This window comes from Streptomyces sp. NPDC025618, from assembly GCF_055558795.1.
On record NZ_JBVHLW010000005.1, the window covers coordinates 172,684 to 227,756 of the forward strand.

Sequence of the window (55,073 nt, forward strand, 5' to 3'; positions counted from 1 at the left end):
CCCGGCCGCCCCGGCGAGCCGCGCCTCGGCCTTCTCCAGGTCCTCCGCCGCGCTCCGCGCGGCGCGTGCTGCCTCGGCCGCGTCGGCGAGGAGGGCCAGGCGGCGCTCCAGCAGCGCGGCGTGCGCGGCGACGGACGCCGCTCCCCCGCGCACCTGCGCCAACTCCTTCTCCAGCGTGCTCAGTTCGCCGTCGAGGTGCTCCCTGCGGGCCGTGCGGGCGGTGGCGCGCAGCTGGGCCGCCTGCCGCCCGGCGCGCCGCCGCTCGTACTCCCGCTCCGCGCCCTCCAGCGCCTCGCGGGCCCGGTGCGCGTCGGCCCCCGCCGCGCGGGCCTGGGCGTAGGAGCGGCCGATGTCCTCGGCGGCCGCCGCGAGTTCGGCGACGGGCGCCGTTCCGGCGTCGGCCTCGGCGTGGGCGAGGGCGTCGCGCAGCGTCTGGAGGTCGCGCTCGGACCGTTCGCGGACGGACTCGGCGTCCTGGAAGAGGCCGAGGGCGCGGGCCTCGTCGGCGCGGTCGACGTGGTCGGAGGTGGTACGGGCGGGGTCGGGGTGCTCGGTGGACCCGCACACCTTGCAGGCGGTGCCGGGCGTCAGTTCGGCCGCGAGTTCGGCGGCGATGCCGAGCAGGCGGCGCTCCTTGAGGTCGAGCCAGTGCTCCCGGGCCTCGCCGGCCCGCTCCCGGGCCTCGAGCAGCCGGGCCCGGGCGGCGGTGACCTGCCCGGCGAGCCGGTCGCGTTCCCGGGCGGCGTCGAGCCTGCGCCGGGCGGGGGCCACCTCGCCCTCCAGGCGGGCGGCCAGGGTGGCCGCCTCCTGGGCGTCCTCGACGCGCCGCTGGTGGGCGGCGTGCCTCGCCTCCCAGTCGGCGAGCCAGTCGTCGGCCTCGGTGAGGGCCTCCTCGTCGAAGCGGGCCTCGCGGTCCAGTTCGGCCAGCTCGGCGGCGATGTCGGCGGCGCGCTGTTCGGCGCGGCGGGCGGCCGAGAGCGAGCCGAGCTCCTCGCGGTGGGCCCGCTCCAGTGCGGCGAGTTCCGCCGCGGGGGCGTCCCGGTGGGCGGCGGAGAGCCGGTCGCGGGCGGCCCGTTCGGCGCGGGCGGCGGCGTGGTGCGCGCGCCCGGCCTCTTCGCGCAGCTCCAGGGCGGGCACCACGGACCCGGCGGCGTGCGCCCGCTCCAGGCGCTCGCGCAGCCGCTCGGCCTCGGCGTCGCGCTCCTCGAAGGCGGCGGCGCGCTGCCGGGCCGCCGCGTACCGCGCCTGGAGACCGGCCAGTTCGCGGGTGGCGTCGGCGTGCCGCTGGGCGGCGCGGTGGGCCTCCTCCGCGGTGCGTGCGGCGACGGCCGCGATGTCCCGCCGCTCCCGCGCCCCGGAGCGGGCCAGTGCCGCCCAGGTCAGCACGGCCTCGGCCAGCCCGGCGTCACCGGGGGCCAGGGGCGCCCGGCCCGCGGCTGCCGTACGGGCCGGGCGGGCCGTACGGGAGGAGTCGCGCTGGCCGGGGACGGCGGGGGTGGCGCCGGGTTCGGGCAGCGAGGGGTCCGCGACGGCCTGCTGCATCCGGTGGACGAGGGCCAGCAGCTGCTCGTCGCCGGTGGTGACCTGCTTCTCGGCGGCCCGGCGCAGCTCGGCGAGGCGGTCCTCGACGGCGGCGAAGCGGCCGGTGTCGAAGAGCTTGCCGAGCAGCTTGCCGCGGGCGGTGTCCTCGGCGCGCAGGAAGCGCGCGAAGTCGCCCTGCGGCAACAGCACGACCTGGCAGAACTGCTCGCGGCTCATGCCGAGCAGCTGGGTGATCTCCTCGCCGATCTCCTGGTGGGAGCGGCTGAGGCCCTGCCACTGCCCCTCGTCGTCGCGCTCGCGCAGCGCGCTGTGGGCCTTCTCGCGGGTGAAGCCGTCGCCCCGCTTCTTGGGGCGCAGTTGCTCGGGCCGCCGGGTGATCTCCAGCCGCCGGCCGCCGACGGTGAGGTCGAGCGTCACCTCGGTGAGGGTGGCCGGGTCGGCGTGGTCGCTGCGCAGGGTCAGGCCGCTGCCCTGGCGGGCGCCGGGGACCCCGCCGTAGAGGGCATAGCAGACCGCGTCGAGCACGGAGGTCTTCCCGGCGCCGGTGGGGCCGTGCAGCAGGAAGAGCCCGGCGGAGGAGAGGGCGTCGAAGTCGACCTCCTGGGAGCCGCCGAAGGGCCCGAAGGCGTGCAGGGAGAGCCGGTGCAGCCTCATCGGGCCTCCTCGCCGAGGGCCTCGGCCAGCCGTACGGCATCGATGGCGCCGGTCAGCACGGTGCTCTCGGCGGCGTCGGGGCCGAGGCCGCCGCGCACGTGGGCGACGAAGTCCGCGGCGATCTGGTGGTCGCTGCGGCCGCGGAGCCGCTGGGCGTAGGAGGCGAGGGGGTCCTCGGGTGCCCGGTCGGGTTCGAGGACGAGGCTCACCACGTGCGGGAAGCGCCCGGCGAGGCGGGCCATGGGCTCCTCGGGGCGGTGCGGGTCGGTGAGGGTGGCCTCGACCCACGCCTCCTCGTGCTTCTCCAGGCTCGGGTCGCTCAGCAGGTCGTCGAGGCGGCCGCGGATCCGGGCGAGCGGGCGCGGGACGGGGCAGTCGAGCCGCTCCGCGGTCAGGGCGCCGCCGGCGCCGAGGTCGATGAGCCACATGGTCTTGCGGTGGTCGGCCTCGGAGAAGGAGTACGCCAGCGGGGAGCCGGAGTAGCGGACGCGCTCGGTGATCGTCTGGCAGCCGTGGAGGTGGCCGAGCGCGGCGTAGTCGACGCCGTCGAAGGTCTCCGGGGGGACGGAGGCGACGCCGCCCACGGTGATGTCGCGCTCGCTGTCGCTGGCCGCGCCGCCCGCGACGAAGGCGTGCGCGAGGACGACCGACCGGGTCCCGGCGGGCCGCGCGGCGAGGTCGGCGCGCACCCGGTCCATGGCGGTCCGCAGCACGGCCTGATGACCGCCGCGCGGCGCGCCGAGCTCCTCGCGCACGAGGGCGGGCTCCAGATAGGGCAGGCCGTAGAAGGCGACGTCGCCGTGCGCGTCGGCGAGCACGACGGGGGTGCCGCAGCCTGCCGGGTCGGTGCGCAGGTGTATGCCGGCCCGCCCGATGAGCCCGGCGCCGACGCCGAGGCGGCGGGCCGAGTCGTGGTTGCCGGAGATCATCACGGTGGGCACCCCGGCGTCGGCGAGCTTGTGCAGCGCCTCGTCGAACAGCTCGACGGCGGCGAGCGGCGGCACGGCCCGGTCGTAGACGTCACCGGAGACGAGCACCACGTCCACCTCGTGCTCGCGCGCCGCCTCCACGAGGTGATCGATGAACGCCCGCTGGGCCTGGAGCAGGCCGATGCGGTGGAAGGACCGTCCGAGATGCCAGTCGGAGGTGTGCAGCATTCTCACAGGAGGGCTCCGACCTGCATGTTCCTGTCCCTCCACGCTCCGCCTCGGCCCGGCGGGTGCGACCGCCGGCCATGTCTCGCCCGGACAGCATCCTGCCTGCCCGCCCCTCAGTCTCCCATCCGGGTGGGGGGCCGGGGGGCCATGGGGCGAATGTGCTCCGCGGGGCCCGGCCGCGGGTCCGCGCCTGGAGCCGGGAGAGCGGCGAGGAGCGTGGCCGTACGGAGCCCGTGGCGGAACTCCGGCCGCGGTTCCGGCCGTCGTTTTCGGTCACCTTGGCGCACACCGGCCGCTTCACATTCCCGCCGCACCCGTGCCCGCACGTCGGGGAATGCCTCCGCCGGGCCCCGGTCGGCCCGAGGCCGGATTTTCCGGTGACAAATGCCAAAACCGTGAGCCACACCCGCACGATCGGTTACCTTCCGTCGCAACGGACACGCCACTGGTAATCGCCCACGGGCTGGAGAGGAATGTGACCGTGCCGTGCAGCCGCCAGTTTCGACCGATCCCATGATGAGGCGCGCTTTGAGACAGTTCGCCGGAAGGAGGCAGTCGATGACCGCAGCACCACCCGAAGTGCTCGCCGAGCTCCAGGAGTTACGGGTCCGGGTACCCCATCTGACCGGTTCGATGGTGGCGAGCACGGACGGGCTGGTGATCGCGCATCTCCTCGCCGGCGCCGAGCCCGACGGCATGGCCGCGCTGACCGCCGCGGCCCTGGGCGTGGGCGCCCGGCTCACGGACGCCGTGGGCCACGGAGGCTTCCGCGAGCTGCTGGTCAGCGGCGAATTCGGCTATGTGGCCACCTACGCCGCCGGGGCGTCGAGCGTGCTGACGCTGCTGGCCGCCGCCGACGCCAATGTGGGCCGGCTGAATCTGGAGGCCCGCCGGGCCTGCCCCCGGATAGCCGCTCTGGTGGACGCCTCGCACCGGCGGCAGGTCTGAGCGAGCGAGCCCCGCACCGAAACCCATCACCGACACCGAAAGCGAAAACCGTCATGGCGAACACCGAAATGGCACTGAAGGACGCGATGAGCTCGATCGAGGGGGCCCTCGGCGTGGCCCTCGTCGATTACGGCAGCGGCATGGCGCTCGGCACCCTGGGCGGGTCCCAGTCGCTCGACCTCAATGTCGCCGCGGCGGCGAACACCGATGTCGTACGGGCCAAGCTGCGCGCCATGGAAATGCTCAGCCTCCAGGACCGGATCGAGGACATCCTCATCACGCTCGGCACGCAGTACCACCTGATCAGACTGCTCACCGGGCGCGGCGGCAACGGCCTCTTCCTCTACCTCGTCCTCGATGCGCAGCGGGCGAATCTCGCCATGGCCCGGCACCAGCTCAGGCGCATAGAAGCGGAACTGGAGGTCTGAGCCCGGGGGTTCAGGGAGCGTCGACCGGCTCCCGGTCCGCCGTGAGCCGCTCGTCCAGATAGGCGGCCAGCTTCGCCGCGAACCCGGCCGGGTCCTCGCCGGGCGCGCCGTGCCCGGCGTCGATCTCGGCGTAGCGGGCCCGCGCGATGCCCGCCAGCAGCGCCTGCTGCTGCTCGGCGCCGATCAGCCGGTCGTGCGCGCTGGCCAGCACGAGCGTCGGGGCGGTGATCCGGCCGAGCAGGGGGCGCAGGTCGACGGTGAGGTCGGTCTCGGTCTGCCGGGCCGCGCCCGCGCCGTCGATCATCCCGTCGAGCGCGCGGACCAGCTCCTCGTGGGCCGGGGCGTCGACGCCCTCCCAGTAGCGCGGGCCGAAGGCCATCAGCGGCACCGCCCGCGCGAACAGGGCCGTCCCGTGTTCCGCGTCCACGCGCAGCAGCTCCAGCCAGGCGCGGAACTCGGCCGCCATCCGGGTGTCCGTGCGCACCCAGCCCGCGTGCAGCGCGAGGGAGCGGACGCGCTCGGGCCGGGTGCCCGCGATGTGGGTCGCGACGGCCGCGCCGAGCGAGTGACCGGCCAGGTGGAAGGAGTCCAGCCCGGCGTGGCCGGCCGCCGCGAGCACCTCCTCGGCGAGATCGGCGAGGGTGACCGGCCCACCGTGGTCGGTGGTGCCGCCCGATCCCGAGAGGTCGGGGGCCACCACCGTGAACCGGTCGGCGACGGCCTCGGTCAGTGGCCCCCACTGCTCGCGGGTCGCCGCGGTGCCGTGCACGAGCACGAGCCCCGGGCCGCTCCCGGTGATGTCGTACGCGACGGTGGCCGTGCCGCCGCTGATCGGCAGGGTGGTGCTGGGCATCGGTGTTCCTCGAATCCTCGGTGTACGGCTGGGTGCCGTCGGCACGCTGCGGCCGGCGGCTCGCGGGCCGGCCGCCGTGTACGGCTCGGTGCGCACCACTCTCATCGCGGGCACCGCCGTCGGCCAAGATCCGAAGCGCGCCTACACTCATCGCGGATTCAGATCAATGGGGTGGGCATGGAGATCCGGCAGTTGCGGTACTTCCTGACCGTGGCGGAGGAGTTGCACTTCGGGCGGGCGGCGGAGCGGCTGCACATCGTGCAGTCGGCGGTCAGCCAGCAGGTGCGCAGGCTGGAGCGGGAGCTCGGGGTGGAGCTGTTCGACCGCACCACCCGCGCCGTCGGGCTGACCGAGGCGGGCCGGCGGCTGCTGCCGCACGCCCGGGAGGTGCTGGCCGCGCGGGACCGGGCGCGGGAGGCGATCGACGAGCTGCGGTCCGAGCGGAACACCACGCTCCGGCTGGGCACCAGCGCCGGGCTCGGCACGCGGCTGGAGGGGATACTCGCCGAGTTCGCCCGGCTCGCCCCGCACGCCCAGCTCGAACTGGTCACGGCCGCCACCGACGACCGGCTCAAGCGGGTGCGTTCCGGCGAGCTGGACGCGACGCTGCTGCGGGGCGAACGGGCCGTACCGGAGCTGGAGTTGCTCTCCCTGTGGGAGGACGACCTCATGGTCGCGCTGCCCGCCCGCCACGACCTCGCCGTGCGCGGCACGATCGACATGGCGCTCCTGGCCGGGCTGCCGCTGCGGCTGGCCGCCGAGGCCAGGAACCCCACGCTGTACGCGCTGGTCATGAGCTCGTGCCGGGAGGCCGGGTTCGAACCGGTCCTCGGCCCGGAGTACACCACCGACCAGGACACGCTGGCCACGATCGGCTACGGCAAGCCGTCGTGGACGGTCCTCTACGCGCCCTACGCGCGCCAACTGGCCGTGCCGGGCGTGGTCTTCCGCCCGCTGCGCGGCCCCGCCCCCTCGATGCCGGCCTTCCTCGCGGTGCGCCCCGACCCGCCCCGCGCCGAGCTGCGGGCCCTGATCGAGGCGTGCCACACGCAGCCGCCCGTCCCGTCCTGAGAGCCGTACGCGCGCTGCCGTCCCCCGTACGGCAGCGCGCGTATCCGGACCGGCCGGCGCGGCCCGGCCGCTCAGCCGACGAGGTCCGCCACGGCCCGCGGCGGCCAGGTGCCCGCCTCGAGGACCCCGAGGGAGTAGGCGCGCGAGACGAGCGCGGCCCGGCTGCGGACGTCCAGCTTCCGGAGCAGGCGCGTCACGTGGTGCTCGACGTCCTGTCTGCTCAGGTGGAGGCGGGAGGCGAGGGGGACGGTCGCCTCCCCCGCGGCGATGCCCTCGATGACGCGCGCCTCCACCTCGCTGAAGCGGACGAAGGGGTGCGCCGCGCCCGGGTGGCCGGACGGCGGCCGGAGGTCCGCGGCCCCCGCCGACGAGGCGTTCGGTGGGGGGTCCACGAGCACAGGAGTGGAAATCATCAAGAGACTGAGATCCCTTCACGCCATGCGAGGCGCGCCGAATCGCCGATGAGACCCGGCGTGCACGCGAGATCAGGCCCCCTTGGCTCGCCCGGAAGGGCGGCTCCCCCGAAAGGACCTGGCAACTTGTCCTGAGTGAAGATTAGATAAGCGCCGGAGCGCCGGTCAACGCGGAGCGGCTCCGTCCCACTAACCCTGTGGTCGGCCCGCCCGATGGTTCGGTCCGCGCCCACGGGACCTTCGGTGGCACGGCCCGGGCGACGGACCGTCACTCCCGCGCGCCGCGCGCGGACCCGATGGGCGTAACCGGGCGCGCGCCCGCCGGACCCCGCTGCCAGGATCCGGACTATGCGACTCATACGCTCCGTACGCACTCCCCCCGGGGCGGCCCGCCGCCCCGTCACCCATCTGCTGACCGCCTTTCTGCTCCTCGCCGGCGGCAGCGCCTGCGCCACCTGGGGGACCGCGCCCCTGGAGACCCACCAGGACGACGGACACGCGCAGGCCGGCGTGGCCCAGGTGCAGCAGACGCGCGAAGAGCGGATGTCGGCCGCCAGGAAGTGGGGGCTGGACCGGCCGCCGCTCGTGGCGCCGCCCCCGCCCAAGGTCAAACCCCAGCTGACCACGCCCGACTGGGCGGACCAGGGCCCCGGTCTGATCCCCGTCTTCGCGAGCGTGCCGACCGAGGAGAAGGTCGTCTTCCTGACGATCGACGACGGCGCGGCGAAGGACCACGCGTTCCTGCAGATGCTGCGGGACCTGGACATCCCGGTCACCGCGTTCCTCACCGACGAGTCGGCCGCCGACGACTACGGCTACTTCCGCGACCTGCACGCGCAGGGCGCGTCGATCCAGAACCACACCCTGCACCACCCGCAGATGATCACGATCTCCGAGGACGAGCAGCGCGCGGAGGTCTGCGGCCAGCAGGACATCCTGCAGAACGAGATCGGTGTCCGCCCGTGGCTGTTCCGGCCGCCCTTCGGCGACTTCGACGCGGGCACCCTCGCCGTCGCCGAGGAGTGCGGGGCGCGTGCCGCGCCGCTGTGGAACGAGGAGGCGTTCCCGGACCGGATCGACTACCGCGAGGACGACCCGCGCTTCCACCCCGGCGACATCATCCTCACGCACTTCAACGGCCCGCAGGCGTGGAACGCCACCATGCCGGACATGCTGCGCACGGTGCTGCGCGAGGCGACCGAGCAGGGCTACGCGCTGGCCCGGCTGGAGGACTACATCTGACCCGGCGGGCCGGGCGGGCCCGGCGGTTCAGGCGTCCCCGTACGCCTCGCCGCCGAGCTCCAGGCCCGCCGTGCCCGCGGTGGTGTCGGCCAGCCAGGCGCGGAACCCCTCGATCTCGGCCTCGGGCAGGCCGACCTCGATGCGGACGTCCGCGCCGTAGTCCACCTCGCGCACGGCCCGTCCGGTGGCCCGCAGGTCGTTCTCCAGCTTCCCGGCCCGCTGGTGGTCGACGGTGACGGTGGCCAGCCGGAACCGCCGGCGGGTCACCGTGCCGAGGACGTCGAGCGCCTCGCCGACGGCACCGCCGTAGGCCCGGATGAGCCCGCCCGCGCCGAGCTTCACACCGCCGAAGTAACGGGTGACGACGGCGACCACGTACCGCACCTCGCGGCGCACCAGCATCTGGAGCATGGGGACGCCCGCGGTGCCGCCCGGCTCCCCGTCGTCGCTGGCCTTCTGGACGGAGCCGTCGGCGCCGAGGACGTACGCGAAACAGTGGTGGCGGGCGGTGGGGTGCTCCTTGCGGACGCGCGCGATGAAAGCCTGGGCCTCCTCCTCGGTCGCGGCGGGCGCGAGCGCGCAGAGGAAGCGCGACTTGTTGATCTCGATCTCGTGGACGCCTGCGCGCGCCACTGTCCGGTACTGGTCCTGCATCCCGCCACCCTATGCGCACTCCGGGAATGGTCCGGCGGGCAGGCTCGTTGAGCGGGCATGTACGCAGAGGCGGGGAGCATCCGCAGGATCATCGAGGAGACCGGCGACACGTGGGCGGTCGTCGGTCTGTCGTCCAACGAGAGCCGGGCGGCCTACGGCGTCGCCCAGGTGTTGCAGCGGTACGGCAAGCGCGTCGTGCCCGTCCACCCCAGAGCGGAGACGGTGCACGGGGAGAAGGGGTACGCGACGCTCGCGGAGATCCCCTTCCCCGTCGACGTGGTGGACGTCTTCGTCAACAGCGACCTCGCGGGCGCGGTCGCCGACGAGGCGGTCGCGATCGGCGCGAAGGCGGTGTGGTTCCAGCTGGGCGTCGTGGACGAGGAGGCGTACGAACGGACGCGCGCGGCCGGGCTTTCGATGGTGATGGACCGCTGCCCGGCGATCGAGATCCCCCGCCTGGGCTGACCGCGGGCGGGGCCCTCAGTCGGTGGCTTCCGCGAGCCGCCGCAGCAGGGGCCCCACGTCGACGAGTTGCCGGATCTCGTCGGGGCGCAGCGAGGCGAGGCGCCTGGAGAGCACCTCGGCCTCGCCGCGCGCGAGGCCGGCCAGGGCGGCGGCGCCGCGTTCGGTGAGCGTGACCCGGCAGGCGCGGCCGTCGGTCGGGTCGGGCGCGCGGCGGATCAGGCCCGACGCCTCCATGGCCAGGACGGCGGAGGTGGCGGTGGGCTGGGAGCAGGGCACCCAGGCGGCGATCTCGCCGATGCGGGCCGGGCCCTTGGCCAGCAGCACCAGGATGGCGATGTGGGTGGGCTGGACGCTGCCCGCGGCGGAGGCCCTGCGCAGGCTCCGGGTGAGCCGGTGCAGGGAGATCACCAGGTGCAGTGCGTCGTCGTCGCCGATCGTCATCGCTTTGCCCACCGCCCCGTACGGTTCTGATCAGGGGAGCATGATAGAGGGCGAGTACATGTCCAACCACAGAGCCAGGTCCAGTGTGCGCTCCAGGCCGTGCCGGGACGCCTGGGTGATCTGGGGCGCGTCGTCGTGCGCCGCCCGGCGCAGCCAGTCGCGGTCGATGATGCCGAAGACGGCGTGCGAGGGCCGGGAGAGCAGGTCCTTGGCCTGGCCCTGGAGGGCGACGGCGTACTGGGGGTCCTGGGTGGAGGGGTACGGGCTCTTGACGCGGTCGTAGACCGACCGCGGCAGGACGTCGGCGGTGGCCTCCCGCAGCAGGCTCTTCTCGCGTCCGTCGAAGGACTTCAGGGACCACGGCGTGTTGTAGACGTACTCCACGAGCCGGTGGTCGCAGAAGGGCACGCGCACCTCCAGCCCGACGGCCATGCTCGCGCGGTCCTTGCGGTCGAGGAGGATCCGCACGAAGCGCGTGAGGTGCAGGTAGCAGATCTTGCGCATGCGGAACTCGAAGTCGCTCTCGCCGTCGAGGCGTTCGATGTCCTTGACCGCGGCGTTGTAGCCGTCCTGGACGTAGGAGTCCAGGTCGAGGGCCTCGGTCAGCCCCGGGGTCAGGATGCCGTCGTCGTCACCGAAGTCCCGCGCGTGGTGGACGAGCCAGGGGAAGGTGTCGGCCCGGCGGGCCTCCTCGTCGAAGAACTGCCGATAGCCGCCGAAGACCTCGTCGGCCGACTCACCGGACAGGGCGACGGTCGAGTGCTCGCGGATCTCCTTGAAGAGGAGATAGAGGGAGGAGTCCATGTCCCCGAAGCCCACGGGGATGTCCCGCGCCCGGATCACCTTGGAGCGCACCTCGGGATCGGCGAGCGCGGTCGAGTCCAGGACGATGTCCTGGTGCTCGGTGCCGGCGAGACGGGCCACGTCGTGCACGAAGGGCGTGTCGGGGGTGGCGCGCAGCTCGTCGGCCACGAAGTTCTCGGTCCGGCCGACGAAGTCGACGGCGAAGCTGCGCACCGTCTCGCCCGCCTCGCCGAGCCGGCGGGCCGCCAGCGCGGTCATGGCCGAGGAGTCGAGGCCGCCGGAGAGCAGGGTGCAGCGCGGGACGTCGGCGACGAGCTGACGGCGGACGATGTCGTCGAGCAGCGCGCGGACGTGCGCGATGGAGGCGTCCTTGTCGTCCGTGTGCGGGCGGGTGCGCAGCGCCCAGTAGACGTGGCTGCGCAGGCCGTTGCGGTCGACGGTGACGACGGTGCCGGGCTCGACCTCGTGCATGCCCTCCCAGACGGCGTGGCCGGGGGTCTTGATGAACGAGAAGAGCTCGCGGAGCCCTTCGAGGCCGACGTTCCGCTCGGCGGCGGGGTTGGCGAGGATCGCCTTGGGCTCGGAGCCGAACAGCACGCCGTCGGCGGTGGGGTAGTAGTAGAACGGCTTGATGCCCATGCGGTCGCGGACCATGACGAGCCGCTCGCGCTGCTCGTCCCAGATCGCGAACGCGACCATTCCATTGAGGTGTCCGGCGACGGCCTCGCCCCATTCGAGGTAGCCGCGCAGGACGACCTCGGTGTCCGAGCCGGTGCGGAAGCGGTGGCCGCGGGACATCAACTCCGCGCGCAGTTCGGTGTAGTTGTACGCCTCGCCGGAGTAGACGAGGACGACCTCGCTGCCGTCGGCGCGCCGCGCGGTCATCGGCTGCCGGCCGCCGGCCAGGTCGATGATCGCGAGACGGCGGTGGCCGAGTGCCGCGGGCCCCTTGACCCAGGTGCCGCTGTCGTCGGGGCCGCGGCAGGACATCGTCTCCGTCATCGCGTCCACGGTCTGCTGCGCGGAGCGCAGATCACGGTCGAAGGAAATCCAGCCGGTGATGCCACACATGCCATGCCCTCCTGATCCGGGCCGGGGCCGCCGGGAAGCGTGAGCGGGCGCGACGGATGCGCGGCACCGGCTCGGCGACCCCCGCACGTCTGTTGTATCGAGCACCTATATAAATCGTCCGCCCATGGCGCGTCCCCGTCAACCTCCCCCGCGCGACTCCCCCCGGCGCGCGGCCGCCCGCACAGAGGGGCCCGGCACGGCGATGCCGAGTCTGAACTGCGGCTTCGCGGTACGACCGGGTCCGCTGCGCCGGATACGCGGGCGCGACGTCGTGGCAGAGGTTTTACCCAAGCCCCCGCGGGAGCGTCAGGGGGCGGGGGCGACGGCCACGGCCATCGTCATCGCGACGTCTTCCGGACCGTCGTTGCGGTAGATGTGCGGGGCGCCGCCGTCGAAGGTCGCGGACGTTCCGGCGGGCACGGCGTACTCCTCGCCGGCCACCACGAGCGTGAGGACGCCGGACGTCACCGTGAGCAGCTCGACCGTGCCGGGCGGGTGCGGGTCGGAGACATTGCTGTCACCGGGGGCGATGCGCCAGTCCCACAGCTCCAGCGGCCCCCGGCCCTGCGCGCCGACGAGCAGGGTGGTGTGGCTGCCAGCCTCCGTCGACCACATGCGCACCGCCTCCGCCCCGGGCACGAGCCGGACGGTCGCGCCCCGCTCCTGGTCCAGGAGAGTGGTGATGCTGACACCGAGCGCGTCGGCGAGCTTCACGGTCGTCCCGACACTGGGATTGGTGCGGGCCTGCTCGATCTGGATGATCATGCCGCGACTGACGCCGGAGCGGGCCGCCAGGGCGTCGAGGGTGAAGTTCCGCTCGCCGCGCCAGCGCTTGAGGTTGCGGGCGAGCGACTGCGTGAGCTGATCGAGGTCCGTCACGGTCTTCAGTCTTCCCTCAGGCTCTTCGGTACAAGATTTTGGGTGGCATGGTCGAACAAACTGAACTACGGTGCGCTGTACCGCACCGTTCAGCACACTGTACTGCGAGGTTTCTCCGATGACAGCGGTCTTCGCCCTGACCACCAGCCTCCTGTGGGGGCTGGCCGACTTCGGCGGCGGGCTGCTCACCCGCCGCATCCCCGCCCTCACCGTCGTGCTGATCTCCCAGCTGCTGGCCGTCGGCGTACTCGGCACGGTCGTCCTCACCACCGGCGCCTGGACCGAGGCCGGACCCCGGCTGTGGTTCGCGGCCGCCGCCGGCCTCATCGGCCCCGCCGCCATGCTCTCCTTCTACCGCGCCCTCGCCCTCGGCCCCATGGGCGTCGTCGCACCCCTCGGCGCACTCGGCGGAGTCGCCGTCCCCGTCGGCGTCGGCATCGCCGTCGGAGAACGCCCCGGCCTCCTCCAGTTCACCGGGATCCTGATCGCCGTCGCCGGAGTCGTCCTCGCCAGCGGACCCGCCCGCGGCGGCACGCCCGTCCAGCGCCAGACACTGATACACACCCTTTGCGCCGCCTTCGGCTTCGGCGCGGTCATGGCCCTGATCGCGGAGGCGTCGACCACCCTGACCGGGCTGTTCCTCGCCCTCTTCGTCCAGCGCGTATGCAACGTGCTGGTCGGCGGGACCGCGCTGTGGGTGTCCGTACGGCGCGGCGGCCGGGCCCTGCCCGAGGACGGCGGCCGGGCCGCCATCCGGGCCGCGCTGCCCGCACTCGCCTTCGTCGGCCTCGCCGACGTCGCGGCCAACGGCACCTACAACCTCGCCGCCAACAGCGGCCCCGTGACCGTCGCCGCCGTGCTCGCCTCGCTCTACCCCGTCGTCACCGCGCTCGCCGCACGCGGCGTCCTCAGCGAACGCCTCCGCTCCGTCCAGGCCACAGGCGCGGGCCTCGCCCTGGTCGGCACCGTCCTGCTGGCGGCGGGCTGACGTACGGTCCCTCGACAGCTCGGCAATGGCGAGCAGCACTTCCCACCGATCTCGGCCGGGGCGCCTACGGCAGCTCCAGCTAGGGCGGCCTCGATGCGCTTCTGGAAGTCCGGAAGCCGTTCCGTGACACATCGAGCGTCGGCGGGCGGTACCGGAAGAGGAGCCGAGGCCCCGGCGGCCCCGGCCGGCCGAGGTCCGCCGGCCGGGTCGGCCAGGCGGACCGTTCCCCCTGGGGCGGCTCAGGGCGCCGGACAGCCGACGCCCGGAACCTCGGTGGCAACCCCGGAGCCGGCCGGAAGCCGGCGCCACGCCCCCACCGACCACGAACCAGCGGGCAGGCGCTCCCACTTACACCATCGCTCCGCAGGAGGGCCCGCTCCACCATGGGTCATACCGGTAACGGTCAGGCGATGGGGACGTCGACCTGGCGGTTGCGCTGACTCGGAGCCAGATTGTCCTGGTCGGCGTGGCGCCGGGTGCCGTCGGAGAAGAACAGCGTCGACCGGACATTGAGTTTCCAGGTGTCATGGCCGTTGGGCTCGATCCTGATGCGCAGCCGTCCGTCGCGCATGGACGACCACGTGGCGGGCTCCGTCAGGCTCAAGGCGTACGGGCCGTCGACGTCCCCGTCCGAGAACTCGTCGTCTCCGAAGTGCTCTCCGAGGGTCCCTATGGTCTTGTTGGTGTTGTCCGTCACCGACGTGAAGACCTTCGTGTCATGGTCCTTGTTGTCATAGGTGGTGTAGAAGGTCACCTCGACCGACGTCAGTGTCGCCTCGGCTCTGGTCTGCTCCTGAACCGCCTTCACCCCGTGGGCCGTTCCGGCGGCCTGCGCCGCCCCCACTCCGATGCCGGACACCATCAGTCCCAATACCATCGCTGCGCCGACTGTCTTCTTGCGCATCGTGCGTGCCATGATCGGCCCTCTCCCGTTGACTGCTCGGTACTCGGTCACCACGACTATGTCCCCGGTCGATGACGCCCTGGTATCCCCAAACTTGGGGATACCAGAGGCACCGGCCCTGGCCCGAAGCCGCGCGTCGCCCCCCGGCGATCAGGAGTCGAGGGCGGCGAGCAACTCGTCGCGACCGCTGACACCGGCCTTCCGGAACACCGCTTTCACATGGGTGTTGACGGTGTGCAAGGAAACCTCGAGGCTGCGGGCGATCCGTTTGGGAGCCGCTCCGGAATACAGATGCTCGAGGACCAGCGTCTCGCGGGCCGTCAGGCCGTGCCAGGCCGCGAATGTGGACAGGAGCAGGGCTCCGGTGGCTTCCTGGAAGACCACGGCGACATCGCCCTTGCCATATGCGTCGAGGGGCTGGGCGTGAACGGCGACCCGCCGTCCGAGGAACGCCGTGGGACTGCACGCGACCGGACGTGGTGCGCCCGGGTCGATGAGGTGGCGCCGGGCGGCCAGGGAGATCTCCAGCATCGACACGTGAGGCATCCACTCCGGTGCCAGGCCGCGTGCCGGGCTGATCTCCCGCATCCACGCGCGCGCTTCGGGAGTGACGGAACGCACCTGGTGGTCGGAGCCGACGATGACGACCCCCGCCGGGAGATACGCGCCGCTCGGAGGCGGCCCCGCGGCGGCGTACCCGCGCAGGAGAGCGATCAGCTGCGGGGAGATCCGGGCCAGCCGATCGGCGTCATCCTGGTCGAAGGGTCTGCCGCCCGTCTCGCGAATCAAGGCCAGCACGCCCCACAGCCCCTGGCCGTTGCGCAGCAGCAACCGCGCCTCGCACCCGGCTCCGTACGCGGCTAGAGTGCTCAGCACACGACGGCGCCCCGGAGTGGAGACATCGCTTCCGTCGAACAGGCCCACCGATACGGGTTGCCGTGCGATCTCGGCGGGGCTGAACGGGTCCTCGCCCAGATAGGACTCCAACAACTGCGCCTGCATGAGGTCAGGGCTGAAATCGTGCAGGAAGCCGAACGAGACGGCGCCGGTGACCGGGTTCATCCCGAACAGGCGCAGCCCGTCGTGCGCGACCCAGGGGGCGATGGCCCGCGAGACCAGCGCGGCCAGTTCGTCCCGTACGAAACGTTCTCCCGCCGCCGCCTCCAGGCAACGGGCCACCCCGTCCACATCACCCACGCATCGACTATGCGGCCGACCCCCAGGGCCAGTCCAACCGGAAGAGTAGACCCCTGGCCGGTACACGGCCGAGGGCCTGTTCGATCTCCTTGATCCACAGCTCGGGGCCGGCCGCGGTGGCGGCTGACGCCGCCTCACACCACCCGGCCGTCGGGCGTCCTGGGGTCCGGCTCCGCGTCCTCCAGCGACAGCAGTTGCTCCGGGGTCACCCCGTCGGGGATCGGCACGGGCGCCGGCGTCCGCAGCGGCGGCACCCAGCCGGTCCCGGGGTCCCAGCGGCGTACGACCTTGGCCGGGGCGCCGGCCACCACGCAGTGGTCGGGGACCTCGCCACGGACCACGGCCCCGGCCGCGACGACGACGTTCCGCCCGAGCCGCGCGCCCGGCAGGATCACCGCCCCCGTCCCCAGCCAGCTGCCCGGCCCGATCGAGACGGGCGCGCTGCGCGGCCACTGCCTGCCTATGGGCTGAGCGGGGTCGTCGTAGGAGTGGTTGTCGCTGGTGACGTAGACGTACGGACCGCAGAACACGTCGTCGCCGAAGGTCACCCGCGCGGAGGCGACCACATGGCTGCCCCGGCCGAGGACCACGCCGTTGCCCAGGCTCAGCACGGGTTCGGGGCCGAGGTCGAGGCCGGGCATCATGCCCGCCGTCAGGGTGACCTGTTCGCCGATGATGCAGTGGTCCCCCAGCTCGATCCACTGCTCGCCGAACACCGTGCCCAGGGGGAACGCCAGCCGGGTGGCGGGCCCGATCCGGGCGAAGCGGTACGGGCCGGGGTGCTCGGCGGTCACCGCGCCGGCCCGCTGGACCCACCGCCAGCCGCGGTGGACCGCGCGGGACGCGGCACGACGCCCCCAGGCCCGGAGAGCCTCGGGGGCGTCGAATGAGAACGTGTTCCGGTTCTTCGGCACCCGCTCACCGTACTCAGCCGGATCCGTCCCGGCAGAGGTGGTGAGCTGTGATCTTCCCCCTACCCGTGAAAAGCCCCGGGCCCCCGCCTCGCCGTGGAGGAGGGGGCCCGGGGCGCGGACGGTCGCGGTCAGTCGACCGTGGCGACGGCCTCGGTCTCGGCGGCCGCCTCGGCGGCCTCGGCCTTCTCCGCCTTCTTGGCCTTGATCCGCATGACGACGAACGAGCCCAGGCCGAAGAGCACCGCGGCCACCAGGCCGAGGTAGGAGAACTGCTTGAGCCACTTCTCGGCGACCTTGCCGACGGTGTAGATCACCGCGACGGTGCCACCGGCCCAGGCGATGCCGCCGAGGACGTTGGCGATGAGGAACTTCCAGTACGGCATCTTCAGCACGCCCGCCAGCGGACCGGCGAAGATCCGCAGCAGGGCGATGAAGCGGCCGACGAAGACCGCCCACATGCCCCACTTCTTGAACGAGCGCTCGGCGGTGGCCACATGCTTCGGCCCGAAGTGCTTGGGGAACTTCCGGCCGAGCCAGTCCAGCAGCGGCTGGCCGCCCTTGCGGCCGATCAGATAGCCGATGGAGTCACCGACGATCGCGCCCGCGACGGCGCAGACACCCAGGACGTACGGATTGATGTGGTCCTGCGTGGCGGCCATCAGCGTGGCGCTGACGAGGACGATCTCACCGGGAAGCGGGATGCCCAGGCTCTCCAGCCCGATGACCCCGCCCACCATCAGATAGACGGCGACCGCCGGTACTGTCTCGAGCCACTCCTGGATGTGCAACGCCGGTTCCTCCCCGGTTGACGACCCTTACCCGGCGTACGCCGTACGGGCGCACGCCGCGAAGCCTACTGGAGGGAAGGACTCGCCCAGCGGCCCGCGGGTTGCCACCGATGGCCTATGTGTTCGACCACAGGCCCTGCCGACCTGGGAGGACGGGCGCGCGCGGCCGTCGCTACGCGTCGTGGGGACGCAGCGTCCACACCACGGTCATCTCGCCCGTCACCGCGCCGTCCTCGCGGGTGATGGCGATGTGGACGGGGAACTCCGGGCGCTCGCCCGCGTCCAGCTGCGCGACGACCTCGGCCGCCGGGCGGCCCAGCTCGGCGGTGGCGGTGACGGGGCCCTTGGCCAGCTTCTTGTAACCGATCTCGGCGCGCACGGCCAGCGGCACGGCGCGGGAGAGCTGGTCGCCGAAGGCGGCGATGACGATGGCGCCGCTCGCGGACTCGGCGAGGGTGAACATCGCGCCGGCGTGCGGGCCGCCTACGTGGTTGTGGTAGTCGGGCTGGTCGGGCAGGCGGACGACGGCGCGCTTCGGGGTGGTCTCCTCGAAGACGAGGTTGAGCGTACGGGCCATGGGCACCGTGGCCAGGAGCATGTCGCCGATCGAGGGCTGGGTCTCAGACATACCGCAGAAGTTACCAGTCAGTAGGAATGGCGGGAAGGGGCTCCCGTCAGCCGAGCCGCGGTATGCCTCTATGGTTATCGGCCATGTGGCCAGGACAGCAGCCGCCCGGGGGCGAGCAGAACCCGCAGGACCAGAATCCGTACCAGCAGCCGGGGTACCCGACGCAGCCCAACCCGTACCAGCAGCCGGGGTACGCGCAGCAGCCCGGCCCCGGGCAGCCGAATCCCTACCAGCAGCCCGGTCCGGCCGGGCCGCCCCCGCCGCCCGGCCCGCCCGGTCCGGCCATGGGGCAGCCCGCGCAGACCGTGCCGCAGTGGACCGGTCCGGCCGGCCCCGGCGGTCCGAAGCCGCCGCGGGACAAGAGCAAGCGCACCACGATCATCGCGATCACCGCGGCGGTGGCCGTGGTCGCCGCCGCCGTGATCACGGGCGTCGTCGTCATGAAGGGCGACGACAAGAAGACCGAGGCGAAGAACGACCCCTCGCCGGCGTCCTCCGCCGCCGCGCCCTCCTCGCCCGCGCCGTCCTCGGACGCGCCCCTGGACAATCCGCGCGGCGGTGGCACCGAGGTCAAGCCGGTGATCGACGGCTGGAAGGTGGTCTCCAGCAGCAAGCGGCACCTCGCCTTCGACGTCCCCGCCGAGTGGTCCGTCGACAGCCCCGGCATGTCCGTCGGCTTCGCGGACGACAAGGGCAAGCCCCTGATCACCATGAGCTCCCCCGCCTACTACAAGCAGGGGTCGTGCGGGAAGAGCTCGCAGAAGGCCGCCGCCGGCTCCAAGGGCGCGCAGGGCGCCAAGAGCGAGGAGAGCGCCGCCAAGATCGAGGCCGAGAACTGGCTGATCGCGGGCTACGACCAGAAGCAGACGGGCAAGCTCGACAGCACCGACGCCAAGCCCTTCAAGAGCGACCACGGCATCACCGGCTACGCGGCCTCCGCCACGGTGACCGGGGTGAAGAAGACCGACAAGTGCTCCTCCGACGGCAAGTCCTTCACGGTGACCTACAAGGACACCAACGGCGACCTGGCGACGTGGGTGCTCTACGCGGACAAGGGTGTCGACGACGAGCTGCCCGACGACACCATCAAGAAGATCATGACCTCGCTGCGCCCGCTCAAGAGCTCCTGAGCCACGCCCGAAAGCGGCGCGCTCAGCCCACGCTGAACGCGCCGCCCGGCGGCTCCGGCGACCGCACCGCGTCCGCGTCGGTCACGACGGCCGCCCCGGCCGCGAACCGCGCCAGCTCCTCCCCGTGCGCCACCCGCGCCGGGAAGGCGTCGGCGGCGGCCCGGCGCACGAGGGCCGCCACCGGGAGCTCGCCGTGCGAGGCCACGAGCACGGCGTTGCCGAAGCGCCTCCCCCGCAGCACCGAGGGCTCCACGATCAGGCACAGGTGCGCGAAGACCGCGCCGAAGGTCGCCACTTGGGAGCGGAGGAAGGCGAAGGGGGCACCGTCGGCGAGGTTGGCGGCGTAGCGGCCGTCGCGGCGCAGCACCCGGGCGGCCGAGCGCGCGAACTCCACCGAGGTGAGGTGGGCCGGCACCCGCGAGCCGCCGAAGACGTCGGCGACGATCACGTCGGCGGAGGCGTCGGCCGCCGCCTCCAGTTCCGTACGGGCGTCGCCGGCGCGTACGTCGATGCCGGAGTCCGCCCGCAGCGGGAGGTGTTCGGCGACCAGGGCGAGGAGGCCGCGGTCGGCCTCGACGACGCGCTGCCGGGAGCCGGGCCGGGTGGCCGCGACATAGCGGGGCAGGGTGAGCGCTCCGCCGCCGAGGTGCAGCACGTCCAGCGCGCGGCCGGGCTCCGCGGCGGAGTCCAGGACGTGGGCGACGCGCTGGGCGTACTCGAATTCGAGGTGCGTCGGGTCGTCCAGGTCCACGTACGACTGCGGGGCGCCGTCGACGGTGAGCAGCCAGGCTCTCGGGCTGTCGATGTCGGGCAGCAGCTTGGCGGTGCCGCAGTCGACGTCCTGGGTCACGGGTATGGGTTCGTCCACTCCCCCATTGTGCGGCGCCGGAGGGCCGGTTCCGGACCGAACGGCCCCGGTCACACCACCTCCCCCACGCCGATCGTGCGGCCGGCTTCGCGAAGGGTCAGCGGAACGCCCCGTTCGAGGGGTGCGGCGCGGTCCAGGGTGACCGTGAGGGTGAGCGGGCGGCCGGGGAGCGCGGGCCCGTGCGGCCCGAGGTCGACCGTGCAGGGTACGTCGGCCGTACGGAAGTGGAGTTGCGCCCGGCAGCCGGTGGCGAGCGGCCGGGAGCGGCCGCCCTCCGCCGCCGGCAGCAGGCGCACGCGGGCCCGGAAGCGGCGCCCGGTCAGGGCGCTTCCGGGCGCGGCGACGACATCGCCGCGGTGCACCTCATGGCGCTCCACCCCGCGCAGGAGCAGCGCGACGCTGTCCCCGGTCCGCGCGCCCGCCATGGGTTCGCCGAAGGTCTCCAGGCCGGTGACCTCGGTGCGGCGGGGTCCGCCGGGCCGCCCGACGACCTCGACGGCCGCTCCGGGGCGGACGGTGCCGCGCTCGATCGCCCCGGCGACGGCGGTGCCCCGCCCGGTGAGGGTGAACACCCGCTCCACGGGGAGCAGGAGGGGCCCGTCCGTGCGGCGCTCCGGTGTGGGCAGATAGGTGTCGACGGCGTCGAGCAGCGCCTCGATCGTGCCCGTCCAGCGGGGATCGCCGTCCAGGGCGCGCAGCGCGGAGACGCGGACGAGGGGGGTGCGGGCCCCGTCGTAGCCGTGCGCGGTGAGGAGCGCGCGGGTGTCCAGCTCGACGAGTTCGGTGAGCTCCGGCCCCCCGGCGTCCGCCTTGCTGAGGGCGACGACCAGGTGCCGTACGCCGGACTGGCGGGCGAGCAGGAGGTGCTCGGCGGTCCGCGCCCCGATGCCGTCGAGCGCGGAGACGACGAGGATCGCCCCGTCGAGCCCGGCCGTCGCGGCGATCAGGTGCTTGACGCGGTCGGCGCCGCCGGGCAGGTCGGCGTGGGCGTAGTGGCGGGTGCCGGTCTCGAAGGCGACGTGGGGGACGGGCGCGGCACCGGGGCGGCCGGGGGCCGGGCGGGTGCCGAGGAGCTGGGTGATGGCGGCGGTGAGCGTGGTCTTGCCATGGCCGGTGTGTCCCATGGTCGCGATGTTCAGGTGCGGCTTGGTGCGCACGTATGCCTGCTTGGGCATGGTTCCTTTCCCCGGGTGCTGTGGTGCGGTGCCTTCGCGCGGACCCCGGGGGCCGGGCCGACCCTTCCCTTCGGGGTCCGTGGAGCGATCCGGGAAGAGTCAGCGTCGCCTGTGGCCGTGGTGGTGCGGGCCCATGGCCCGGCGGGGGTCGGCGGCAGCCCCCGGCGCGCCCGCGGTGGCGGGCGTCGGCAGAGGGTGGGCAGGCCGGCACACGCTGTCGATGCTCGCGCACGGGGTGCGGGGCGTCGAATGGTTTTCCCTCGCAAGGGCGTTGGCGCTTCGCGCGGCCGCTCGGCGACACGCCCGGTACGCGGCGGGCGCGGTGTCCGGCGGGCGAACAGGGGACGACCGAATGTGCGCGTTCCGCACCGTCTCACCGGGATCACAGCGGCTTTACGGGCGCGTCGGTTAGGCTCCAGCGATGCTCGAATCCGCCGCGCCCGCCCCCGGTCCCGCAGGGCGCCGCGCCCGCGCGCCGCTGTCCCCTTGGTTCCGGCTGGGGCTGCTCGTCGCGCTGCTCGCCGGTGCCGCGGCGGCCGTGCTGGCGTTCCGGCCGGAGCGGCTGCTCGCCGACGGCTGGCCGCCGCACATGTCCGGCGGCGCGGCCGTGGCGCTGTTCGCCGGCGCGTACGGGCTGTGCACGGCGTCGTTCGTGCCGCGCCCGATCCTCAACCTCGCGGCGGGCGCGCTCTTCGGCGGTCCCCTCGGCACGGCGGCCGCCGTGGTGGGCACGGTGCTGGGGTCGGGGCTCTCCTTCGGGCTGGGGCGGCTGCTGGGGCAGGACGCGCTGCGGCCGCTGCTGCGCGGCCGCTGGCTGACGGCGGCGGACCGGCAGCTGAGCCGGCACGGCTTCCGGTCGATGATGGCGATCCGCCTGTTCCCCGGCGTCCCGTTCGCGGCCGCCAACTACTGCGCGTCGGTCTCCCGGATGGGCTGGGCGCCGTTCCTGCTGGCGACCGGGCTCGGCAGCCTGCCGAACACGGCCGCGTACGTGGTCGCGGGCAGCCACGCCTCCTCGCCGACGTCACCGGCGTTCCTCGCCGCCACGGCGTTCATCGCGATCACGGGGCTCGCGGCGGTGATCGTGGCGTGGCGCAGGAAGGGGCAGGCGCTGCGGGCGTCGCGTACGTAGGGCGTCCGCAGCACGCGGCGCCTGCCGGGCCGTCAGTTCTCGTCGATCTTCACGTTGCCCGAGCTGGTGCGGACGGAGAGCTTCGCGTCCGCGGACTCCTCCTTGCGCACCTCCACGTCGCTGCTGCCGGAGCTGGTGCCGGTCTCGACGTGGTACGTGCCGTGGGGCACGGTCAGTTCGACGTCCCCGGAGGTGGTGCGGGCGGCCACCGAGGCGGGGCGCCGGGCGAAGGACAGGTGCACCGGGCCCGAGGAGGCGGTCACGGTGGCCGTGGTGCCGGACAGTTCGCTCCCGGTGATCCGGCCGGAGTGGGTCCGCACGGCGAGCGGTCCGGTCAGGGCGGCGACGGTCACCTCGCCGGAGCTGGTGCCGATGTCCGCGCCGGCCAGGCCGTGCACCGTGACCGGGCCGCTGCTGGTGCCGAGTCTGGCGTGGGCGGCGGCGGGCACGGTCAGCTCGTAGTCGACGAAGCAGTTGTTGCCGCAGCCGCTGTGGAAGGTCAGCACGCCCGCCGAGAGCTCGTGGGTGGGCGTGGGTTTCGTGGGGCCTCCGTAGTGGAGGGTGCGGTGGACGGTGACGCCGGGGCCCGTGCCGGCCGTGATCTCGATGGCCCCTCCGCGGTTGCCGAGGATCTCGACGGCCGTCACGGGCCCCGTGACGGAGACGTCCTCGGTCGCCGTCTTCCTCGCGCTGTCCTCGAAGCCGCACCCGGCCAGCAGGAGAGCCGTGGCCGTGGCGAGGGCCGCGAGCCCCGGACCCCGCCGCCTTCCCCGTGCCCTGCGGTCCCCCGCCACCGGACGGGCTCGGTGCGGGAGGCGGTGGAACGTCTGAGGCATGGGGTGATTCCTTGGTGCGGAGGCGGCGGACAGGTACGCGGACGGGGGAACACAACGGGCGGTCGAGGCCCGGCGGTGCTGTCCTGGACACGCCCACACATCAGGTGTACACGCGAGGAGCAGACCCGTGATCCCCACCGACGACCTCTCCGATCCTGCCGTACGTGCCCTGGTGAACGCCATCAACGCCAACGACGCCGCCGCCTTCCGGGCCGCGCTGGCCCCCGGGGCGACGATGTCGGACGACGGCTCGGACCGGGATCTCACCCAGTGGGCGGACAAGGAGATCTTCTCCTCGCACGGGCACATGGACGTGGAGTCCGAGTCGGACGGCGGGCGCTCGCTCGTCGCGAACTACCGCAACGACACCTGGGGCGCGATGCGCACCCGGTGGCACTTCACCGTCGACGGCGGCGGCAAGGTCAGCCGCTTCGAGACCGGCCAGGCGTGACGCGCCGTCGGCCCTGGCCGGCGCGGCAGCGGGCCCTGGCCGCCGCGGCAGCGCTGGCCCTCCTGACCGCCTGCGGGGGCGGCGGGGGCAAGTCGGCCGGGCACACGGTGTCCCCGTCGGGAGCGGCCTCGTCGGTGGGCGGCACCCGTGTGGTGGCGTTCGAGGACACCTACGCGTACGACGACGGCCTGAAGGTCAAGGTGACCAGGCCGACGGCGTTCAAGCCGAGCGTCACCTCGCTCGGCCACCGGCCGGAGAACTCCCCCATCACCTTCATGGTGACGCTCACGAACGGCACCGAGCAGACGTTCCAGGTGACCGGACTGCTGGTCAATGTGACGGCCGGGGAGGGCGCCGACCGGGCCGAGCAGATCTTCGACACCGCGCGCGGCGTGGGCACCCCCTTGACCGGGCCTCTGGCTGCCGGGAAGTCCGCCACGGCCACCTTCGCCTTCGACGTGCCGCCCGCGAACACCGGCAGGGTCGACATCGAGGTCCGCCCGGACTTCGGCGAGAAGTACGACAGCGTCCACTGGGTCGGCCCGGTCCGCTGAGCGCGCGGAGGGTGACCGATCTCGCGTCCGCCGCCCGCCCCGCTCCTGCGAGAGTGGGACGATGACGAGCACTGACGACGACGCCGTACTCCTGCGCCGCGACGGCCGGGCGGGCCGCATCACCCTCAACCGCCCCCGCGCCATCAACGCCCTCACCCATGACATGGTGCGCCGCGTCGACGCGGCGCTCACCGCCTGGGAGCACGACGGCGCGGTGGCCACCGTCGTGATCGACGGCGCCGGTGAGCGGGGGCTGTGCGCGGGCGGGGACATCCGGCTCATCCACGACGACGCCCGCGCCGGCGGCGGCGCGGCCGCGACCCGGGCGTTCTGGCGGGACGAATACCGGCTCAACTCCCGTATCGCCGCCTACCCCAAGCCCTATGTCGCCCTCATGGACGGCCTGGTGATGGGCGGCGGCGTGGGCGTCTCGGCGCACGGCGGCGTACGGATCGTCACCGAGCGGTCGGCGATCGCCATGCCGGAGACGGGCATCGGCTTCGCCCCCGACATCGGCGGCACCTATCTCCTCTCCCGGGCGCCCGGCGAGCTGGGCACGCACCTGGCCCTGACCACGGCCCGGCTCGACGCGGGCGACGCCCTGCGCGCCGGCTTCGCCGACCACTTCGTCCCACGGGCCCGCCTGGCGGACCTCGCCGCGGCCCTGGCCGGCACGGACCCGGCCGCGGCCGTGCGCGCCCACGCCGTGCCCGCCCCGCCCGGCGCGCTCGCCCCGCATCAGCCGTGGATCGACCACTGCTACGCCGCCGACTCGGTCAAGGAGATCCTCGCCCGCCTGCGCGACTCCGGCGTCCCCGAGGCGAAGGAGGCCGCCGAGGCGATCGCCACGAAGTCACCCACGGCCCTGAAGGTCACCCTCGCCGCGCTGCGCCGGGCCCGGCGCCTGGCGACGCTCGACGAGGTGCTGGACCAGGAGTACCGGGTGTCGTGCGCGTCGCTCTCCGACCCGGACCTGGTGGAGGGCATCCGCGCCCAGGTGGTGGACAAGGACCGCCGCCCGCGGTGGGCACCGGCGTCGCTGGAGGACGTCTCCGCGGAGGCGGTGGCGCGGCACTTCGAGGGTTTGGGCGCGGACGAACTGGGCCTGGCCGCGCGGTAGATCACCCACCGGAGACGAAACCGGAGCCGCGCCCCGTCAGGGGCGCGGGGAACCGCGCGACAAGCCCCCACCGAACCCGCGGCCGCGCGCAGCGGCAAGAGGCACTCCGGTGGGCGAAACCGGACGTCCGGGGGCGAAGCCCCCGGACGTCACCCCGGCGGCACCCGGAACGCCGAAAGCAACCGCTCCGCCGCCGCGCTGGCGGGAAGCGTGCCGTCGCGGACCGCGGCCTCCAGGGAGGGAGCCAGCCGCCGCACGTCCGCGTGGGAGCGCAGCTCCGTCAGCAGCTGCTCGCGGACCATCGTCCAGACCCAGTCCACCTGTTGGTCACGGCGGCGCGCCGCCAGCTCGCCCGTCGCGTCGAGCACCTTCCGGTGCTGCTCCAGCCGCTCCCAGAGCGTGTCGAGGCCCGTGCCCTCGCGCGCGCTGCACGTGAGGACCGGGGGGGTCCAGGCCGCGTCGGGGGCCCGCAGCAGCCGTAGCGCACCGGCCAGTTCACGCGCGGCGGACTTCGCGTCGCGCTCGTGCGGGCCGTCCGCCTTGTTGACGGCGATGACGTCGGCGAGTTCGAGGACGCCCTTCTTGATGCCCTGGAGCTGGTCGCCGGTGCGGGCGAGGGTGAGCATGAGGAAGGTGTCGACCATGTCGGAGACGGCCGTCTCCGACTGGCCGACGCCGACGGTCTCGACGAGCACCACGTCGTACCCCGCGGCCTCCATCACCACGATGGTCTCGCGGGTGGCGCGGGCCACCCCGCCGAGGGTCCCGGCGGTGGGCGAGGGCCGGACGAAGGCGGCGGGGTCGACGGCGAGCCGCTCCATGCGGGTCTTGTCGCCGAGGATGCTGCCGCCGGTCCGGCTGGAGGAGGGGTCGACGGCGAGCACGGCGACCTTGTGGCCGAGCCCGGTCAGCATGGTGCCGAGGGCGTCGATGAAGGTCGACTTGCCGACTCCGGGCACGCCCGTGATGCCGATGCGCCGGGCCGCGCCCGCGCGCGGCAGCAGCTCGGTCAGCATCCGCTGGGCGGCCTCCCGGTGGTCGGCGCGGGTCGACTCCACGAGCGTGATGGCGCGGGCGACGGTCGCCCGCCTGCCGTCGAGCACACCCTTGACGTACGCGTCCACATCGATGCTGCGCGCCATGGGCTCACAGCTCGTGGCCGAGGACCCCGGCGAGGGTCTTCAGCAGGTCGTGGGCGGCGTCGGGGATGACGGTGCCGGGCGGGAAGACCGCGGCGGCGCCCATCTCCCGCAGTGGCTGGACGTCCTGCGGCGGGATGACGCCACCGACGACGATCATGATGTCCTCCCGGCCCTGCTCGGCCAGTTGCTCGCGGAGGGCGGGCACGAGCGTGAGGTGGCCCGCGGCGAGCGAGGAGACGCCGACGATGTGCACGTCGGCCTCCACCGCCTGCCGGGCGACCTCCTCGGGCGTCTGGAAGAGCGGGCCGACGTCGACGTCGAAGCCGAGGTCGGCGAAGGCGGTGGCGATGACCTTCTGGCCGCGGTCGTGGCCGTCCTGGCCCATCTTGGCCACCAGGATGCGCGGGCGCCGGCCGTCCTCCCGCTCGAACGCCTCGACCAGCGCGCGGGTGCGCTCGACCCCGGACGACTGCCCTGCCTCTTCGCGGTACACACCGGAGATCGTACGGATCTGCCCGGCGTGCCGTCCGTAGACCTTCTCCAGGGCGTCGGAGATCTCGCCGACGGTCGCCTTGGCGCGGGCGGCGTTCACGGCCAGGGCCAGCAGATTGCCCTCCAGGCCCGCGCCGGGGCCGGAGCCGGCCGCCGCGGTCAGGGCGCGCAGGGCGTCCTGGCAGGCGGCCTCGTCACGTTCGGCGCGCAGCCGCCGCAGCTTCTCGATCTGCTGGGCGCGCACGGAGGAGTTGTCGACCTTGAGGACGTCGATCTGCTCGTCGCTGTCGACGCGGTACTTGTTGACGCCGATCACCGGCTGCCGGCCGGAGTCGATGCGGGCCTGGGTGCGGGCGGCGGCCTCCTCGACGCGCAGCTTGGGGATGCCCGCGTCGATGGCCTGGGCCATGCCGCCCGCGGCCTCGACCTCCTCGATGTGCTGCCAGGCGCGGCGCGCGAGATCGTGGGTGAGCTTCTCGACGTACGCGCTGCCGCCCCAGGGGTCGATGACCCGGCAGGTGCCGGACTCCTGCTGGAGGAGGAGCTGGGTGTTGCGGGCGATGCGGGCGGAGAAGTCGGTGGGCAGGGCCAGGGCCTCGTCGAGGGCGTTGGTGTGCAGGGACTGGGTGTGCCCCTGGGTGGCCGCCATGGCCTCGACGCAGGTCCGCGCGACGTTGTTGAAGACGTCCTGCGCGGTCAGCGACCAGCCCGAGGTCTGCGAATGGGTGCGCAGCGAGAGCGACTTGGCGTTCTGCGGCTCGAAGCGCTTGACGAGCCTGGCCCACAGCAGCCGGGCCGCGCGGAGCTTGGCGATCTCCATGAAGAAGTTCATGCCGATCGCCCAGAAGAAGGACAGGCGCGGCGCGAAGGCGTCGACGTCGAGCCCGGCGTCGATGCCCGCCTTCAGATACTCCACGCCGTCGGCGAGGGTGTAGGCGAGTTCGAGGTCGGCCGTCGCCCCGGCTTCCTGGATGTGGTAGCCGGAGATGGAGATGGAGTTGTAGCGCGGCATCTTCCGCGAGGTGTACGAGAAGATGTCGGAGATGATCCGCATGGAGGGCCGGGGCGGATAGATGTAGGTGTTGCGGACCATGAACTCCTTGAGGATGTCGTTCTGGATGGTCCCGGCCAGCTTCTCGGGCGGAACGCCCTGTTCCTCGGCGGCGACGATGTAGAGGGCGAGGACGGGCAGCACCGCGCCGTTCATCGTCATCGACACGCTCATCCGGTCCAGCGGGATGCCGTCGAAGAGCTGCCGCATGTCGTAGATGGAGTCGATGGCGACGCCCGCCATGCCGACGTCGCCGGTCACGCGCGGGTGGTCGCTGTCGTAGCCGCGGTGGGTGGGCAGGTCGAAGGCGACGGAGAGGCCCTTCTGACCGGCCGCCAGGTTGCGGCGGTAGAAGGCGTTGGACTCCTCGGCCGTGGAGAAGCCCGCGTACTGCCGGATGGTCCACGGCTGGTTGACGTACATCGTGGGGTACGGCCCGCGGAGGTACGGCGCGATGCCGGGGTATGTGCCCAGGAAGTCCACTCCGCGCAGGTCGTCCGCGGTGTAGAGCGGTTTGACGCCGATGCCCTCGGGGGTCTCCCAGACGAGGTCCTCGGGGCTGTGGCCGGTGCTCTCCTTGAGGGCGGCCCGCCAGGGTCCGGGGTCGGCGGGGGCGCCGTCGGCGGGGCCGAGGTCGATGCCGGTGAAGTCGGGGATGGGCATCACGCCACTCCCATGCGGTCGAGGACGGAGGTGAGGACGGTGACGGCGTCGCCGCCCGCGAAGACGAACTCGTCGACTCCGGCCCGTCGGTAGGTTTCCTGCTGTGCGGCGTCGGGGCGGCCGGCGAGGAACACCCGGGCCGCGCCCGCCTCCTTGAGCGCGGTGGCGACGGCCTCGGCCTGGTCGGCGTAGAGCTTGTCGCTGGAGCAGAGGCAGGCCACGCGGGCGCCGCTGCGGGCGAAGGCCTCGGCGGCGGTGTCCGCGTCGACGGTCACCGGGTCGTGGACGGGCTCGATGCCGCCCGCCTGGAAGAGGTTGGCGGCGAAGGTGGCCCGGCCGGTGTGCGCGGCGGCGGGTCCGAGGGCTGCGAGGAAGACGCGGGGCCTGGTGCCGGTCACGGCCAGGTGGGCGTCGGAGCGGGCGCGCAGCGCTTCGTACGCCTCGTCGCGGCGGACCGTGGGCAGGCCGCCGCCGGGGGCGGCGGGCGCGGGTTCCCGGGGCACCGGCTGCTCGCCGAGGCTGGGGAACTCACTGACGCCGGTGATGGGTTCGCGGCGGGTGGCGAGGTCCTCGCTGCGCTGCCGCCAGGTGTCGGCGAGGCGTTCGGCGATCAGCCCGGAGCGCAGCGCGGCGGCCTGGCCGCCGGCCCGCTCGATCTCCTGGAACCAGGCCCAGGCGGCGTGGGCGAGTTCGTCGGTGAGCCGTTCCACGTACCAGGAGCCGCCGGCGGGGTCGATGACCCGGGCCAGGTGCGACTCCTCCAGGAGGATGGAGGAGGTGTTGCGGGCGATGCGGCGGGCGAAGGCGTCGGGCAGGCCGAGGGCGGCGTCGAAGGGCAGGACGGTGACGGCGTCCGCGCCGCCCACGCCGGCGCCGAGGCAGGCGATGGTGGTGCGCAGCATGTTCACCCACGGGTCGCGGCGGGTCATCATGACCGACGAGGTGACGGCGTGCTGGCGCTGCGCGGCGCCCGCGGTGGTGGCTCCGCTGACCTCCGCGACGCGGGCCCACAGGCGGCGGGCGGCGCGGAGCTTGGCGATGGTGAGGAACTGGTCGGCGGTGGCCGCGTAGCGGAACTCCAGCTGGGCGCACGCCTGGTCGACGCCGAGTCCGCGGTCGGTGAGGGCGCGGAGGTAGGCGACGCCGGTGGCGAGGGAGGCGCCCAGTTCCTGGGCGGCCGAGCCGCCGGCGTCGTGGTGGGGCAGGGCGTCGACGGTGAGGGCGCGCAGGCCGGGGCGGTCGCGCAGGCAGCGGGCCGCGAGGTCGGCGGCCACCGCGAGTCCCTCGGACGGGTCGGCGTCCGTGCCGGTGCGGGCGAGGGTGCCGAGCGGGTCGGCGCCGAGGTTGCCGGTGGCCGTGCGCTGGACGCCGTGCTCGTCGTGCAGGCGCAGCAGTTCGCGGGCGGCCGCCTCGGTGTCGGGCCCGGCGTCGAGGACGACGGGGGCGAGGTCGAGGTAGACGCCTTCGAGGGCGGTGGCGATGCCGCTGACGGGCAGGCCGTGGGCGCCGGCGGTCAGCCAGAGGGAGGTGACCCCGTTCTCCAGGTCGGCGAGCACGGCCTCGTTGGCGCGCCGGGGGTCGGGGTGGGCGTGGCGCTGGCGGACGTCCCAGCCGGAGACGGCCGTTCCCTCCGCGCGTCCGCCGCGGACGAACGGGTGGAATCCGGGGTAACCGGGTGCGCTGGGCGCGTCCTCCGCGGTGTAGAGGGGGCGGGTGGCGAGCCCGTCCTGGAGCGGGGTGGTCAGCGCGCCCTCGGCGGCCGAGCCGGATGCATCCGATGTGCCCGCTTTGCGCAGCACGCCCTCCACGAGGCGCTGCCATTGCTCGCGGGTGGAGTCCGGGAACTCGGCGGCCAGGGGGAAGCCTTCGTCTGGCAGGACCGTCATGGGGGAAGGCTAGGGGAGCACCCGCGTCCGGCAGCAGCCCATACGGCTGTGACCTTGACCTCTTCGCTTCCGCGGAACGTACGGCGGATTGACCGTCCCCTCGGCCGCCCCGTGCGCTCAGCCGTCTTCTCCCGCCCGCTCCTCCTTCCCTTCCGGCCCTTCCGGCAGGATGAATTCGCACCAGACCGACTTGCCGGTGCCGCGCGACTCCACGCCCCAGACGTCCGCGAGCCGGTCGACCAGCAGCAGGCCGCGCCCGGAGACGCCCGACTCCCCCGGCTCGCGCCGCCTCGGCAGGGCGCTGGACTTGTCCTCGACCTCGGCCCGTACCCGGCGTTCGGGTCCCGAGAGCATGCGGATGGTGACCACGGCGGGGCCGTCGGTGTGCAGCAGGGCGTTGGTGACCAGCTCGTCGGCGACCAGCTCGATCTCGTCGGAGCGCTCCCGGGCGCCCCAGGACCGCACGGCCGCGCGGATCATGTGCCGGGCGGCCTGGAGCGCTTCGGGGTCGGCGGGTGCGATGTGCTGCTGGAGGCGGCTGCCGCTGCGGGTGGTGGCGCCGTGGCGGCGCAGGAGAAGTACGGCCGTGTCGTCCTCGCCGACGCGTTCCTCGACGATGTCGCAGAGGCGGTCGGCGAGCTCGTGGAGGTCGTAGGGGCCCTCGCGGACGATGTCGGAGAGCAGCCGCATGCCTTCGTCGAGGTCGGAGCCGGGCTGTTCGACGAGGCCGTCGGTGAAGAGCAACAGGGTCTCGCCGGGCTCGAGTTCGACGGTGGTCACGGGGTAGTCGAGGCGGCCGAACTCGGCGGAGAGGCCGAGCGGCAGCCCGCCGGCGACGGGGAGTCTGCGGCAGGTGCCGTCGTTGTGCCGCAGCAGCGGGTCGATGTGCCCGGCGCGGACGAGCTGGACGAGGCCGGTGGAGAGGTCGGCCTCGGCGTAGGCGCAGGTGGCGAAGCGGTCGGTGTCGAGCTCGTGGAGGAAGGTGGAGGCGCGCGCCATGATCGTGGCGGGGGCGTGGCCCTCGGAGGCGTACGCGCGCAGGACGATGCGCAGCTGGCCCATGACGGCGGCGGCGTGGGTGTCGTGGCCCTGGACGTCGCCGATGACGGCGCCGACCCGGCCGCCGGGCAGCGGGACGGCGTCGTACCAGTCGCCGCCGATGTCCCGGCCCATGCGCGCGGAGCGGTAGCGCACGGCGATCTGCGCGCCGGGGATCTCGGGGATGCGCCGGGGCAGCATGGACTGCTGCAGTCCCTCGGCGAGGTCGTGCTCCTGGTCGAAGAGCATGGCGCGGGCCAGGCTCTGGGCGAGGCTGCTGCCGAGGGCGATGAAGAGGTTGCGTTCCTGGCGGGTGAAGCCGCGTCCCTCGCGGTAGAGGAGGCCGAGGGCGCCGATGGGGCGGGCCTGGGCGATCAGCGGGAGGTAGGCGGCGGAGCAGATGCCGATGTCCTCGATGTTCTCCCAGAGCCAGGGGTAGTGCTCGGCGAACTCCTCGGGGGATTCGATGAAGCGGGGCGAGAGGGTGCGGATGACCTCGCTCATGGGGAAGTTGTCGTCGATCCGGGTGTAGCGGGTGCCGGGGATGTAGTGCTCCTCCGGTCCCTCGGCGACCATGTGGATGCGCCCGGACTCCAGCAGGCCGAGGACGAGGAGGTCGGCGCCGAGGTGCCGCACGGCGCGGGAGTCCTTGAAGAAGTCGATGACGTCCTGGACGGTCCGCGCGTGCGCGAGGGCGGCGGTGGTGGTCTCGACGACGGTGGTCTGGTCGCGGTGCTCCTGCTGCGGCTCGTGCGGCTCGGCGGCGTGCCGGAGCTCCTCGGTGGCGTCGCGGACGATCCCGATGATGCGGCGGGGGCGGCCGGCGCCGTCGCGCAGGATCCGGCCCTGGGTGTAGGTCCAGCGCAGGCCGCCGTCGTCGTCGCGTACGCGGTAGTAGGTGCCGTACGTCTCGCTGCCGTCCTTCATGGCCCGGGCGACGAGGCTGTCGAGCCGGGCGGCGTCGGCCCGGGGCAGGTGGCCGGCGAGGCCGGAGATCCGGCCGTCGAATTCCTCCGGGGGGAGGTTGAGGAGGCCGAGCGCCACGGCGTCCAGGTGCAGCCGGCTGCTGTCGAGGTCCCAGTCGAAGCTGCCGACGCGGTGGAGGGCAAGGCCCACTTCCGGGCGAGCGGGCCATTCGTCCGGCAACGAAGCGCCCGGGACGGCGGCAGGCGTCGCTCCCCGATCAACCATAGAGCCACTCTGACACCTTTTGCCTGTTTCTTCGATGTGACTGTGTGCTTCGGTGGTACGGATACGCCATGGAGTGGTTCACGGCCTCGGGGTACTGGCTGAGCAGGCTGGTCCTCCAGCGGGCGCTCGCCGCGGTCTACCTGGTCGCCTTCCTGGCGGCCCTCCTCCAGTTCCGCGCGCTCATCGGCGAGCGGGGCATGCTGCCGGTGCCGCGCTTCACCCGGAGAGTGCCCTTCCGGCGCGCGCCCGGGGTCTTCCACCTCCACTACTCGGACCGTTTCTTCGCGGGGTGGACGGCCCTCGGTGCGCTGTTGTCGGCGGCGGTCGTGGCGGGCGGCGCGGAGGCGGTGCCGCTGTGGGCGGCGATGCTGATGTGGGCGGCGCTGTGGGCGATGTATCTGTCGGTCGTCAACGTGGGCCAGACCTGGTACGGCTTCGGGTGGGAGTCGCTGCTGCTGGAGGCGGGATTCCTCGCGGTCTTCCTCGGCAACGCGCGCACGGACCCGCCCGTGCTCGTGCTGTGGCTGATGCGCTGGCTGCTCTTCCGCGTCGAGTTCGGCGCGGGGCTGATCAAGATGCGCGGGGACAGCTGCTGGCGGGATCTGACGTGCCTCTACTACCACCACGAGACCCAGCCGATGCCCGGCCCGCTGAGTTGGTACTTCCACCGCCTGCCGCGGCCGCTGCACCGGGTCGAGACCGGCGCCAACCACGTGGCCCAGCTCGTCGTCCCGCTCGCCCTCTTCACCCCCCAGCCCGGCGCGAGCGTCGCGGCGGGCGTGATCATCTGCACCCAGCTCTGGCTGGTCGTCTCCGGCAACTTCGCCTGGCTCAACTGGCTGACCATCGTGCTGGCCTTCTCCGCGGTCGACGGCGCGGCCCTGGCGGACCTCCTCGCCCTTCCCCGGCACGCGCCCCTGGCCGGGCCGCCGCTGTGGTTCGAGGTCCTGGTCCTCGCCGCGACGGCCCTGGTGGCGGTGTTGAGCTGGTGGCCGGCCCGCAACATGCTCTCGCACCACCAGCGGATGAACATGTCCTTCAACGCCCTGCACCTGGTCAACACCTACGGCGCGTTCGGCAGCGTCAACCGCCGCCGCCACGAGGTCGTCGTCGAGGGCACCGACGAGGAGCGGATCACCCGGGACACCAAGTGGCGGGAGTACGGCTTCAAGGGCAAGCCCGGCGATCCCCGGCGGCTGCCGCGCCAGTTCGCGCCGTACCACCTGCGGCTCGACTGGATGATGTGGTTCGCCGGGATCTCCCCCGCGTACGCCGAGCCGTGGTTCGGCCCCTTCGTGGAACGCCTGCTGGTCAACGACCCGGACACGCTGCGCCTGTTGCGGCACAACCCCTTCCCCGGCACGCCGCCCACGCATGTGCGCGCCCGGGTCTACCTCTACCGCTTCACCACCCGGCGGGAGCGGCGGGAGACCGGCGCCTGGTGGCACCGGACGCTCGAACACGAATTCCTGCCGCCGGTGGCCCTGCGCCGCTGACGCCCCGCCCTGCCGCGCACCGCCCGCGCCTCAGCGCGGTGCCAGCCCGCACAGCTCCAGCTCCGCCGGGGTGATCGAGGGCCCGGTCTGCGCCCGGCCGCCGGGCCCGCGTGCCACCCCGAGCGCCACCGACGGCCTGACCAGGTGCGTCACGGGAGCGGAGAGCGTCATGACGTCCATCAGCGCGCGCAGCACCAGGGGGTCGCCGGTCGCCGCCCACATCATGCGCTGGGTGTAGCCGCGCAGCAGCCGGGCCGCCGCGGGCGGCCTCTTGCCGATCGCGCCGGGGTAGTTGATGTCCTCCCCGGTGGCCAGGTCCCAGGCGCCGCCCGTCACCCGGGCCACCGACCGCTGGATCCCCCGGGCCAGGCCCGGGGAGTCGAGGTCGGCCTCCCGCAGGGCGTCCCGCAGCACGGCGGCGCTCTGGGCGGCCACGGACATGCCGTGTCCGTAGACCGGGTTGTAGGTGGCGACCGCGTCGCCCAGCGCGACGAAGCCCTCGGGCCACGAGGGGAGGTTCTCGAAGAAGCGGCGCCGGTTGAGGGTGCTGCGGGTGACATGGACGTCCGTGAGGGGCTCGGCCCGGTCGATCAGATCGGCGATGAGCGGGTCGCGCAGGGCGCGGGTGAAGGGCTCGAAGTCCTCGGCGCTGCGCGAGGGTTCACCGCCACGCGTGCCGGAGACGGTGACCAGCCAGCGGCCGCCCTCGACGGGCAGCATCGTCGCGCCCTGGCCGGGCCGCCGCGCGCGGGGGTCGGGCTGGACACTCACCACGGGGAAGCCCTCGGTGCCCGGCGGCGCCCGGAAGATCCGGGTGGCGTAGACCAGGCCGGAGTCGACGGTCTCCTCATGGACGACCGGCAGCCCGAGGTCCGTCAGCCGCCGGGCGGCCTGGGAGCCGCGGCCCGAGGCGTCGACGACCAGGTCCGCGCCGAGCTCCCGCGCGGTGTGCTCCCCGGTGTCACGGACCCGCACGCCCGTGACCCGGCCGCTGTCGCCCAGCAGCGCCACCGCCTCCGTGCCGTCCCGCAGGACGACGCCGGGCTGGGCGAGCACCTGCTCGCGGACCACCAGGTCGAGCAGGTCGCGGGTGCAGGCCAGGAGGAACTGCGTGCCCGGCAGCCGCGGGAACCACCCCCACGGGCCCAGCACCACCAGACCCGCCGTCAGCGCCATCCGCCGGGCGCCTGCGGCGAGCCAGCGCTCCAGCGTCCCGGGCAGCAGCGCGTCGACGGCCCGGGCCCCGCCGGACATCAGCAGGTGGGCGTGGCGGGCCTGCGGCAGGCCCTTGCGCGGGTGGGCGCCGTCGGGCATCCGGTCGCGGTCGACGATCACCACCTCGCCGACATGGCGGGCGAGGACGGACGCGGCCAGCATCCCGGCCATGCCCGCGCCCAGGACCACCGCGCGGCCGCCGGGGCGGGGGGCACTGCTGTTGTGGGAGGCACTCATGCCGGAACCCTCCCCTGGCGGACCGGGCGTTACGCACGCGCTCACCCGCCGCCGCACGGGAGTGCGCGCCGCCCCGCGATCCCGCACCGTGGGGACTGGAGGCGGCCGACGAGTCGAGGCGGTGGCAGTCATGGACCCGGTGGAGGCCCTGGACCGGATCGCGTTCCTGCTGGAGCGCGCGCAGGCGCCCACGTATCGGGTGAAGGCGTTCCGTACGGCCTCCGAGGTGATCGAGTCGCTGCCCGCGGACGAGGTGCGGCGGCGGGCGGAGTCCGGCTCGCTGACCGAGGAGAAGGGCATCGGGCCGAAGACGGCCGCCGTGGTGGCCGAGGCGCTGAGCGGTGCCGTCCCCGGCTATCTGGCACGGCTGGAGGAGGAGGCCGCCGAGCCGCTGGCCGAGGGCGGCGAGAGCCTGCGGGCGCTGCTGCGGGGCGACTGCCACCTGCACTCGGACTGGTCGGACGGGGGCAGCCCGATCGAGGCCATGGCCCGCGCCGCGCGCTCGCTCGGGCACGAGTGGGCCGTCCTCACCGACCACTCCCCCCGCCTGACCATCGCCCGCGGGCTGTCACCCGAGCGGCTGCGCGCCCAGCTCCGCGTCGTGGCCGAGGTCAACGAGCGGCTCGCCGCGGAGGGCGGCGGATTCCGGCTGCTCACGGGCATCGAGTGCGACATCCTCGACGACGGCTCGCTCGACCAGGAGCCGGAGCTGCTGGAGGAGCTGGACGTGGTGGTCGCCTCCGTCCACTCCAAGCTGCGCATGGACGCCGGCAGCATGACCCGCCGGATGGTCGCGGCCGTCGCCAACCCGCTCGTCGACGTCCTGGGCCACTGCACCGGACGGCTGATCGGCCACCGCCCGGAGTCGGACTTCGACGCGGCGATGGTCTTCGCCGCCTGCGCCCGCTTCGGCACGGCCGTGGAGATCAACAGCCGCCCGGAGCGGCTGGATCCACCGCGCCGGCTCATCCGGCAGGCACGCGACGCGGGCGTGCTGTTCTCCGTCGACACCGACGCCCACGCCCCGGGGCAGCTGAACTGGCAGGTGTACGGGTGCGCGCGGGCGGAGGAGTGCGGTGTACCGCCGGAGCGGGTGGTGACGACGTGGCCGCTGGAGCGGCTGCTGTCCTGGACCCGGGCCCGGTGATCCGCCCCTTCGCACCCGAGCTGCGCCCGCACCCGTTCACCACGATCATCGAAGACATGGGCGCCCTCCTCCCCGCGATCCAGCCGATGCTCGCCACCTCCGCCCCGCTGCCGGCCGAGGGCGACGACGCCGACTGGGCCTTCGAGGTCAAGTGGGACGGCGTACGGTGCGTGGTCGAGGCGCCCGGCGACGGGAGCCTGCGGCTGGTCACGCGGGCCGGCAACGACGCGACCGTCACCTACCCCGAGCTGCGCGCGCTCGGCGAGCGGTTCCGGCGCCGGGCCGCGGTCCTCGACGGCGAGGTGGTGGTGCTGGGCGCCCAGGGGCAGCCGGACTTCGGGCTGTTGCAGCGCCGGATGGGCGTGCTGAACCCGCGCCGCGCGGCACAGCTGGCCATGGAGTACCCCGTCCATCTGATGCTGTTCGACGTCATGTTCCTGAACGGCCGCCCGCTGCTGGCCACCCCCTACCTCGACCGCCGGGCCACCCTCGCCGCGCTGGGCCTGGGCGGGCCGCACTGCTCGGTGCCCGCCCACATGGAGGGGCACGGGCGAAAGGCGTGGCAGGCCACCTTGAAGGCGGGCTACGAGGGCGTCGTCGCCAAACGGCTGGCCTCTCCCTACACCCCGGGCGTCCGCTCACCTGAATGGCGCAAGACCAAGCACGTGAACACCGTCGACGTGATCATCGGCGGCTGGACGGAGGGCCGCGGCATGCTCACCGGGCTGCCCGGCGCCGTCCTCGTCGGGCTGGCCGAGCCGGCCGGTCTGCGCTGCGTCGGCTCCGTGGGCTCCGGCCTGTCCGAGCGGGAGCGGCGGGAGCTCGCCCGCTATCTTGAGGTGCTCGCGCGGCCCGGCCCGCCCTTCGCGGGCCCGGTGGACGTACCGGCCGCGCACTGGGTCGAGCCCAAGCTCGTCGCCGAGATCACCTTCTCCGGCTGGACCCCCGCGGGCCATCTGCGGCATCCCGTCTGGCACCGGCTGCGGCCGGACCTGACCCGGCTGGGGTGACCGTCACGGCAGCGCGGCGCGCGTGGCGTCGCCGGTGAGCGGGGCCAGCAGGTCCCCGTAGTCGGCGACGCGGTCCAGGACCTGCTCGGGGGTGAAGGCGAGTTCGCCCGGCTCGCGGCAGGCCGCGACCTCGTCCCAGGTGACCGGGGCGGCCACGCCGGGCCGGTCGCGCAGCCGGACGGTGTAGGGCGCGGCGGTGGTCTTGGCGCTCGCGTTCTGCGACCAGTCGATGAGCACCTTGCCCCGGCGCTCCACACGGGCCATGGAGACCACGACCAGCCCGGGGTGTTCGCCCATCATGCGGGCGGCCAGCTCCTTGGCGTAGGCGGAGACGGTGCGCCCTGACGCGGGCCGCAGCGGGGCGTAGAGGTGCAGGCCCTTGGAGCCGGAGACGACGGCGTGGGCGGTGAGGCCGTCGTCGTCGAGGAGCTGGCGCAGCCGCTGGGCGACGCGGCAGCAGACGACCAGGTCGGTGCCCGGCCCGGGGTCGAGGTCGAGGACGAGGCGGTCGTGCGCGCCGGGCCCGGCGGCGGCCGTCCACTGGGGCACGTGGAACTCGTACGCCCCGAGGTTGGCCATGGCGATCAGGGCGGCGGCGGAGTCGACGACGACCTGCTCGGTGACCCCTTCGCGGTGTTCCACCGGGACGAGCGGCACCCAGCCGGGCACCCCGCCGGGCGGGTTCTTGGCGATCCAGGACTGGCCCTTCGGCCCCTCGGGCGCGCGGACGAAGGAGGCCGGGCGGCCGGCGGTGTGGGGCACCATCACCGCGGCGGCCTCGGCGTAGTAGCGCAGCACCTGGGCCTTGGTGTGTCCCGTGGCGGGGAAGAGGACGCGGTCGAGGTGGGTGAGGGAGAGCCGGTGTCCCTCGATCTCCACCGCCTGCCTCTCCGAAGATGCGGGCATAAGGTAGGAATTCCCCCTGGAGGGAAGAAACTATGCGAACCATGTGGAAGGGTGCAATCGGCTTCGGGCTGGTCTCGGTGCCCGTACGGCTCTACGCCGCGGTCCAGGAGCACGGCGTCAAGCTGCACCAGGTCCACGACGCGGACGGCGGGCGCATCCACCTGAAGCGGGTCTGCGACGCCTGCGGCGAGCAGGTCGACTACGAGCACATCGCCAAGGGCTTCGAGGACGACGAGGGCCACACCGCCGTCGTCACCCAGGAGGAGCTGGCGGGGCTGCCGCTGCCCAGCAAGAAGCTCATCGACGTCCTGGCGTTCGTGGACTCCGCCCGCATCGACCCGCTCCAGCTGACGAGTTCCTACTACCTGGCCCCGGAGAGCGCCGCGGCGAACAAGCCGTACGTCCTGCTGCGCGAGACCCTCAAGCAGACCGACCGGGTCGCCGTGACCAAGATCGCGCTGCGCACCCGCGAGTCGCTGGCGCTGCTGCGGGTCCACGGCGAATTGCTGACCCTCCACACGATGTACTGGCCCGACGAGATCCGCGACAGCGCGGGCCTGGCCCCGCCCGGCTCGGTGACCGTGCGGCCGCAGGAGCTGAAGATGGCCACGAGTCTGATGGACACGCTGTCCGAGGACTTCGACCTCGAGGCGCTGGAGGACGAGTACGAGGTCGCCCTCGGCGAGCTCATCTCGGCCCATCTCGCCGACAGGCCCGCGCCGTCCAGGAAGGGCACGACTCCGGCACCGGACAACGTCATCGACCTGATGGCCGCTCTGCAGGCGTCCATCGATACGGCCGCGAAGAAGCCCGCGGAGGAATCGGGGAAAGCCCGGCCCGCCCGGAAGGCGGCGCGGGCCCCGGCGAAGAAGGCGGGCGCCGAGAAGGGGACGACCGCGAAGAAGACGGCATCCTCGGCGGCCTCTTCCCGGGCCGGAAAGACCACGGCGAAGAGCACCGCCAAGAGCACCGCCTCCACGGGCTCCACCGGCAAGGGAACGAAGAAGGCCGCGGCGCGGAAGACCGGCCGCCGCGCCTCCTGACGCGCCCCCGCCGGGCTCACCCCTGGGCTGTCACCGGCGACTCCACCTCCTCGGGAGCGACGGCCAGCTCGGTCTCGACGCGGACCGTCTCGATCAGGCCGTCCGCGCCGCACTTCTCGGCCAGGGCCAGCCCCTCGCGGAACCGCTCGGCGGCCTTCTCGGCCAGCCCCGCCCTGCGCAGCGCCACACCGTGGTCGACCAGCGCGGCCGCGAACTCGTACGCGCAGGGCGACCTGCGGAGGTGGGTCACGGCCTGGTCGAGCTTGGCCAGCGCCTCGGCCGGCTCGCACACCGCGGCCGACCGGCGCAGCGCCTCACCGACGGCGGTGTCGGTGCCGAACCGGGCGGCGTGCCGCACCGCTTGCCCGGCGAGCGACCGGGCGCGCTCGGGGTCCTCGGGCGCGACCGCGTCGGCCAGGTCGAAGGCCCACGGCGCCCAGAGGGTGTGGTGCCTGCCGCGCTCCTCCAGCCTGCGGCCCGCCGCCTCCAGCTCGGCGATCGCCTCCTTGGTGCGCCCGCGGGCGAGCAGGAGCCGACCGGCCAGGCAGGCGGCGTCCGGGATGACGATCGCCGGTGAGTAGGGCGCACGGAATCCGTTCTCCTCGGCGACCGCCTGCGCGGCCTCGACCTGGCCGCGGGCCAGCAGCGTGTCGATCAGCAGGTAGGTGCCGTCCCACTGGATGGGCAGGTCGGGACCGAGGCGGTTGGCCAGCCTGAGCCCGTTGCGGATCAGCTTCTCGGCCTCCACCAGCTCACCGCGGCGCCGGTGTGCCAGGCCCAGGAAGTGGTGGGCGAACGCGAGATGGGCACCACGCCAGCCGGAGAGCTCGAAGTCGTGCACGGCCTCGCTGAAGAGTTCCTCCGCCTGGTCGAGCCGGTCCGCGTAGGCGTAGGTGATGCCGATCATGCTGGGGAGCTCGAAGCCCCACTGGCTGTTCGTCCAGTCCAGGCCCTTGGGCAGCCGCCCGTCCACCATGATGCGGTCGAGGAGTTCGACGACGTGGACGGCGTCCTCGCTGCGGATCATGCCGTCGAAGGCGCGCAGCGCGAGCAGCGCGCGCTCGGAGTTGTCCCGGCCGGTCAGGTGGTCGGCGAGCTCGGCGATCCGCCGCGACCGGCCCTGGGAGTCCTGCTCCTCGACCTGGATGCCCTGCCACAGATAGTGCGCGGCCTGGAGCCGCATCCTGCCCGGCCCCGGCGGGGTGTGCTCGGCCTGGACGGCGACGACTTGCGCCGCCTCCTGGAGCTGGTTGTTGTGGGCGTACGCCTGGGAGAGCCGGAAGGTGGCGTCGACCCGCAGCTCATCGGTGAGGTGCGGCAGGGCGAGCGCCGTCCTGAGGTGGTTGACGGTGGTGGGCGGCGACGTCAGCAGGGTGGCGCAGCCCAGTTCGTACAGCAGCGAGGCCCGCTCCTCCTCGGGCGGGGGCTCGTGCAGCGCGCGCTCCAGACAGCGGCGGGCCGCGTCGGGGGCGCCGACGGCGAGGTGCTCACGGGCCGCCACCCGCAGCTGTGCGACCAGCTCGGCGTCGTCGTCGGGGTGGACCTCCAGCAGGTGGCGGGAGGCGGCGGCCGCGCCCTGTCCGGCGTCGGTGACCGCCCAGGCGGCCTGGCCGTGCATCGCCGTGCGGGTGGCCGCCGGGATCGCCCGGTAGAAAGCGGTGGCGATCAGCGGGTGGACGAACTCCAGGCGGTCGGTGCCGCTGAGGATGCGGGCCTTGCGCAGCTTGTCCGCGCACTCGTCGGCCTGCGCGGGACCCATGGCGGCGAGGTTCGCCGCCATGGTCGGCGAGATCTCGGTGCCGAGGACGGCCGCGGCGAACGCGAACCGCAGGACCGGGGCGCCGAGCTGCTCGACGGCGGTCACCAGGCCGCTGCCCCGGGTCTCCGCGCCGAGGTCGCGCAGCAGGGAGGCGGACTCCTCGATCGGTGTCAGCTCGCGGTCACGGGACTTGGCGATCAGCTCGACGGCCTCGTAGGGATTGCCGCCGGTGACCGCCCAGACCTCACGGCAGAACGGGGCGTCGGCCTCGTCGCCATAGGCCTTGTGCACCAGCCGGGCGACGGCGTCGGGCGTCAGGGCCCGCAGCGCGACGGGCCGGGAGGAGCGGCCCTCGACCAGGTCGCGGAACGCCGGTGTGTGCTCGGGAAGTTCGGCCGGGCGGTAGGCGATGACCGCGAGCATCGGCGTCTCGCGCAGCCGCGCGGCGAAGGAGGTCAGCCAGGCCAGCGACTCGGCGTCGGCCCAGTGCGCGTCGTCGATGACGAGGAGCACCGGCTCGTGGATGGTGGCGAGTTGGGTGATGAGCCAGTCGAGTCCGTCGCGGACGCCCTGGGGGTCCTGCGGCCCGATCGGCGGGGCGATGTCGAGCGCCGGGCCGGCGATGTCGTACCAGCCGCTGAGCAGTTCCTTGCGCGCGTCCGACGACATCCCGGCCAGGAGCGGCTGGACCAGCTGCCGCACGACGTTGAACGGGACGGACCGCGCGGACTCGCTGCCGCGGGCGAAGAGCACCGTGCACTGGCAGCTCTCCGTGGCGTATCGCCGGACCTCGGTCAGCAAGGCCGTTTTGCCGAGGCCCGCTTCGCCGCTGTAGAGCAGCAGGCCACCGAGCCGGGTCCTCCCTTCTTCGACGTGCCCGCACAAGCGGTGCACGGCCTGCACCGCGGTCTTGAGCTCGAGCTCACGCTCGAACAGGGCGGCGGATGCGTTCTGTTCACGCTGAGGCCCTGACATGGCGTTGTCTCCCCGGAGGATGTGGTGGAGCGAGCCTAACCCCGTCCGCGGGACCAGGGGCAGCGTTCGACAGAGGCACCACCCGGGAGCGTGACCTTCAGGCCGGGGCCGGAACCGGCCGGAAGGCGATGTCCGAAACTGATCGAAATCTTATTCAGGCAATTCGTAAGCGTTTTCGGAATTCACCTCGCAGCGCATTATGCAGGCTTTCGAATTCCCTCGTCAGGCCAATCAGCGAATATGACAACTTCACGCCGGAGCGCCGCGCGACAGGCTACGCTCCAGACGCGCAACGGGTCGTGACGACCACGACACGCTGCGGACAAGTGCTGTGCTGCCGCCGTTCTCACAGGTCATGGAGAACGCTGCGCTCCGGCACCCACGCCTTCCGATACGTTCCGAGGATCTCGATGGTTGGTACCGGTTCGTCTGTTCAACGGCGGCCCGTCTCCGCGCTGATATGGCTGATCTCCCCATTGGTGCTGGCGGTATGCACGGGAGCGGCGGTTTTCGCCGTGACGCCGGATGCCCGCGCCCCGGTGGCCTGGTGCGGATCCGTCGCCACGGTGGCGGTGGCGCTGGCCGCCTCGGAGGCCGCCCGGCGGGGACGGGTGATCGCCGCGCTGCGCCGCCGGTGCTCCGAGCAGGAGGCCACGCTCCGCCACCAGCTCGACGAACACGAGGCGGAGACACGGCGGTTGGCCAAGGAGCTGCTGCCCAAGGCGATCCGCCTGCTCCAGCGGGGCGAGCCGACCGAGGTCGTCCTGCGCCACACCCTGCCGGCCCACGACCTGGAGCCGGGGTACGCGGCCGCGCACCGCTCGGTGCTCAAGTCCGTGATCGAGGCGGTGCAGGCGGAGGAGGGGCTGCGTGACTCCGCGCAGCGCGCCTTCGTCAACATCGCCCGCCGGGTGCAGGCCATCGTGCACCAACAGGCGTACGACATCCGGGAGATGGAGCACAAGCACGGCAACGACCCCGACGTCTTCGGCGATCTGCTCCACCTCGACCACGGCAACGCCCTGACCGGCAGGCTCGCGGACAGCATCGCGGTGCTGGGCGGCTCCCGCCCCGGCCGCCAGTGGAAGAACGAGATCCCCCTCTACAACGTGCTGCGCGGCGCGATGTCGCGGATCCTGGAGTACCGGCGGGTCGACCTGCACTCGGTGGCGGACGTCGCCGTGGTCGGGGCCGCCGTCGAGCCCGTGATCCACGCGCTGGCCGAGCTGCTGGACAACGCCACCCGCTACTCACCCCCGCAGACCCGGGTGCACCTCACCGCCGTCGACATCCAGTCCGGCATCGCGGTGGAGATCGAGGACGCCGGCGTCGGCCTCACCGACGAGGCCCGCCGCCGCACCGACCGGGTGCTCAACCGCGAGGGCGCCCTGGACCTGGACGACCTCGGCGAGGCGCCGCGGCTGGGTCTGGCGGTGGTCAGCAGGCTCGCCCGCGACTACAACTTCCTGGTGTCGCTGCGGCCCTCCGCCTATGGCGGCGTGCGCGCGGTGCTGGTCATCCCCATGGACCTGATCACCGCGAGCAAGCACCCCGGCGGCGACATCGCGCGCGCGCCCAAGCTTCCTCCCTTCAAGTCCAAGCGGCGGCCCGGCCAGAAGATCCCCGCGCCCGGCCCCGAGGCACCGCCGCCGATGATGGAGCACCTCGTGCCCCCGCCGCTCGGGGACAGCGGGCTGCCCCAGCGCCGCCGGCGCCGCGGCCCCGCGCCGCTCCCCTTCGGCCGGGCGGCCGCCGCCCAGCGGGAGAGGGAGCGGGAGCGGGCCGAGACCGCGCGGCCGGTCCGGCAGGCCGACCCGGAGGAACCCCCCAAGCAGCCCGGCATGTGGCTGGGCGCGTTCACCAGAGGACTCAACGGGGACACCCCGGAGCCGGACGCCACCCGGCCGGACAGTGATACCCCGTCAGACAAGGAAGAGTAGCCAAGTGACGCAGCCGCGGTTCAACATGGACTGGATGCTCAAGGACCTGGCAACCAGTGTTCCGCAGACCCGCCACGTGATCGTGCTGTCCTCGGACGGCCTGCGCATGGCCCAGCACGGCACGGATCCGGACGCCGCGGACCGCCTCGCCGCCGCCTGTGCCGGTCTGCAGAGTCTCTCGACGGCCATCGCCGCGGAATTCCCGCACGGGGACGGGCAGATGCGCCTGGTCGTCATCGAGGTCGACGGCGGATTCTTCTATCTGATGGCCGCCGGGGCCGGAGCGTTCCTGGCGGTGCTGGCCGACGACGACGTCGACGCCGAACTGATGGGCATGCGGATGCGGGACCTGGTGGCCCGCATCGGCTCGCACCTCACCAGCCCGCCGCGGGTCAGTGGGTCCATGACATGACCGGCGCCGGACCCGACCCCGCGACGGCGCCAGGCAGTCCGGACCGGCTGTACATCCTCACTGGCGGTCAGACGCGCGCGGAGAAGAAGGCAGAGCTCGATCTGGTGACGCTGATCGTGTCCCGGACGGAGACCGACCCGGGGCTCCAGCCCGAGCACGCCGCCATTGTCAGGATGTGCGACTACCCCCTGTCGGTCGCCGAGATATCGGCCTATCTGGAGCTGCCCGTCAGCACGCTGACGTTGCTGCTCACGGAGCTGCTGGCCGGCAGCCAGGTGGAGGCCCGGCCGCCGGTGCCGGCGGCCGCGCTGCCCGACGTCCAACTTCTGGAGGCGGTGATGAATGGACTGCAAAGGCTCTGACGCCCGCGGCTCCGACACCCACGCGGGGCCACGCAGCGAGGACGTCCTGCCGGCCTCGGCCACCGCGGCCGTCAAGGTCGTCATCGTCGGCGGGTTCGGGGTCGGCAAGACGACCCTGGTGGGGGCGGTCAGCGAGATCCGTCCGCTGACCACCGAGGAGACGATGACCCAGGCCGGGGTCGGCGTCGACGACCTCGCCGGCATCGAGCACAAGACCGAGACCACCGTGGCCATGGACTTCGGCCGGATCAGCATCAACGAGCAGCTGGTGCTGTATCTGTTCGGCACCCCCGGCCAGGAGCGCTTCTGGTTCCTGTGGAACGGCCTCTTCGAGGGGGCCCTCGGCGCGGTGGTGCTGCTCGACACCCGGCGGCTGGAGGTCAGTTATGACGTGATCGGCCGGCTGGAGGAGCGCGGCGTGCCGTTCGTCGTCGGCGTCAACCGCTTCCCCGAGGCCCCCACCTACCCCATGAACCAGCTGCGGGCCGCGATGGACCTCGACGAGTCCGTGCCCATGGTCGAGTGCGACGCCCGGGACCGGGCCTCCTGCCGCGACACCCTGCTCACCCTCATGCGCTATCTCTACACCCTCACGACCGTCTCCCCGGAGCCCCAGTGAACCTCCCTCCAGAACACTCCCGCGCCGACGCTGCCGTCGTGCCTCCCCCCCAGTGCCCGGCGGCCCACGGCCCGGGCGGCGTCACGCGGCTCTACGGGCCGGAGGCCGAGAGCAACCCCATGGGGCTGTACGAGCGGCTCCGCAAGGAGCACGGCCAGGTGGCGCCCGTCCTGCTGCACGGCGACCTCCCCGCCTGGCTGGTCCTCGGCTACCGCGAGAACCTGGACGTGGCCCGCACCCCCTCGCGGTTCTCCCGCGACGCCCGGCTCTGGCGGGAGTCGCGGGAGGGCCGGCTCACCCCCGAGCACCCGCTGGCGCCGATCGCCACCTGGCAGCCGATCTGCGTCTTCGCCGACGGCCAGCAGCACGAGCGCTGGCGCGGCGCGGTCAACGACAGCATCGCGCGCTTCGACAAGCGCGGGATCCGGCGGTATGTCACGCGCTTCTCCAACGAGCTGGTGGACCGGTTCTGCCGGTCGGGCCGCACGGACCTGGTGCACCAGTTCGCCGAGCAGCTGCCGATGATGGCGATGACGCAGCTGCTCGGCATGCCCGAGGCGTACAGCCCGGAACTGGTCAATGCCGCCCGGGACATGATCAAGGGCACCGAGACGGCGGTCTCCAGCAACGCGTTCGTCCTGGAGACGCTCCGCAAGCTCGTGGCCCGCAAGCACGCGGAGCCGGGGGCCGACTTCACCAGCTGGCTGCTGGAACACCCCTCGGGGCTGACCGACGACGAGGTGATGCAGCACCTGCGGCTGGTGCTGATCGCGGCGTACGAGACCACGGCGAACCTCATCGCCAACACGCTGAAGATGGTGCTCACCGACGTCCGCTTCCGGGCCTCGCTCGCGGGCGGTCACATGACGCTGCCGGACGCGGTCGAGCAGGTGCTGTGGGACGAGCCGCCGTTCATCACCATCCTCGGCCGCTGGGCCACCCAGGACACCGAGCTGGCCGGACAGCACATCAAGCAGGGTGACGCCCTGGTGCTGGGGCTGGCCGCCGCCAACATGGACACGGTGGTCCGCCCCGACCCGGACGCCCCGATCCACGGCAACCGCTCGCACCTGGCCTTCAGCGGGGGCCAGCACGAGTGCCCGGGCCAGGACGTGGGCCGGGCGATCGCCGACACGGGCATCGACGCCCTGCTCCTGCGGCTGCCCGACCTCACGCTGGCGGTGGAGGAGTCCGAGCTGAGGTATTCCTCCGCGCTGATGTCCCGTCATCTGCTGGAGCTGCCGGTCAAGTTCACGCCCCGCGCTCCGGCCCCGCCGGAGGACGCGCGGGACGCCGGTCCGGCGGAGCCGGACCGGGTCGCTCAGCCGGTGCAGCCGGTGGCCACGCCCGCTCCCCCGGCCCACGCCCCGGCGCCGCGGGGGTCGTGGTCGTGGTGGCGGTCGCTGCGGAGCTGGCTGCGGCGCGGATAGGGGTCGGCCTCCAGCTGCTCCCACCACCAGGCGATGGAGGGGATGGGCAGCGGTGCCAGGCTGTCGTCCGAGGGTGCGGACTTCCACCACCGGGCGACGGTCGCGCCGTACGGGTCGGCGTAGCGGGCGCACTCCGAGGCCCAGTCGAGATGGCCCCGGATGAAGTGCGCCAACGCCACCAGATAGCACCGCAGCTCGACCCCGGCCCGCGGCCAGAGCTGATCGCGTAACCGCAGGAAGAGGGTCATGACGCGATCGCGCATCGCCATGGCCTCTTCCTGGGCGCGGGCGGGCTCGCAGTCCCGCTCCTGGGCGAGGACGTCGATCAGGTTGAGGTTGTCACCGGCCCGCTGGATCTCCTTGTTCCGTGAGTAGAAGTCGTTGTCCCAGGCCACGAGGGTCCAGGTCATCTCGGTGAGGGCCCGGACCTCGGGCCGGTCGAGGTCGTGGTCGTCGAGGTCGTAGCCGCCCGCGACGTCCATGAGGGCCGTGGACGGGGCCATCCCGATCGCGCGCATCCACATCGCGGCGTAGTCGCTGAGGGACGGCAGCGCCCGGTCACGGCGGCAGGCCGCCTCCCACACCAGTCCGGACAGATAGGTGCGCATGCCCTCGGTCCAGCGCCGTAGTTGGCGGGAGCTGGCGTGCTCGACCAGCTCCGTGCGGATGGCGCGAAGCGCGGCCGCGTGGGGCGTGTCATCCGGCCACTGCGGCGTGGGTGCCTCCAGGACGCGCATGATGCGCGAGGTGACATGGGCCAGGCCGTGAGCCGTGGCACCGGCCTCGTCGCAGACCGCGTCGTCCAGGGAGAAGAGCACCGAGTGCAGCTTCGCGACCACGCCCAGCGGGCCGACCTGGCCGTAGGGCATGGTCCTGGCGGTCAGGCCGCCGAAGTCGCACCGGACGAGACGCTGCCGTTGATGAGGCGAGGTGTCGAGCTTTCGTTCGAGCATCCAGTCCACCGAGGCGGCGTCGATCTCCCGGAGGCGGGGATGCGCGGCAGGCGGTATCGGGCAGTAGAAGGGCATGCTCTCCAATGGCTGTACTGCGATGCGTTCTCGCACGCCTGTCACGCCGCCTCCCCGGGCCGACCCACAGCGTTCCTGTCCACTTTTGCGCGGTTACCTGCCCATGGTGGACCACGGACAACCCGCTGCACATACCCACTCACACCTTTCCAGCGCGCGACGCAAGGTCCACATTGGACCGTTTTTGATCGAATCAAGCCAAAGGCATTTTCCAGGTGGGTAGGAACGGTTGAATATTGCGCGCCGTTGTCGGGGTTTTTCCCGAGCGGCCCGCACTGTTCGAAGATCCCCGGGATGGCCGGAACTCGCGCACGCGTGGGACGGACGAACGATCGACGATCTCCGGAGCCGGAGGGCCGTCGGGCACAAGGGAGGCACAGGATGGCGATCACACCGTCGGCCGAGCGGCGCACAGCTCTTCTCACCCGCCCCTGGCCGCGCGCGGTCGCTACGGTGCTGGTCGGCGCCCTGCCCGCGCTGACCTTCCCGGTGCCGGCGTGGTGGTGGCTTGCCTATGTGGCCCTTGTGCCGTGGCTGCTGCTGCTCCGCTCGGCCGCCGACGGCCGCCGGGCGGCATTCGAGGGCTGGCTCGGCGGCGCGGGCTTCCTGCTGGCCGTTCATCACTGGCTGCTACCGAGCCTCCATATCTTCATTCTGGTGCTGGCCGCGCTGCTGGGGCTGCTGTGGGCCCCGTGGGGCCTGCTCACCCATCGGCTGCTGAGCGGCTCACCAGGGGCGGGCCGGGCGCTGGCCGCTCTCGCCCTCGTGCCGTCCGGCTGGTTGATGGTCGAACTTGCCCGTTCCTGGGAGTATTTGGGCGGCCCCTGGGGGCTGTTCGGGGCGAGTCAATGGCAGGTCGCACCCGCTTTGAAGGTCGCTTCGGTGGGCGGGATCTGGCTGGTTAGTTTCCTCCTGGTGGCTTTGAACACCGCTGTCACATTGATGATTCGGCCGCTTGGCGCACATACGAGCGGATCGGCCGTGGGCGTGGCGGGGGTGCTCGGGTGCGCACTCTCCGTAACTGCCGTATGGCTGTGGGCCCCTGAGCCACGGAGCGCGGGCAGCGTGCGGATCGCCGTCGTCCAGCCGGGTGTCGTCGCCGGCGATCTGAGCCCGCGGCGGCGCTTCGACCGCGAGGAGGAGCTCACCCGCCAACTGACCGGAAAGCGCGTGGATCTGGTGGTGTGGGGCGAGAGCAGCGTCGGCGAGGACCTGGGCCGCGGCGCCGACCTGCGGAAGCGGCTGGCCGCGCTGTCCCGTACGGTCGGTGCCGAGCTGCTGGTGAACGTCGACGCGCGGCGCTCGGACCGGCCCGGCATCTTCAAGAGCTCCGTGCTGGTCGGGCCGGACGGGCCCACGGGCGATCGCTACGACAAGATGCGGCTGGTGCCGTTCGGGGAGTACGTGCCCGCGCGCTCGCTCCTGGGCTGGGCCACGTCCGTGGGCAAGGCGGCGGGCGAGGACCGCAAGCGGGGCACCCATCAGGTGGTGATGAAGGTGACCACGCGTCAGGGGGTGCTGCGGATCGGGCCGTTGGTGTGCTTCGAGACGGCGTTTCCGGACATGAGCCGGACGCTGGCGGACGACGGCGCGGACGTGCTCGTCGCCCAGTCCTCGACCTCCAGCTTCCAGCACAGCTGGGCTCCGGAGCAGCACGCCTCCCTCGCGTCCTTCCGTGCCGCCGAGAGCTGGCGCCCGATGGTCCACGCGACCCTGACGGGGGTCAGTACGGCGACCGACGCCCGCGGCCGGACCGTGGGCCGCCGCCTGGGTACCGACCGCAGTACGCCGGAGGTCTACGAGCTCCCGCTGGCGCGGGGCACGAGTCCGTACGCGCGCACGGGCGACTGGACGGTGATCGGCTCGGCGGCGTGTGTGGTGGCGTACGTCTGCCTGCGCGTGGTCCGCCGCTTCAGGCGGCCGGGCCGTCCTGCGCGGCCGTGAAGCGGTCCGGGGCGCCCTCCTGGAGGCGGCCGGGCGGGAGCTTGCGGCCGAAGAGGAGCAGGAGGAGGTCCTGAGCCGTGCCGGACACCGGGGCGCCGGCCCCGAAGGACCAGTCGAGGTCCACCGCCCGCAGCTCGACCCCCGCCACGTCCGCGCCGAAGAACTTCGCGCTCTTGGGCGTCGCGCTCTCCAGCAGCACCCGCACCCGGTCCTCGGGCACCCGTCGGCCGAGGCCGAGCGCGACCGTGATGTCCAGGCCGTGGACGACGTCGTGCCCCAGTGCCGCCTCGAAGCCGCCGACCGGCGGCGTCCAGGGGTGGTGGGCGTTGTCCCGGAGGAATCGCGCGAGTTCGCGCGGTGAGAAGCGGGCCGCGTCCTCACGGGCACACCGGTCGGTCATCCGGTGGAGGCCGCCTTGGGCCTTGGCGAGCTGCCACATCACCTGGGGGACGGAATAGCGGAAGCCGAGCGACATATGGGCCGCGACCTCCCGCACCCGCCACCCGGCGCACAGGGAAGGCGCGTCCCACTGCTCGGGCGACAGGCCGTCCAACACGTCGGCGAATTCTCGGCGTTCGGCGGCGATCGCGCTTCTGATGTCCATGTCGCCAAGGGTGTCGGCAGCGCGGGCCGGCGTCCAAGAACGGTTGCTTCTCACGGCCGGCAGCGATCGCTATGGCCGGGCGGGGTTCAGGAGGCGGCCTGCTCCAGTGCGGTCAGGACGATCCGCTCGCACAGTTCGTGGGTGCGCAGGGCGTCGGTCGCGTCGAGCACCGTGCCCGACCGCACCGCGTCCAGGAAGGCGAGCACGCTCTGCTCGATGCCGCGCTGCCGCGCGACCGGCACCCAGTCGCCGCGGCGGCGGACAGTCGGCTGGCCCTTGTGGTCGATCACCTCGGCGAGGTTGACGACCTGCCGCTTGGTGTCCTGGCCGGAGACCTCCAGGATCTCCTCGGTGGAGCCGCTCAGCCGGTTCATGGTGCCGATGGCGGTGAAGCCGTCGCCCGAGAGCTGGAGCACGACGTGCTCCATGAGTCCGTCGCGGACCCTGGCCCGCACGTCGACGTGGTCGACGGTGCCGGGGACGAGGAAGCGCAGGGTGTCGACGACGTGGATGAAGTCGTCGAAGACGAGCGTGCGGGGATCCTCGGCGAGGCCGACGCGGTTCTTCTGCATGAGGACGAGCTCGCGCGGGTGGTCGGCGCACTGCGCGTAGGCGGGCGCGTGCCGCCGGTTGAAGCCGACCGCCAGGCTCACCCCGCGCTCCTGGGCGAGGCGCACGAGCTTCTCGCTGGTGGCGAGGTCGTAGGCGAGCGGCTTGTCCACGTAGACCGGGACGCCGGCGTCGAGGAGGCGGGTGACGATCTCGGGGTGCGCGGCGGTGGCGGCGTGCACGAAGGCCGCGTCGAGACCGGCCGCGAGGAGCCCGTCGAGCGTGGTGTGGCGCCGCTCGCGGGGGACCCGGCAGGAGTCGCCGATCCGGTGGAGGGTGGCCTCGGTGCGGGTGTGGAGGTGGAGCTCCAGCTCCGGCCGGAAGGCGAGAACGGGAAGGTACGCCTTCTCCGCGATGTCTCCGAGTCCGATGCAGCCGACCTTCACAGAGCCTCCTGGGATCGCGATTCCGTTTGAGCAGCATACGGGTGTACGGGTGGCCGCCAGTCGGCCACTCCGTCGAGGCTCCGCAGGGCGAGGCGGGGGCCGACGCGGTTCACCACGGCGACGGCCGCGTCGCGCAGGGCGCAGGCGGGCGCGGAGGAGAGGGCGGTGAGCCGGCCGACGCGGGCGGAGCGGCGGACGACGTCCGTGGTGCGGGGCAGGCGCTGCCCGGTGTAGGCGGGCAGCGCGCGGGCGGGGTCGCTGTCGGCCTCGTCGAGGAGGTGGGCCAGGACCACGGCGTCCTCGACGGCCTGGCAGCCGCCCTGGCCGAGGTGCGGGGTCATGGGGTGGGCGGCGTCGCCGAGCAGCGCGACCCTGCCGCGGTGATAAGCGGGCAGCGGCGCCGCGGAGGTGTGGATGTCGTTGCGCAGCACGGCCGCGGGGTCGGTGGCGGCGAGGATGTCGGGGACGGGGTGGTGCCAGCCGCCGAACAGGCGGCGCAGTGCGGCGAGTTCACCGTCGGGCGCGCGGCTCCCGGCGGGTGCCTTGGCCTGCGCGTAGGCGTAGACGCGCCCGTCGTGCAGCGGGACGGTGCCCCAGAGCAGACCGCGGCCCCAGGTCTCGTGGGCGGGGAAGGGCCGGGCGGGCGGCGGGACGACCATGCGCCAGGCGGTGAGGCCGGTGAAGCGCGGGGCCGGGTGGTGCGGGAAGAGGGTGCCGCGGACGGCGGAGCGTATCCCGTCGGCGCCGACGACGAGGTCGGCCTCCAGGTCACCTTCGGGGGCGGCCACCCTGGCGGGCCGCCCCGGGCCGCCGGGGTCGACGAGCGTGGCGGGGGCGCCGGTGTGCACGGCCCCTTCGGGGAGCCGCGCGGCGAGGAGGGCGACGAGTGCGGCGCGGTGGGCGACGACGACCGGGCCGCCGAAGCGCTCGGCCGCGGCCTCGCCGCTCGTACGGGAGAGCCAGCGGCCGCTCGGCAGACGCAGGCCGCCCTCGGCCCGCCAGGCGGACAGGCCCCGTACGGCGTCGCCCGCGCCGAAGGTGTCGAGGGCCCGCAGGGCGTTGGCGGCCAGGGCGATGCCCGCGCCGACGGGTTCGAGCGACGCGGCGCGTTCGAGCACGGTGACGGTCCAGCCGCGGTGGTGCAGGGCGGCCGCGGCGGTGAGGCCGCCGATGCCGCCGCCGATGACGACCGCGCGGAGTTCGCGCATGATTCCCTCCGTTACTACGGGTGTAGTTGCCGTCAGGTTACTACCGTTGTAGTGATGGCGATAGGTTGGGTCGCATGCCAGTCGAGAAGACCGCCACCGGTCCCGCGCGCGCCCAGCTGATCGCCGACACCGCACTCGCACTGCTCGCCGAGCGCGGCATGCGCGGGCTGACCCATCGTGCCGTGGACGAGGCGGCCGGGCTGCCGCTCGGCTCGACCTCCAACCAGGCGCGCACCCGGCTCGCCCTGCTGGAGGCCGCGGTGCGGCGGCTGGCCCTGCGCGAGAGCGAGGTGCTGGGCCTGCCCGAGCTGCCGGGCCCGGACGCCGGGCGCGAAGCGCTCGCCGAGGCCGTCGCGCTCGCGCTGCACCGCTCGCTGACGGGGCAGCAGGCGCTGCTGATCGCCCGCTACGAGCTGGCGCTGGAGGCGGCCCGGCGGCCCGAGCTGCGGCGGATCTACGACTCGGCGGGCCGCGTCTTCCGCGATCCCCTCACCCGCCTGATGGCCGCGAACGGGTCCCGCGACCCGGAACGGCACGCGCTGTCCCTCGTGGCGTGGTGCGAGGGGATGATGTTCTCCTGCGTCGCCGGGTCCTTCCACACCGACGCCCCGGACCTCGGGCAGCTCCGCGCCGGCGCCGGTGAAATGCTGCGCGGCATGCTGGAGCGATAATCCGTGGCGGCGCCGCGCGCCCGGGCGGAGGATGCCCCCATGACGACCACGAGCGAACGCCCCGAGCCGCCCACCGTCTCCGACGAACGCACCAGTCTGGAGAGCTGGCTCGACTACCACCGCGCGACCCTGGCCCTCAAGTGCGCGGGGCTGGACGACCGGCAGCTGCGCGAGCCCTCGGCGCCGCCCTCGCCGCTGAACCTCATGGGCCTCGTACGGCACATGGCCGAGGTGGAACGCGGCTGGTTCCGGCGCGTGCTCGCCGCCGAACACGAGGCGGGGCCGATCTATTACAGCGACGAGGACCCCGACGGTGACATCCACGTCACCGAGCGGGACACCTGGGAGGAGGCGTACGCCACCTGGCAGGCGGAGATCGCCGCGGCCCGCGAGGCGGCACGCGGCCGCTCCCTCGACGACCGGGGCGTCCACAGCCGCGACGGCGAGGAGTTCGACCTGCGCTGGATCTATACGCACATGATCGAGGAGTACGCCCGCCACAACGGCCACGCGGACCTCATCCGCGAGCGCATCGACGGCGCGACCGGCGACTGAGCGCCGGGGCGGGACCGCCGGTGACACCAGCGCGTCACCCATGCGGGGAATTCCCAACACGCCCGAGCAGGCAGCAGAGTTGACCGAATGCATCGCCTGCCCGCGGCGACCGCCCTGGTGACAGCGGCCCTCGTGGCCGCCACCGGGTGCGTGGCCGTCTCCCCCCAGCCCGCCGGCCACGGCCGAGCGCACTCCCTCTCCCGCCCCGGCGGGCCGATCGGCCCGGGCCGGCCCCGCGAGGCCCTGATCGACATCGGATCGGACGCCTCGGGCGGCCCGCCGGGCGGCCCCTCACGGGACCCGGCCTCCCACGCGCCACCGGGGACACCCGCGGACGGCTGGAGCCCCGGAGAACCCAGGCCCCCCAGGGACCCCGCCGACCCGGCACCGGCGGACCCGGCCGCCCCCCGGGCGCCGGCGGACCGTCCGCCCGCCTCGCACGACTCCCGGCCCTCGGAGCCGGCGAAGAGCCCGCCGCGGAACTCCTCGTCCCCGTCGCGCGGTACAGGCCCGGCCGAGACCTCCGGGCGCCCGCCGGAGCAGCCGAGCCGGCCCGGCCCCGCCGGCGAGGACTCCCCCCTCCCCCGCAATCCGCCGCAGGCACCCCCCGCCGCCGGCCGCGCCGCCGAACCCCGGCCGGCGGCACCGCCCCGGAGCTCCGGCGGCGGCGTCTGCTCACTCGGGCGCACCTACGGCCACTGGGAGCAGGGCAGCGACGCCTCGCGCATCTGCGGCCAGGTGTACGGG

General features: G+C 73.4%; 50 protein-coding genes and 1 pseudogene (2 of these 51 only partly in view). 24 read left to right on the forward strand and 27 right to left on the reverse strand.

The features are described 5' to 3' along the window. Together ACZ4A5_RS07775 and ACZ4A5_RS07780 are read right to left on the reverse strand one after the other, a co-directional pair. Positions 1-2,196, reverse strand: the 5' portion of a protein-coding gene (locus tag ACZ4A5_RS07775; protein ID WP_467579554.1) for an AAA family ATPase. 888 nt of this gene lie to the left of the window's left edge; only the first 2,196 of its 3,084 coding nucleotides appear in the window; its start codon is at positions 2,194-2,196; the stop codon falls past the left edge of the window. Continuing rightward, positions 2,193-3,359 carry an exonuclease SbcCD subunit D gene (locus tag ACZ4A5_RS07780; protein ID WP_467579557.1) on the reverse strand — a complete coding sequence of 389 codons (1,167 nt, stop codon included), beginning with the start codon at positions 3,357-3,359 and terminating at the stop codon, positions 2,193-2,195. The genes ACZ4A5_RS07775 and ACZ4A5_RS07780 overlap by 4 nt, the downstream gene beginning before the upstream one ends. Positions 3,360-3,911: 552 nt before the next feature. Between ACZ4A5_RS07780 and ACZ4A5_RS07785 the strand changes: the two genes are divergently transcribed. Continuing rightward, complete coding sequence (locus tag ACZ4A5_RS07785) at positions 3,912-4,301, forward strand: roadblock/LC7 domain-containing protein (protein WP_467579560.1); 390 nt, start codon at positions 3,912-3,914, stop codon at positions 4,299-4,301. A gap of 53 nt (positions 4,302-4,354) precedes the next feature. Next, entirely contained in the window at positions 4,355-4,729 is a 375-nt protein-coding gene (locus ACZ4A5_RS07790) for a hypothetical protein (RefSeq protein ID WP_467579563.1), read from the forward strand. Between the two features lie 10 nt (positions 4,730-4,739). Here the strand turns inward: ACZ4A5_RS07790 and ACZ4A5_RS07795 are convergent, their stop codons facing one another. Continuing rightward, positions 4,740-5,582, reverse strand: coding sequence for an alpha/beta fold hydrolase (locus ACZ4A5_RS07795; protein ID WP_467579566.1), 843 nt, complete (start codon positions 5,580-5,582; stop codon positions 4,740-4,742). A gap of 177 nt (positions 5,583-5,759) precedes the next feature. On the opposite strand from ACZ4A5_RS07795, the gene ACZ4A5_RS07800 reads away from it, so the two are divergent. After that, positions 5,760-6,653 (forward strand): LysR family transcriptional regulator, encoded by an 894-nt coding sequence (locus ACZ4A5_RS07800; protein ID WP_467579569.1) that lies wholly within the window; start codon positions 5,760-5,762, stop codon positions 6,651-6,653. 71 nt (positions 6,654-6,724) lie between these two features. Here ACZ4A5_RS07800 and ACZ4A5_RS07805 read toward each other — a convergent pair. Next, a pseudogene (locus ACZ4A5_RS07805) lies at positions 6,725-6,952 on the reverse strand (LuxR C-terminal-related transcriptional regulator); the annotation flags it as partial. Between the two features lie 462 nt (positions 6,953-7,414). On the opposite strand from ACZ4A5_RS07805, the gene ACZ4A5_RS07810 reads away from it, so the two are divergent. Then, positions 7,415-8,308 (forward strand): polysaccharide deacetylase family protein, encoded by an 894-nt coding sequence (locus ACZ4A5_RS07810; RefSeq protein WP_467579572.1) that lies wholly within the window; start codon positions 7,415-7,417, stop codon positions 8,306-8,308. Between the two features lie 27 nt (positions 8,309-8,335). Here ACZ4A5_RS07810 and ACZ4A5_RS07815 read toward each other — a convergent pair whose 3' ends face one another. Further along, positions 8,336-8,962 (reverse strand): YigZ family protein, encoded by a 627-nt coding sequence (locus tag ACZ4A5_RS07815; protein WP_467579575.1) that lies wholly within the window; start codon positions 8,960-8,962, stop codon positions 8,336-8,338. 57 nt (positions 8,963-9,019) lie between these two features. Here ACZ4A5_RS07815 and ACZ4A5_RS07820 point away from each other — a divergent pair, with 57 nt between their 5' ends. Next, positions 9,020-9,427: a CoA-binding protein gene (locus ACZ4A5_RS07820; RefSeq protein ID WP_467579578.1), complete on the forward strand. Its 408-nt coding sequence runs from the start codon at positions 9,020-9,022 to the stop codon at positions 9,425-9,427. 15 nt (positions 9,428-9,442) lie between these two features. On the opposite strand, the gene ACZ4A5_RS07825 is transcribed toward ACZ4A5_RS07820, so the two are convergent. From ACZ4A5_RS07825 to ACZ4A5_RS07835, 3 genes are all read right to left on the reverse strand, one after another. Beyond that, the gene (locus ACZ4A5_RS07825; RefSeq protein ID WP_467579581.1) at positions 9,443-9,868 is read right to left on the reverse strand and encodes a MarR family winged helix-turn-helix transcriptional regulator; all 426 of its coding nucleotides are present in this window, start codon (positions 9,866-9,868) and stop codon (positions 9,443-9,445) included. A 30-nt stretch (positions 9,869-9,898) separates the two neighbouring features. Further along, positions 9,899-11,743, reverse strand: a complete 1,845-nt coding sequence (gene asnB / locus ACZ4A5_RS07830; protein ID WP_467579584.1) for an asparagine synthase (glutamine-hydrolyzing) — start codon at positions 11,741-11,743, stop codon at positions 9,899-9,901. A gap of 306 nt (positions 11,744-12,049) precedes the next feature. Next, a complete protein-coding gene (locus ACZ4A5_RS07835) occupies positions 12,050-12,622 on the reverse strand; it encodes a helix-turn-helix domain-containing protein (RefSeq protein WP_467579587.1) in 573 nt (190 codons plus the stop codon). A 118-nt stretch (positions 12,623-12,740) separates the two neighbouring features. Between ACZ4A5_RS07835 and ACZ4A5_RS07840 the strand changes: the two genes are divergently transcribed. Next, positions 12,741-13,610, forward strand: a complete 870-nt coding sequence (locus ACZ4A5_RS07840; protein WP_467579590.1) for an EamA family transporter — start codon at positions 12,741-12,743, stop codon at positions 13,608-13,610. Positions 13,611-14,013: 403 nt separating this feature from the next. Here the strand turns inward: ACZ4A5_RS07840 and ACZ4A5_RS07845 are convergent, their stop codons facing one another. The 5 genes from ACZ4A5_RS07845 to ACZ4A5_RS07865 all read right to left on the reverse strand — a co-directional run bounded on the left by ACZ4A5_RS07845 (position 14,014) and on the right by ACZ4A5_RS07865 (position 18,041). Next, positions 14,014-14,526: a hypothetical protein gene (locus ACZ4A5_RS07845; RefSeq protein ID WP_467579592.1), complete on the reverse strand. Its 513-nt coding sequence runs from the start codon at positions 14,524-14,526 to the stop codon at positions 14,014-14,016. A 138-nt stretch (positions 14,527-14,664) separates the two neighbouring features. Continuing rightward, positions 14,665-15,711, reverse strand: coding sequence for a helix-turn-helix transcriptional regulator (locus ACZ4A5_RS07850; RefSeq protein WP_467579595.1), 1,047 nt, complete (start codon positions 15,709-15,711; stop codon positions 14,665-14,667). A 134-nt stretch (positions 15,712-15,845) separates the two neighbouring features. Then, positions 15,846-16,625, reverse strand: coding sequence for an acyltransferase (locus tag ACZ4A5_RS07855; RefSeq protein ID WP_467579598.1), 780 nt, complete (start codon positions 16,623-16,625; stop codon positions 15,846-15,848). A gap of 128 nt (positions 16,626-16,753) precedes the next feature. Then, entirely contained in the window at positions 16,754-17,413 is a 660-nt protein-coding gene (locus ACZ4A5_RS07860) for a DedA family protein (RefSeq protein WP_398874162.1), read from the reverse strand. 172 nt (positions 17,414-17,585) lie between these two features. Then, complete coding sequence (locus tag ACZ4A5_RS07865; RefSeq protein ID WP_467579602.1) at positions 17,586-18,041, reverse strand: DUF4442 domain-containing protein; 456 nt, start codon at positions 18,039-18,041, stop codon at positions 17,586-17,588. 83 nt (positions 18,042-18,124) lie between these two features. Here ACZ4A5_RS07865 and ACZ4A5_RS07870 point away from each other — a divergent pair, with 83 nt between their 5' ends. Continuing rightward, a complete protein-coding gene (locus tag ACZ4A5_RS07870; protein WP_467579605.1) occupies positions 18,125-19,171 on the forward strand; it encodes a DUF8017 domain-containing protein in 1,047 nt (348 codons plus the stop codon). A gap of 22 nt (positions 19,172-19,193) precedes the next feature. On the opposite strand, the gene ACZ4A5_RS07875 is transcribed toward ACZ4A5_RS07870, so the two are convergent. Together ACZ4A5_RS07875 and ACZ4A5_RS07880 are read right to left on the reverse strand one after the other, a co-directional pair. Next, positions 19,194-20,039 (reverse strand): spermidine synthase, encoded by an 846-nt coding sequence (locus ACZ4A5_RS07875; RefSeq protein WP_467579608.1) that lies wholly within the window; start codon positions 20,037-20,039, stop codon positions 19,194-19,196. 50 nt (positions 20,040-20,089) lie between these two features. Then, on the reverse strand, positions 20,090-21,214 hold the full coding sequence (locus ACZ4A5_RS07880) for a GTP-binding protein (protein WP_467579611.1): 1,125 nt from the start codon (positions 21,212-21,214) through the stop codon (positions 20,090-20,092). A 421-nt stretch (positions 21,215-21,635) separates the two neighbouring features. Here ACZ4A5_RS07880 and ACZ4A5_RS07885 point away from each other — a divergent pair, with 421 nt between their 5' ends. Next, positions 21,636-22,346: a TVP38/TMEM64 family protein gene (locus tag ACZ4A5_RS07885; protein ID WP_467579614.1), complete on the forward strand. Its 711-nt coding sequence runs from the start codon at positions 21,636-21,638 to the stop codon at positions 22,344-22,346. A gap of 32 nt (positions 22,347-22,378) precedes the next feature. Here the strand turns inward: ACZ4A5_RS07885 and ACZ4A5_RS07890 are convergent, their stop codons facing one another. After that, the gene (locus ACZ4A5_RS07890) at positions 22,379-23,182 is read right to left on the reverse strand and encodes a DUF4097 family beta strand repeat-containing protein (RefSeq protein ID WP_467579617.1); all 804 of its coding nucleotides are present in this window, start codon (positions 23,180-23,182) and stop codon (positions 22,379-22,381) included. Positions 23,183-23,309: 127 nt separating this feature from the next. Between ACZ4A5_RS07890 and ACZ4A5_RS07895 the strand changes: the two genes are divergently transcribed. The 3 genes from ACZ4A5_RS07895 to ACZ4A5_RS07905 all read left to right on the forward strand — a co-directional run bounded on the left by ACZ4A5_RS07895 (position 23,310) and on the right by ACZ4A5_RS07905 (position 25,307). Further along, positions 23,310-23,633, forward strand: a complete 324-nt coding sequence (locus ACZ4A5_RS07895) for a nuclear transport factor 2 family protein (protein WP_467579620.1) — start codon at positions 23,310-23,312, stop codon at positions 23,631-23,633. Next, the gene (locus ACZ4A5_RS07900) at positions 23,630-24,187 is read left to right on the forward strand and encodes a hypothetical protein (protein WP_467579623.1); all 558 of its coding nucleotides are present in this window, start codon (positions 23,630-23,632) and stop codon (positions 24,185-24,187) included. The genes ACZ4A5_RS07895 and ACZ4A5_RS07900 overlap by 4 nt, the downstream gene beginning before the upstream one ends. Before the next feature lie 61 nt (positions 24,188-24,248). Beyond that, positions 24,249-25,307 carry an enoyl-CoA hydratase/isomerase family protein gene (locus ACZ4A5_RS07905; RefSeq protein WP_467579625.1) on the forward strand — a complete coding sequence of 353 codons (1,059 nt, stop codon included), beginning with the start codon at positions 24,249-24,251 and terminating at the stop codon, positions 25,305-25,307. 149 nt (positions 25,308-25,456) lie between these two features. Here ACZ4A5_RS07905 and meaB read toward each other — a convergent pair whose 3' ends face one another. From meaB to ACZ4A5_RS07925, 4 genes are all read right to left on the reverse strand, one after another. Next, positions 25,457-26,449 carry a methylmalonyl Co-A mutase-associated GTPase MeaB gene (meaB, locus tag ACZ4A5_RS07910; protein ID WP_467579628.1) on the reverse strand — a complete coding sequence of 331 codons (993 nt, stop codon included), beginning with the start codon at positions 26,447-26,449 and terminating at the stop codon, positions 25,457-25,459. Between the two features lie 4 nt (positions 26,450-26,453). Further along, a complete protein-coding gene (gene scpA, locus ACZ4A5_RS07915) occupies positions 26,454-28,655 on the reverse strand; it encodes a methylmalonyl-CoA mutase (protein ID WP_467579631.1) in 2,202 nt (733 codons plus the stop codon). Continuing rightward, positions 28,655-30,541 (reverse strand): methylmalonyl-CoA mutase small subunit, encoded by a 1,887-nt coding sequence (gene mutA / locus ACZ4A5_RS07920; RefSeq protein WP_467579634.1) that lies wholly within the window; start codon positions 30,539-30,541, stop codon positions 28,655-28,657. The genes scpA and mutA overlap by 1 nt, the downstream gene beginning before the upstream one ends. Before the next feature lie 117 nt (positions 30,542-30,658). Continuing rightward, positions 30,659-32,770: a SpoIIE family protein phosphatase gene (locus tag ACZ4A5_RS07925; RefSeq protein WP_467579637.1), complete on the reverse strand. Its 2,112-nt coding sequence runs from the start codon at positions 32,768-32,770 to the stop codon at positions 30,659-30,661. Positions 32,771-32,838: 68 nt separating this feature from the next. Between ACZ4A5_RS07925 and ACZ4A5_RS07930 the strand changes: the two genes are divergently transcribed. Beyond that, the gene (locus ACZ4A5_RS07930) at positions 32,839-34,266 is read left to right on the forward strand and encodes a lipase maturation factor family protein (protein ID WP_467579640.1); all 1,428 of its coding nucleotides are present in this window, start codon (positions 32,839-32,841) and stop codon (positions 34,264-34,266) included. A gap of 30 nt (positions 34,267-34,296) precedes the next feature. Here the strand turns inward: ACZ4A5_RS07930 and ACZ4A5_RS07935 are convergent, their stop codons facing one another. Beyond that, positions 34,297-35,718 (reverse strand): NAD(P)/FAD-dependent oxidoreductase, encoded by a 1,422-nt coding sequence (locus tag ACZ4A5_RS07935; protein ID WP_467579643.1) that lies wholly within the window; start codon positions 35,716-35,718, stop codon positions 34,297-34,299. Positions 35,719-35,848: 130 nt separating this feature from the next. Between ACZ4A5_RS07935 and ACZ4A5_RS07940 the strand changes: the two genes are divergently transcribed. Next, entirely contained in the window at positions 35,849-36,865 is a 1,017-nt protein-coding gene (locus ACZ4A5_RS07940; RefSeq protein WP_467579739.1) for a PHP domain-containing protein, read from the forward strand. Between the two features lie 56 nt (positions 36,866-36,921). After that, entirely contained in the window at positions 36,922-37,875 is a 954-nt protein-coding gene (gene ligD / locus ACZ4A5_RS07945) for a non-homologous end-joining DNA ligase (RefSeq protein WP_467579742.1), read from the forward strand. 3 nt (positions 37,876-37,878) lie between these two features. Here ligD (ACZ4A5_RS07945) and ligD (ACZ4A5_RS07950) read toward each other — a convergent pair whose 3' ends face one another. Beyond that, entirely contained in the window at positions 37,879-38,781 is a 903-nt protein-coding gene (ligD, locus tag ACZ4A5_RS07950; protein WP_467579647.1) for a non-homologous end-joining DNA ligase, read from the reverse strand. A gap of 41 nt (positions 38,782-38,822) precedes the next feature. Here ligD (ACZ4A5_RS07950) and ku point away from each other — a divergent pair, with 41 nt between their 5' ends. Further along, a complete protein-coding gene (ku, locus tag ACZ4A5_RS07955; RefSeq protein ID WP_467579650.1) occupies positions 38,823-39,824 on the forward strand; it encodes a non-homologous end joining protein Ku in 1,002 nt (333 codons plus the stop codon). Positions 39,825-39,840: 16 nt separating this feature from the next. Here the strand turns inward: ku and ACZ4A5_RS07960 are convergent, their stop codons facing one another. Further along, a complete protein-coding gene (locus ACZ4A5_RS07960; protein ID WP_467579653.1) occupies positions 39,841-42,558 on the reverse strand; it encodes an ATP-binding protein in 2,718 nt (905 codons plus the stop codon). Positions 42,559-42,968: 410 nt separating this feature from the next. On the opposite strand from ACZ4A5_RS07960, the gene ACZ4A5_RS07965 reads away from it, so the two are divergent. The 5 genes from ACZ4A5_RS07965 to ACZ4A5_RS07985 are packed head-to-tail and all read left to right on the forward strand — an operon-like array spanning position 42,969 to position 47,321. Next, complete coding sequence (locus tag ACZ4A5_RS07965) at positions 42,969-44,498, forward strand: ATP-binding protein (RefSeq protein WP_467579656.1); 1,530 nt, start codon at positions 42,969-42,971, stop codon at positions 44,496-44,498. A 25-nt stretch (positions 44,499-44,523) separates the two neighbouring features. Further along, the gene (locus tag ACZ4A5_RS07970; protein WP_390750684.1) at positions 44,524-44,910 is read left to right on the forward strand and encodes a roadblock/LC7 domain-containing protein; all 387 of its coding nucleotides are present in this window, start codon (positions 44,524-44,526) and stop codon (positions 44,908-44,910) included. Continuing rightward, positions 44,907-45,272, forward strand: a complete 366-nt coding sequence (locus ACZ4A5_RS07975; RefSeq protein ID WP_398874227.1) for a DUF742 domain-containing protein — start codon at positions 44,907-44,909, stop codon at positions 45,270-45,272. The genes ACZ4A5_RS07970 and ACZ4A5_RS07975 overlap by 4 nt, the downstream gene beginning before the upstream one ends. After that, positions 45,253-45,891: a GTP-binding protein gene (locus ACZ4A5_RS07980; RefSeq protein ID WP_467579661.1), complete on the forward strand. Its 639-nt coding sequence runs from the start codon at positions 45,253-45,255 to the stop codon at positions 45,889-45,891. The genes ACZ4A5_RS07975 and ACZ4A5_RS07980 overlap by 20 nt, the downstream gene beginning before the upstream one ends. 38 nt (positions 45,892-45,929) lie before the next feature. Then, positions 45,930-47,321: a cytochrome P450 gene (locus tag ACZ4A5_RS07985; protein ID WP_467579664.1), complete on the forward strand. Its 1,392-nt coding sequence runs from the start codon at positions 45,930-45,932 to the stop codon at positions 47,319-47,321. Here ACZ4A5_RS07985 and ACZ4A5_RS07990 read toward each other — a convergent pair. Beyond that, positions 47,213-48,394 carry a terpene synthase family protein gene (locus ACZ4A5_RS07990; RefSeq protein ID WP_467579667.1) on the reverse strand — a complete coding sequence of 394 codons (1,182 nt, stop codon included), beginning with the start codon at positions 48,392-48,394 and terminating at the stop codon, positions 47,213-47,215. The genes ACZ4A5_RS07985 and ACZ4A5_RS07990 overlap by 109 nt on opposite strands. 336 nt (positions 48,395-48,730) lie before the next feature. Between ACZ4A5_RS07990 and lnt the strand changes: the two genes are divergently transcribed. Beyond that, positions 48,731-50,293, forward strand: coding sequence for an apolipoprotein N-acyltransferase (gene lnt, locus ACZ4A5_RS07995; protein WP_467579670.1), 1,563 nt, complete (start codon positions 48,731-48,733; stop codon positions 50,291-50,293). Here lnt and ACZ4A5_RS08000 read toward each other — a convergent pair. The 3 genes from ACZ4A5_RS08000 to ACZ4A5_RS08010 all read right to left on the reverse strand — a co-directional run bounded on the left by ACZ4A5_RS08000 (position 50,262) and on the right by ACZ4A5_RS08010 (position 53,100). Continuing rightward, entirely contained in the window at positions 50,262-50,897 is a 636-nt protein-coding gene (locus ACZ4A5_RS08000) for a maleylpyruvate isomerase family mycothiol-dependent enzyme (RefSeq protein ID WP_467579673.1), read from the reverse strand. The two genes, lnt and ACZ4A5_RS08000, sit on opposite strands and share 32 nt — an antisense overlap. 86 nt (positions 50,898-50,983) lie before the next feature. After that, positions 50,984-51,892: a Gfo/Idh/MocA family protein gene (locus ACZ4A5_RS08005; RefSeq protein WP_467579676.1), complete on the reverse strand. Its 909-nt coding sequence runs from the start codon at positions 51,890-51,892 to the stop codon at positions 50,984-50,986. Continuing rightward, positions 51,889-53,100: an FAD-dependent monooxygenase gene (locus tag ACZ4A5_RS08010; protein ID WP_467579681.1), complete on the reverse strand. Its 1,212-nt coding sequence runs from the start codon at positions 53,098-53,100 to the stop codon at positions 51,889-51,891. The genes ACZ4A5_RS08005 and ACZ4A5_RS08010 overlap by 4 nt, the downstream gene beginning before the upstream one ends. Positions 53,101-53,174: 74 nt before the next feature. Here ACZ4A5_RS08010 and ACZ4A5_RS08015 point away from each other — a divergent pair, with 74 nt between their 5' ends. The 3 genes from ACZ4A5_RS08015 to ACZ4A5_RS08025 all read left to right on the forward strand — a co-directional run. Beyond that, complete coding sequence (locus ACZ4A5_RS08015) at positions 53,175-53,771, forward strand: TetR/AcrR family transcriptional regulator (RefSeq protein ID WP_467579685.1); 597 nt, start codon at positions 53,175-53,177, stop codon at positions 53,769-53,771. 39 nt (positions 53,772-53,810) lie between these two features. After that, positions 53,811-54,326, forward strand: a complete 516-nt coding sequence (locus ACZ4A5_RS08020; protein WP_467579688.1) for a DinB family protein — start codon at positions 53,811-53,813, stop codon at positions 54,324-54,326. An 87-nt stretch (positions 54,327-54,413) separates the two neighbouring features. Further along, on the forward strand, positions 54,414-55,073 hold the 5' portion of the coding sequence (locus ACZ4A5_RS08025; protein WP_467579691.1) for a hypothetical protein. The gene runs 6 nt beyond the window's last position; the window shows 660 of its 666 coding nt (coding positions 1-660); its start codon is at positions 54,414-54,416; the stop codon falls past the right edge of the window.

Bases quoted from the DNA above. Each gene is read 5' to 3' on its own strand.
- ku (WP_467579650.1), top strand. From the start codon at position 38,823: ATGTGGAAGGGTGCAATCGGCTTCGGGCTGGTCTCGGTGCCCGTACGG.
- ligD (WP_467579742.1), top strand. From the start codon at position 36,922: ATGGGCGCCCTCCTCCCCGCGATCCAGCCGATGCTCGCCACCTCCGCC.
- ACZ4A5_RS07845 (WP_467579592.1), bottom strand. From the start codon at position 14,526: ATGGCACGCACGATGCGCAAGAAGACAGTCGGCGCAGCGATGGTATTG.
- asnB (WP_467579584.1), bottom strand. From the start codon at position 11,743: ATGTGTGGCATCACCGGCTGGATTTCCTTCGACCGTGATCTGCGCTCC.
- ACZ4A5_RS07880 (WP_467579611.1), bottom strand. From the start codon at position 21,214: ATGCCCAAGCAGGCATACGTGCGCACCAAGCCGCACCTGAACATCGCG.
- scpA (WP_467579631.1), bottom strand. From the start codon at position 28,655: ATGCCCATCCCCGACTTCACCGGCATCGACCTCGGCCCCGCCGACGGC.
- ACZ4A5_RS07795 (WP_467579566.1), bottom strand. From the start codon at position 5,582: ATGCCCAGCACCACCCTGCCGATCAGCGGCGGCACGGCCACCGTCGCG.
- ACZ4A5_RS07800 (WP_467579569.1), top strand. From the start codon at position 5,760: ATGGAGATCCGGCAGTTGCGGTACTTCCTGACCGTGGCGGAGGAGTTG.
- ACZ4A5_RS08000 (WP_467579673.1), bottom strand. From the start codon at position 50,897: ATGGACATCAGAAGCGCGATCGCCGCCGAACGCCGAGAATTCGCCGAC.
- ACZ4A5_RS07885 (WP_467579614.1), top strand. From the start codon at position 21,636: ATGCTCGAATCCGCCGCGCCCGCCCCCGGTCCCGCAGGGCGCCGCGCC.
- ACZ4A5_RS07930 (WP_467579640.1), top strand. From the start codon at position 32,839: ATGGAGTGGTTCACGGCCTCGGGGTACTGGCTGAGCAGGCTGGTCCTC.
- ACZ4A5_RS08015 (WP_467579685.1), top strand. From the start codon at position 53,175: ATGCCAGTCGAGAAGACCGCCACCGGTCCCGCGCGCGCCCAGCTGATC.
- ACZ4A5_RS07970 (WP_390750684.1), top strand. From the start codon at position 44,524: ATGGACTGGATGCTCAAGGACCTGGCAACCAGTGTTCCGCAGACCCGC.
- ligD (WP_467579647.1), bottom strand. From the start codon at position 38,781: ATGCCCGCATCTTCGGAGAGGCAGGCGGTGGAGATCGAGGGACACCGG.
- ACZ4A5_RS07785 (WP_467579560.1), top strand. From the start codon at position 3,912: ATGACCGCAGCACCACCCGAAGTGCTCGCCGAGCTCCAGGAGTTACGG.
- ACZ4A5_RS07980 (WP_467579661.1), top strand. From the start codon at position 45,253: ATGGACTGCAAAGGCTCTGACGCCCGCGGCTCCGACACCCACGCGGGG.
- ACZ4A5_RS07940 (WP_467579739.1), top strand. From the start codon at position 35,849: ATGGACCCGGTGGAGGCCCTGGACCGGATCGCGTTCCTGCTGGAGCGC.
- meaB (WP_467579628.1), bottom strand. From the start codon at position 26,449: ATGGCGCGCAGCATCGATGTGGACGCGTACGTCAAGGGTGTGCTCGAC.
- ACZ4A5_RS07825 (WP_467579581.1), bottom strand. From the start codon at position 9,868: ATGACGATCGGCGACGACGACGCACTGCACCTGGTGATCTCCCTGCAC.
- mutA (WP_467579634.1), bottom strand. From the start codon at position 30,541: ATGACGGTCCTGCCAGACGAAGGCTTCCCCCTGGCCGCCGAGTTCCCG.
- ACZ4A5_RS07890 (WP_467579617.1), bottom strand. From the start codon at position 23,182: ATGCCTCAGACGTTCCACCGCCTCCCGCACCGAGCCCGTCCGGTGGCG.
- lnt (WP_467579670.1), top strand. From the start codon at position 48,731: ATGGCGATCACACCGTCGGCCGAGCGGCGCACAGCTCTTCTCACCCGC.
- ACZ4A5_RS07925 (WP_467579637.1), bottom strand. From the start codon at position 32,770: ATGGTTGATCGGGGAGCGACGCCTGCCGCCGTCCCGGGCGCTTCGTTG.
- ACZ4A5_RS07965 (WP_467579656.1), top strand. From the start codon at position 42,969: ATGGTTGGTACCGGTTCGTCTGTTCAACGGCGGCCCGTCTCCGCGCTG.
- ACZ4A5_RS07865 (WP_467579602.1), bottom strand. From the start codon at position 18,041: ATGTCTGAGACCCAGCCCTCGATCGGCGACATGCTCCTGGCCACGGTG.
- ACZ4A5_RS07840 (WP_467579590.1), top strand. From the start codon at position 12,741: ATGACAGCGGTCTTCGCCCTGACCACCAGCCTCCTGTGGGGGCTGGCC.
- ACZ4A5_RS07810 (WP_467579572.1), top strand. From the start codon at position 7,415: ATGCGACTCATACGCTCCGTACGCACTCCCCCCGGGGCGGCCCGCCGC.
- ACZ4A5_RS07820 (WP_467579578.1), top strand. From the start codon at position 9,020: ATGTACGCAGAGGCGGGGAGCATCCGCAGGATCATCGAGGAGACCGGC.
- ACZ4A5_RS07815 (WP_467579575.1), bottom strand. From the start codon at position 8,962: ATGCAGGACCAGTACCGGACAGTGGCGCGCGCAGGCGTCCACGAGATC.
- ACZ4A5_RS08020 (WP_467579688.1), top strand. From the start codon at position 53,811: ATGACGACCACGAGCGAACGCCCCGAGCCGCCCACCGTCTCCGACGAA.
- ACZ4A5_RS07905 (WP_467579625.1), top strand. From the start codon at position 24,249: ATGACGAGCACTGACGACGACGCCGTACTCCTGCGCCGCGACGGCCGG.
- ACZ4A5_RS07790 (WP_467579563.1), top strand. From the start codon at position 4,355: ATGGCGAACACCGAAATGGCACTGAAGGACGCGATGAGCTCGATCGAG.
- ACZ4A5_RS07960 (WP_467579653.1), bottom strand. From the start codon at position 42,558: ATGTCAGGGCCTCAGCGTGAACAGAACGCATCCGCCGCCCTGTTCGAG.
- ACZ4A5_RS07975 (WP_398874227.1), top strand. From the start codon at position 44,907: ATGACCGGCGCCGGACCCGACCCCGCGACGGCGCCAGGCAGTCCGGAC.
- ACZ4A5_RS07935 (WP_467579643.1), bottom strand. From the start codon at position 35,718: ATGAGTGCCTCCCACAACAGCAGTGCCCCCCGCCCCGGCGGCCGCGCG.
- ACZ4A5_RS08010 (WP_467579681.1), bottom strand. From the start codon at position 53,100: ATGCGCGAACTCCGCGCGGTCGTCATCGGCGGCGGCATCGGCGGCCTC.
- ACZ4A5_RS07870 (WP_467579605.1), top strand. From the start codon at position 18,125: ATGTGGCCAGGACAGCAGCCGCCCGGGGGCGAGCAGAACCCGCAGGAC.